Annotated in this window: 56 protein-coding genes and 1 riboswitch; of the genes, 42 read left to right on the plus strand and 14 right to left on the minus strand. The window is 72.6% G+C overall.

Translation table 11 applies throughout. The annotated features are described in order from the left end of the window. Positions 1 to 141: 141 nt before the first annotated feature. On the plus strand, positions 142 to 984 hold the full coding sequence (locus BMY61_RS32720; protein WP_052438909.1) for an Rv1733c family protein: 843 nt from the start codon (positions 142 to 144) through the stop codon (positions 982 to 984). 607 nt (positions 985 to 1,591) lie between these two features. Here the strand turns inward: BMY61_RS32720 and BMY61_RS32725 are convergent. Next, positions 1,592 to 2,143, minus strand: a complete 552-nt coding sequence (locus BMY61_RS32725; protein ID WP_082015197.1) for a universal stress protein — start codon at positions 2,141 to 2,143, stop codon at positions 1,592 to 1,594. A 125-nt stretch (positions 2,144 to 2,268) separates the two neighbouring features. Further along, positions 2,269 to 3,363, minus strand: a complete 1,095-nt coding sequence (locus BMY61_RS32730) for a phosphatidylinositol-specific phospholipase C domain-containing protein (RefSeq protein ID WP_042450878.1) — start codon at positions 3,361 to 3,363, stop codon at positions 2,269 to 2,271. A 134-nt stretch (positions 3,364 to 3,497) separates the two neighbouring features. Between BMY61_RS32730 and BMY61_RS32735 the strand changes: the two genes are divergently transcribed. The 13 genes from BMY61_RS32735 (at position 3,498) to BMY61_RS32795 (ending at position 15,515) form a co-directional block, all read left to right on the plus strand. Next, entirely contained in the window at positions 3,498 to 4,865 is a 1,368-nt protein-coding gene (locus tag BMY61_RS32735) for a sensor histidine kinase (protein ID WP_063773293.1), read from the plus strand. Further along, positions 4,862 to 5,563, plus strand: a complete 702-nt coding sequence (locus tag BMY61_RS32740; RefSeq protein ID WP_042450876.1) for a response regulator — start codon at positions 4,862 to 4,864, stop codon at positions 5,561 to 5,563. The genes BMY61_RS32735 and BMY61_RS32740 overlap by 4 nt, the downstream gene beginning before the upstream one ends. 82 nt (positions 5,564 to 5,645) lie before the next feature. Beyond that, a riboswitch (FMN riboswitch) is annotated at positions 5,646 to 5,776 on the plus strand. Between the two features lie 195 nt (positions 5,777 to 5,971). Next, a complete protein-coding gene (locus tag BMY61_RS32745) occupies positions 5,972 to 6,640 on the plus strand; it encodes a riboflavin synthase (RefSeq protein WP_042450874.1) in 669 nt (222 codons plus the stop codon). Between the two features lie 6 nt (positions 6,641 to 6,646). Continuing rightward, positions 6,647 to 7,306 carry a nicotinamide mononucleotide transporter family protein gene (locus BMY61_RS32750; protein WP_042450872.1) on the plus strand — a complete coding sequence of 220 codons (660 nt, stop codon included), beginning with the start codon at positions 6,647 to 6,649 and terminating at the stop codon, positions 7,304 to 7,306. Next, entirely contained in the window at positions 7,303 to 8,604 is a 1,302-nt protein-coding gene (locus tag BMY61_RS32755) for a bifunctional 3,4-dihydroxy-2-butanone-4-phosphate synthase/GTP cyclohydrolase II (RefSeq protein WP_042450870.1), read from the plus strand. Before BMY61_RS32750 ends, BMY61_RS32755 begins: the two co-directional genes overlap by 4 nt. Before the next feature lie 54 nt (positions 8,605 to 8,658). Further along, entirely contained in the window at positions 8,659 to 9,135 is a 477-nt protein-coding gene (gene ribH / locus BMY61_RS32760) for a 6,7-dimethyl-8-ribityllumazine synthase (protein WP_042450868.1), read from the plus strand. A gap of 82 nt (positions 9,136 to 9,217) precedes the next feature. Further along, positions 9,218 to 9,487 (plus strand): phosphoribosyl-ATP diphosphatase, encoded by a 270-nt coding sequence (locus BMY61_RS32765; RefSeq protein WP_042450866.1) that lies wholly within the window; start codon positions 9,218 to 9,220, stop codon positions 9,485 to 9,487. Between the two features lie 86 nt (positions 9,488 to 9,573). Further along, the gene (gene hisG / locus BMY61_RS32770; RefSeq protein WP_042450865.1) at positions 9,574 to 10,419 is read left to right on the plus strand and encodes an ATP phosphoribosyltransferase; all 846 of its coding nucleotides are present in this window, start codon (positions 9,574 to 9,576) and stop codon (positions 10,417 to 10,419) included. 8 nt (positions 10,420 to 10,427) lie between these two features. Next, entirely contained in the window at positions 10,428 to 10,892 is a 465-nt protein-coding gene (locus BMY61_RS32775; RefSeq protein ID WP_042450863.1) for a PH domain-containing protein, read from the plus strand. Positions 10,893 to 10,973: 81 nt separating this feature from the next. After that, positions 10,974 to 12,326: a hemolysin family protein gene (locus BMY61_RS32780; protein ID WP_042450980.1), complete on the plus strand. Its 1,353-nt coding sequence runs from the start codon at positions 10,974 to 10,976 to the stop codon at positions 12,324 to 12,326. Continuing rightward, positions 12,323 to 13,363 carry a hemolysin family protein gene (locus tag BMY61_RS32785; RefSeq protein ID WP_042450861.1) on the plus strand — a complete coding sequence of 347 codons (1,041 nt, stop codon included), beginning with the start codon at positions 12,323 to 12,325 and terminating at the stop codon, positions 13,361 to 13,363. The genes BMY61_RS32780 and BMY61_RS32785 overlap by 4 nt, the downstream gene beginning before the upstream one ends. Before the next feature lie 59 nt (positions 13,364 to 13,422). Continuing rightward, positions 13,423 to 14,352: an ABC transporter ATP-binding protein gene (locus BMY61_RS32790; protein WP_042450859.1), complete on the plus strand. Its 930-nt coding sequence runs from the start codon at positions 13,423 to 13,425 to the stop codon at positions 14,350 to 14,352. Next, entirely contained in the window at positions 14,349 to 15,515 is a 1,167-nt protein-coding gene (locus BMY61_RS32795) for an ABC transporter permease (RefSeq protein WP_052438907.1), read from the plus strand. The genes BMY61_RS32790 and BMY61_RS32795 overlap by 4 nt, the downstream gene beginning before the upstream one ends. A 52-nt stretch (positions 15,516 to 15,567) precedes the next feature. Here the strand turns inward: BMY61_RS32795 and BMY61_RS46655 are convergent, their stop codons facing one another. The 3 genes from BMY61_RS46655 to BMY61_RS32805 all read right to left on the minus strand — a co-directional run bounded on the left by BMY61_RS46655 (position 15,568) and on the right by BMY61_RS32805 (position 18,863). After that, the gene (locus BMY61_RS46655) at positions 15,568 to 15,735 is read right to left on the minus strand and encodes a hypothetical protein (RefSeq protein ID WP_161791281.1); all 168 of its coding nucleotides are present in this window, start codon (positions 15,733 to 15,735) and stop codon (positions 15,568 to 15,570) included. A gap of 88 nt (positions 15,736 to 15,823) precedes the next feature. Further along, entirely contained in the window at positions 15,824 to 17,725 is a 1,902-nt protein-coding gene (locus BMY61_RS32800) for an AAA family ATPase (protein WP_082015186.1), read from the minus strand. Positions 17,726 to 18,275: 550 nt separating this feature from the next. Then, complete coding sequence (locus BMY61_RS32805) at positions 18,276 to 18,863, minus strand: uridine kinase family protein (RefSeq protein WP_042450855.1); 588 nt, start codon at positions 18,861 to 18,863, stop codon at positions 18,276 to 18,278. A gap of 204 nt (positions 18,864 to 19,067) precedes the next feature. On the opposite strand from BMY61_RS32805, the gene BMY61_RS32810 reads away from it, so the two are divergent. The 4 genes from BMY61_RS32810 to BMY61_RS32825 all read left to right on the plus strand — a co-directional run bounded on the left by BMY61_RS32810 (position 19,068) and on the right by BMY61_RS32825 (position 23,776). Beyond that, positions 19,068 to 20,228, plus strand: coding sequence for an acyl-CoA dehydrogenase family protein (locus tag BMY61_RS32810; RefSeq protein ID WP_042450853.1), 1,161 nt, complete (start codon positions 19,068 to 19,070; stop codon positions 20,226 to 20,228). Positions 20,229 to 20,327: 99 nt separating this feature from the next. Continuing rightward, on the plus strand, positions 20,328 to 21,422 hold the full coding sequence (locus BMY61_RS32815) for a DUF4037 domain-containing protein (protein WP_042450849.1): 1,095 nt from the start codon (positions 20,328 to 20,330) through the stop codon (positions 21,420 to 21,422). 92 nt (positions 21,423 to 21,514) lie between these two features. Then, entirely contained in the window at positions 21,515 to 22,651 is a 1,137-nt protein-coding gene (locus BMY61_RS32820) for an Rv3169 family protein (RefSeq protein WP_174514514.1), read from the plus strand. An 18-nt stretch (positions 22,652 to 22,669) separates the two neighbouring features. Further along, entirely contained in the window at positions 22,670 to 23,776 is a 1,107-nt protein-coding gene (locus tag BMY61_RS32825; RefSeq protein WP_042450847.1) for a phosphotransferase family protein, read from the plus strand. Between the two features lie 20 nt (positions 23,777 to 23,796). Here the strand turns inward: BMY61_RS32825 and BMY61_RS32830 are convergent, their stop codons facing one another. Next, positions 23,797 to 24,180 (minus strand): hypothetical protein, encoded by a 384-nt coding sequence (locus BMY61_RS32830; protein WP_042450845.1) that lies wholly within the window; start codon positions 24,178 to 24,180, stop codon positions 23,797 to 23,799. Positions 24,181 to 24,333: 153 nt separating this feature from the next. Here BMY61_RS32830 and BMY61_RS32835 point away from each other — a divergent pair, with 153 nt between their 5' ends. The 7 genes from BMY61_RS32835 (at position 24,334) to BMY61_RS32865 (ending at position 31,452) form a co-directional block, all read left to right on the plus strand. Continuing rightward, positions 24,334 to 24,777, plus strand: a complete 444-nt coding sequence (locus BMY61_RS32835; protein ID WP_042450843.1) for an Lrp/AsnC family transcriptional regulator — start codon at positions 24,334 to 24,336, stop codon at positions 24,775 to 24,777. Positions 24,778 to 24,831: 54 nt separating this feature from the next. Then, a complete protein-coding gene (locus BMY61_RS32840) occupies positions 24,832 to 26,472 on the plus strand; it encodes an amidohydrolase (protein WP_042450841.1) in 1,641 nt (546 codons plus the stop codon). A 24-nt stretch (positions 26,473 to 26,496) separates the two neighbouring features. Next, the gene (locus tag BMY61_RS32845; RefSeq protein ID WP_042450838.1) at positions 26,497 to 26,958 is read left to right on the plus strand and encodes an SLATT domain-containing protein; all 462 of its coding nucleotides are present in this window, start codon (positions 26,497 to 26,499) and stop codon (positions 26,956 to 26,958) included. Positions 26,959 to 27,045: 87 nt separating this feature from the next. Further along, on the plus strand, positions 27,046 to 27,603 hold the full coding sequence (locus BMY61_RS32850) for a SigE family RNA polymerase sigma factor (protein ID WP_042450975.1): 558 nt from the start codon (positions 27,046 to 27,048) through the stop codon (positions 27,601 to 27,603). Continuing rightward, the gene (locus tag BMY61_RS46660; protein WP_075004159.1) at positions 27,600 to 28,664 is read left to right on the plus strand and encodes a hypothetical protein; all 1,065 of its coding nucleotides are present in this window, start codon (positions 27,600 to 27,602) and stop codon (positions 28,662 to 28,664) included. The genes BMY61_RS32850 and BMY61_RS46660 overlap by 4 nt, the downstream gene beginning before the upstream one ends. A gap of 514 nt (positions 28,665 to 29,178) precedes the next feature. After that, a complete protein-coding gene (gene lnt / locus BMY61_RS32860) occupies positions 29,179 to 30,879 on the plus strand; it encodes an apolipoprotein N-acyltransferase (RefSeq protein ID WP_052438906.1) in 1,701 nt (566 codons plus the stop codon). Between the two features lie 36 nt (positions 30,880 to 30,915). Further along, complete coding sequence (locus tag BMY61_RS32865; RefSeq protein WP_042450829.1) at positions 30,916 to 31,452, plus strand: FxsA family protein; 537 nt, start codon at positions 30,916 to 30,918, stop codon at positions 31,450 to 31,452. A gap of 166 nt (positions 31,453 to 31,618) precedes the next feature. Here the strand turns inward: BMY61_RS32865 and BMY61_RS32870 are convergent, their stop codons facing one another. The 3 genes from BMY61_RS32870 to BMY61_RS32880 all read right to left on the minus strand — a co-directional run bounded on the left by BMY61_RS32870 (position 31,619) and on the right by BMY61_RS32880 (position 34,399). Further along, positions 31,619 to 31,990 (minus strand): RNA polymerase-binding protein RbpA, encoded by a 372-nt coding sequence (locus tag BMY61_RS32870; RefSeq protein WP_042450827.1) that lies wholly within the window; start codon positions 31,988 to 31,990, stop codon positions 31,619 to 31,621. A gap of 223 nt (positions 31,991 to 32,213) precedes the next feature. Next, positions 32,214 to 33,578, minus strand: a complete 1,365-nt coding sequence (locus BMY61_RS32875; protein ID WP_042450825.1) for an MFS transporter — start codon at positions 33,576 to 33,578, stop codon at positions 32,214 to 32,216. Further along, on the minus strand, positions 33,575 to 34,399 hold the full coding sequence (locus BMY61_RS32880) for a glycerophosphodiester phosphodiesterase family protein (protein ID WP_042450823.1): 825 nt from the start codon (positions 34,397 to 34,399) through the stop codon (positions 33,575 to 33,577). The genes BMY61_RS32875 and BMY61_RS32880 overlap by 4 nt, the downstream gene beginning before the upstream one ends. Before the next feature lie 290 nt (positions 34,400 to 34,689). Between BMY61_RS32880 and BMY61_RS32885 the strand changes: the two genes are divergently transcribed. The 4 genes from BMY61_RS32885 to BMY61_RS32900 all read left to right on the plus strand — a co-directional run bounded on the left by BMY61_RS32885 (position 34,690) and on the right by BMY61_RS32900 (position 37,307). Next, on the plus strand, positions 34,690 to 35,763 hold the full coding sequence (locus tag BMY61_RS32885) for a hypothetical protein (RefSeq protein ID WP_143094643.1): 1,074 nt from the start codon (positions 34,690 to 34,692) through the stop codon (positions 35,761 to 35,763). A gap of 65 nt (positions 35,764 to 35,828) precedes the next feature. Then, positions 35,829 to 36,437, plus strand: a complete 609-nt coding sequence (locus tag BMY61_RS45495) for a hypothetical protein (RefSeq protein ID WP_143094644.1) — start codon at positions 35,829 to 35,831, stop codon at positions 36,435 to 36,437. Positions 36,438 to 36,464: 27 nt separating this feature from the next. Next, on the plus strand, positions 36,465 to 36,842 hold the full coding sequence (locus BMY61_RS32895) for a roadblock/LC7 domain-containing protein (RefSeq protein WP_174514513.1): 378 nt from the start codon (positions 36,465 to 36,467) through the stop codon (positions 36,840 to 36,842). Between the two features lie 39 nt (positions 36,843 to 36,881). Continuing rightward, the gene (locus tag BMY61_RS32900; protein ID WP_042450969.1) at positions 36,882 to 37,307 is read left to right on the plus strand and encodes a hypothetical protein; all 426 of its coding nucleotides are present in this window, start codon (positions 36,882 to 36,884) and stop codon (positions 37,305 to 37,307) included. A 4-nt stretch (positions 37,308 to 37,311) separates the two neighbouring features. On the opposite strand, the gene BMY61_RS32905 is transcribed toward BMY61_RS32900, so the two are convergent. The 4 genes from BMY61_RS32905 to BMY61_RS32920 all read right to left on the minus strand — a co-directional run bounded on the left by BMY61_RS32905 (position 37,312) and on the right by BMY61_RS32920 (position 41,214). Then, entirely contained in the window at positions 37,312 to 37,506 is a 195-nt protein-coding gene (locus BMY61_RS32905; RefSeq protein WP_042450817.1) for a hypothetical protein, read from the minus strand. An 85-nt stretch (positions 37,507 to 37,591) separates the two neighbouring features. After that, the gene (locus BMY61_RS32910; RefSeq protein ID WP_042450815.1) at positions 37,592 to 39,133 is read right to left on the minus strand and encodes an amino acid permease; all 1,542 of its coding nucleotides are present in this window, start codon (positions 39,131 to 39,133) and stop codon (positions 37,592 to 37,594) included. Positions 39,134 to 39,305: 172 nt separating this feature from the next. Then, positions 39,306 to 40,985, minus strand: a complete 1,680-nt coding sequence (locus BMY61_RS32915) for a hypothetical protein (protein WP_063773292.1) — start codon at positions 40,983 to 40,985, stop codon at positions 39,306 to 39,308. A 34-nt stretch (positions 40,986 to 41,019) separates the two neighbouring features. Further along, a complete protein-coding gene (locus BMY61_RS32920; RefSeq protein WP_037606139.1) occupies positions 41,020 to 41,214 on the minus strand; it encodes a hypothetical protein in 195 nt (64 codons plus the stop codon). Positions 41,215 to 41,514: 300 nt separating this feature from the next. On the opposite strand from BMY61_RS32920, the gene BMY61_RS32925 reads away from it, so the two are divergent. The 5 genes from BMY61_RS32925 to BMY61_RS32945 all read left to right on the plus strand — a co-directional run bounded on the left by BMY61_RS32925 (position 41,515) and on the right by BMY61_RS32945 (position 44,817). After that, a complete protein-coding gene (locus BMY61_RS32925) occupies positions 41,515 to 42,006 on the plus strand; it encodes a DUF3291 domain-containing protein (protein ID WP_042450813.1) in 492 nt (163 codons plus the stop codon). Further along, positions 41,999 to 42,376: an ankyrin repeat domain-containing protein gene (locus BMY61_RS32930; RefSeq protein ID WP_042450811.1), complete on the plus strand. Its 378-nt coding sequence runs from the start codon at positions 41,999 to 42,001 to the stop codon at positions 42,374 to 42,376. The genes BMY61_RS32925 and BMY61_RS32930 overlap by 8 nt, the downstream gene beginning before the upstream one ends. Before the next feature lie 273 nt (positions 42,377 to 42,649). Then, positions 42,650 to 43,078, plus strand: a complete 429-nt coding sequence (locus BMY61_RS32935; RefSeq protein ID WP_042450967.1) for a GNAT family N-acetyltransferase — start codon at positions 42,650 to 42,652, stop codon at positions 43,076 to 43,078. A gap of 160 nt (positions 43,079 to 43,238) precedes the next feature. Beyond that, positions 43,239 to 43,814 (plus strand): DoxX family protein, encoded by a 576-nt coding sequence (locus tag BMY61_RS32940; protein ID WP_075004161.1) that lies wholly within the window; start codon positions 43,239 to 43,241, stop codon positions 43,812 to 43,814. Between the two features lie 541 nt (positions 43,815 to 44,355). Beyond that, positions 44,356 to 44,817 (plus strand): DUF4442 domain-containing protein, encoded by a 462-nt coding sequence (locus BMY61_RS32945; RefSeq protein ID WP_042450805.1) that lies wholly within the window; start codon positions 44,356 to 44,358, stop codon positions 44,815 to 44,817. Positions 44,818 to 44,865: 48 nt separating this feature from the next. Here the strand turns inward: BMY61_RS32945 and BMY61_RS48035 are convergent, their stop codons facing one another. Continuing rightward, the gene (locus tag BMY61_RS48035; protein ID WP_236656103.1) at positions 44,866 to 46,563 is read right to left on the minus strand and encodes a restriction endonuclease; all 1,698 of its coding nucleotides are present in this window, start codon (positions 46,561 to 46,563) and stop codon (positions 44,866 to 44,868) included. 118 nt (positions 46,564 to 46,681) lie between these two features. Between BMY61_RS48035 and BMY61_RS46665 the strand changes: the two genes are divergently transcribed. The 8 genes from BMY61_RS46665 (at position 46,682) to BMY61_RS32985 (ending at position 54,686) form a co-directional block, all read left to right on the plus strand. Next, complete coding sequence (locus BMY61_RS46665) at positions 46,682 to 46,858, plus strand: hypothetical protein (RefSeq protein ID WP_161791280.1); 177 nt, start codon at positions 46,682 to 46,684, stop codon at positions 46,856 to 46,858. A gap of 11 nt (positions 46,859 to 46,869) precedes the next feature. Beyond that, positions 46,870 to 48,057, plus strand: coding sequence for an epoxide hydrolase family protein (locus BMY61_RS32955; protein ID WP_042450804.1), 1,188 nt, complete (start codon positions 46,870 to 46,872; stop codon positions 48,055 to 48,057). 338 nt (positions 48,058 to 48,395) lie between these two features. Beyond that, positions 48,396 to 50,789, plus strand: a complete 2,394-nt coding sequence (locus tag BMY61_RS32960) for an ABC transporter ATP-binding protein/permease (protein WP_042450802.1) — start codon at positions 48,396 to 48,398, stop codon at positions 50,787 to 50,789. A 12-nt stretch (positions 50,790 to 50,801) separates the two neighbouring features. Continuing rightward, positions 50,802 to 51,839, plus strand: a complete 1,038-nt coding sequence (locus tag BMY61_RS32965; protein WP_042450800.1) for a serine/threonine-protein kinase — start codon at positions 50,802 to 50,804, stop codon at positions 51,837 to 51,839. Between the two features lie 169 nt (positions 51,840 to 52,008). Next, the gene (locus tag BMY61_RS32970) at positions 52,009 to 52,440 is read left to right on the plus strand and encodes a GntR family transcriptional regulator (protein ID WP_042450798.1); all 432 of its coding nucleotides are present in this window, start codon (positions 52,009 to 52,011) and stop codon (positions 52,438 to 52,440) included. After that, positions 52,440 to 53,345, plus strand: coding sequence for an ABC transporter ATP-binding protein (locus tag BMY61_RS32975; protein WP_042450796.1), 906 nt, complete (start codon positions 52,440 to 52,442; stop codon positions 53,343 to 53,345). The genes BMY61_RS32970 and BMY61_RS32975 overlap by 1 nt, the downstream gene beginning before the upstream one ends. Beyond that, complete coding sequence (locus tag BMY61_RS32980; RefSeq protein ID WP_042450794.1) at positions 53,342 to 54,307, plus strand: hypothetical protein; 966 nt, start codon at positions 53,342 to 53,344, stop codon at positions 54,305 to 54,307. Before BMY61_RS32975 ends, BMY61_RS32980 begins: the two co-directional genes overlap by 4 nt. A 103-nt stretch (positions 54,308 to 54,410) precedes the next feature. Then, positions 54,411 to 54,686 carry a hypothetical protein gene (locus tag BMY61_RS32985; RefSeq protein WP_042450789.1) on the plus strand — a complete coding sequence of 92 codons (276 nt, stop codon included), beginning with the start codon at positions 54,411 to 54,413 and terminating at the stop codon, positions 54,684 to 54,686. The last annotated feature ends 60 nt before the right edge of the window (positions 54,687 to 54,746 follow it).

Consider the following 54,746-nt stretch of genomic DNA (forward strand, 5'->3'; position numbering starts at 1 on the left):
CCCCGTTCCGTTGCCGTCAGATCGTGCTCGTACCATGCCACTTGCTCATGTGCGCAAGTATAGGAAGCAGCGCGGTGCGACACGCCTCACACGGAGGGGAAGCGTCGGACAGGCTTCGGGGCGAGGAGTTACCCTGCCGTTATGTTGGGGGTCTTCGCGGCGGTCGCCGCGTTGTGCGGTGCGCTCGCGCCGTGGTCGGGGCTGCCGCTGGTCGTGGCGGTCTGCTGGGGGTGCTACGACGGGTTCGTCGTCCGTCACGACGGTGCCCCCGGTTGGCAGGCCGGGCCCGACCTGCGCACGCTCGCACTCTTCGGCGCGATCGCGCTGCTGGCACGGCTGTTGGCCGGTCCGGTGGAGCGCGCGGCGGGCCGCCGTGCGGCCGTGGCCCGGGCCGCCGTCGAGGCCAACCCGCTCTTCCGTGCCGACGACCGGCGCCGCGCGCGGCTGCGGCGCAGCCGGGTGCGGCTGATGGCGGTGTCCGTGGGCCTCGGGCTCGCGGTCGCCCTGGCCGTGCAGGCGCGGGACGCGGCGGAGGCGGCCGTCGCCCGGCGCCAGGGCCACCCCGTCACCGCCACGACGCTTGCCGACGCCGTCCCTCCGCCCGCGACCAGGCTCGCGGCGCGCGGTGGCGGCGCCACGGTGCAGAGCGTCCCGGCGGCGTGGGAGTACCCCGCGGGCGTCCGCCACACGGGGCGGGTCGTCGTCTTCCGGCGACAGGCCGCGGGGACGCGGGTGACGGTCTGGGTGGACGACGCCGGCCGGCCGGCGGTCGTGCCGGCCTCCGCCCCGGACCGGGTCGCCTCGGCCGTCCTCGTCGGCGTCTCCGCCTCGGCGGTCCTCGCGCTCCTCTGCGCCCTCGCCTCCTGGGCGGCCGGCCACCGCCTCGACCGGCGCGCCTCGCGCGCCTGGGCCGAGGACTGGGCCCGCGTCGAGCCGTACTGGTCCGGCCGCCGCCGCAACGAGGACGCCCCCGGCGGCCGCTGACCCGCCTGCGGCGGACTGCCTCTGCCGCTGACCCGCCTGCGGCGGCCTGCCTCTGCCGCTGACCCGCTTGCGGCGGCCTGCCTCTGCCGCTGACCCGCTTGCGGCGGCCTGCCTCTGCCGCTGACCCGCTTGCGGCGGCCTGCCTCTGCCGCTGACCCGCTTGCGGCGGCCTGCCTCTGCCGCTGACCCGCTTGCGGCGGCCTGCCTCTGCCTCTGAGCCGCCTGTGGCCTGCCTCTGCGGCTGAGCCGCCTGTGGCCTGCGGGCCCGGCTCTGCCGCTGACCCGCCTGCGGCCTGCGGGCCGGGCTCTGCCGCTGACCCGCCTGCGGCGGCCTGCCTCTGCCGCTGACCCGCCTGCGCCTCTGCCGCTGACCCGCCTGCGGCGGCCCGGCTCTGCCGCTGACCCGCCTGTGGCTTGCGGCCCGGCTCTGCCATTGAGCCGCGTGTGGCCTGTGGCCTGTGGCCCGGCTCCGTCGCTGGCCCATGCCAGGCCCGAAGCGGGCCTTCCGCGGCCGGTGCATCTCAGGCCCCTGTTCCGCCGCCGCCTCTGGTGCCCGGCGCCGGGGTGTGGGTGCAGGGCGCCGTCGCCGGGCTTCCGGGGCGGAGGGTCAAGTCAGCGGCTGGGTCTCGTCCGTGTGGGTCGGGTCCGGCGGGGCCGGGGTCGTGGGTGGCGTCGGGACGTGGTGGCGCAGGCGTCGCGGGAGGCTGCGCAGCAGGTTCGGCGGGGGCACGGTGAGGACGCGGCAGGCCGCGTGGGAGACGCAGTAGCGGGCGGTTGCGCCATGGAACAGGCGGGCCGGCAACTCGCGTGGCCCTGAGCCGACGACCAGCAGGTCGTCCTCCTGGTCGGCGGCGTCCACCAGCGCGGCACCCGCCGGGCCGCGGATCAGCAGCAGTTCGACCGCCAGGTCATCCGGCACGCCACCGAGCGCCTCGTCGAAGGCGTTGCGCAGCCGCCACGCCGCCGCCTGCTCCCACTGCGCGAGCAGCGGCGGACACGGCGCGTGCCGGTAGGCGGCCTCCCCGCCGAGCGGGACCCAGGCCAGCACGGCGAGCAGCGGAACCCGCCCGCGCCGCGCCTCGTCCAGACCGACGCGCAGCGCCTGCAGACTGCTGGGGGTTCCGCTGACCCCGACGACGACACGCCGCACTTCCGGCATGACGGACACCTGCTCCTCGAGTGGACACCGACCTGGACCGAGGGAGCATTCCACCGCATCAGCAGGGCTCCGTGGGAGGGGTTTTGACGATCTCCAAACCCAAGGACCGTGTGATCTGCCGCACGTCAGCCCGTGACGCCGTCCCGGTCGAGGATCGCGTCGATCAGGGCGTGGCCGGGGTAGTCCATCAACACCACGCCCGTGCGCGTCAGTTGCGTCCCGCCGGCGGTGAGGTCGTTCAGGGCGAGCTGGTTGACGCCGGTGGTGAACCAGGTGCCGCCGGCGACGGCGGCCGGTCCCGCGCCGAAGGGGGAGCAGTTGGCGGACAGGTAGGTGGTGAACAGCGCGCCGGTGGTGTCCGCCGAGGCCGCGGCGAGGTTGGTGCGGGCCTCGGACCACTTGGTGCCGGTGTCGCACTGGGTCCAGTCGTTCTCGACGTAGGAGCCCCAGTTGCCGGTGGTGAGCTGGGTGAGCCCGTAGCCGGGGTAGATCTCGCCGACCGGGCCGGAGAACGTCGTCAGCACGATGTGTCCGCGGACCTGCCCGAGCTGCGGCATGGCGGCCGTCGAGCTGCCGGTGACGGTCGGCGCGTAGAACAGGCCGGGGTAGCGGGCCAGGTAGCCCTGGAGGATCCGGATCCGGTCGGCGGTGGTGGTCGAGGCCGGGTCGTCGGCGCAGTGGCCGACGGAGGCGGTGCCGCTGCCGCCCTCGGCGGTGTCGGCATCGCACTCGCCGTGCAGGTTCATCAGGATCGTCTCGCCGGGGTGGGCGGCGAGGAAGGCCTGCGCGTGGGTGAGCACGTCGTCGAAGTTGGCGTTCTGGTAGACGTCGGTGTGGTGGATCGCGAAGGCGGTGCCGTTGTTCACCACCCGCACCCGGATGTCGATCGCGCGGATGCCCGCGGCCAGCTGCGCGTCGAGGGTGGCGGCGCCGTCGCCGTGGTCCTCCTGGGCCTCGTAGGCCCACGGGGCGAGCCCGCCGTGGATGGCGAGGGTGTCGTGGGTGCCGGGGATCGACAGGGCGCCGAGGCCCAGGCCGTCGGGCAGCGAGGCCATCCAGTCCGGGTGGGAGGTGCCGGTGAGGCTGTCGAACGCGGGCGAGGAGCTGCTCGGCTGGGCCGAGGCGGTCCCGGCTCCGGCGGCCAGTGCCACGCCCGTCACCAGGGCCACCGCGGCTGCGGCTGCCAGTCCTCGTCGAGTCGTGCCGATCCGGTGTCGCATCGTGTGCCGTCCCCTCAGCTCGTTCCGCTCGTTGCGCAAGGCTTCGGTTACCGGATGGTAGGGACCCAGGGTGGAGTTGAGAAGGCCACGACAAGAATGCGGCCCCGACGGACCGAACCTCTACCGTTGGGGTCATGGACCTGCTGCGCCGACTCCGGCTCTTCGTGCGCGCGCACCCGTACTGGGCCGACGCGCTGCTCGCGGCCCTGCTGTACCTGGTCACCGTGCTGTGGCCGACCGGAGGTCGCCCCAGCACGCAGTGGTCCAACTTCGATCCCGACGAGGTGCTGCTCGTCGCCGGGTTGTTGGTCTACGCGCCACTCGCGCTGCGCCGGCGCTACCCGATCCTGGTGCTGGTCTGCACGGTCGCCGCGACGGTCGGCTACATGTTCGTCGGGCCGGTGCGCGGGCCGATCCTGGCGGGCTCCGGGCTGGCCATCTACACCGTCTCCTCGGTCGTCGAGCGGCGGCTCGCCCTCGCGATCGGCGGCGTCGCCGTGCTGTCCGTCGGCATCGCGAGCATGGCCCTCTCGCCGGAGAAGTGGGACAAGAGCGTCAACGGCATCGCCTTCGCCTGGACCGCGATGACCGTCGCCGTGGGCGAGTCGGTGCGCAGTCGCCGTGCCTTCGTCGCCGCGATAGAGGAGCGCGCGCGGCGCGCCGAACACACCCGCGAGGAGGAGGCACGCCGCCGCGTCGCGGAGGAACGGCTACGGATCGCCCGCGAGCTGCACGACATCGTGGGCCACCACATCGCGCTGATCAACATCCAGGCCGGGGTGGCCTCGACGGTGCTGGAGACCCAGCCGGACACCGCGCGCCAGGCCCTCGCCCAGGTCCGCGAGGCGGGCCGGGCGGCCCTCAGCGAGCTCGGCGCGACGGTCGCGGTGCTGCGGCAGACCGGCGAGCCGGAGGGCGCGGCCAGCCCGCGCGAGCCCGCGCCGGGCCTGGCCCAGCTGCCGCAGCTGTTGGCCTCCTTCGAGCGGGCCGGGCTGACGGTCGAGTGCCGCACCGAGGGTGAACCGGTCACGGTCCCGGCCGCGATCGACCTGACCGCGTACCGGGTCCTCCAGGAGTCGCTGACCAACGTCGGCAAGCACGCGGCCGCGTCCTCCGCCACGGTCCTGCTCGCCTACCGGCCCGGCCGGCTCCACATCGAGGTCGACGACGAGGGCCAGGCCGCGGCGCCGTCCTCCCGCAAGGGCGCGGAGAGCGCCGGCGGCTACGGGCTCATCGGCATGCGCGAACGCGCCGCCTCCGTGGGCGGCTCCTTCTCCGCCGGCCCCAGGCCCGGCGGCGGCTTCCAGGTCACCGTGGACCTGCCGACGGGCGCGGCGACCCGCGCCGCACCCCGGCCCGCCACGGTCACCCCGGGCCGCGGCACCGAACAGCCGCAGGACCAGACCCAGCGCCGGGGTGCGGCCGTGCCCCGGATGTCCCTGCCGAACCTCCTTGCCACCCGACGCCAAACCTCAGACGACCCCACGACAGGAGACGCATGACCATCCGGGTGCTGCTCGCCGACGACCAGGTGCTGGTGAGGGCCGGGCTCAAGGTGCTCGTCGACTCCGCGTCCGATCTCGCCGTCGTCGGTGAGGCCGCGAACGGGTGGGAGGCGGTGCGGTTGGCCAAGGAGGCGCGGGCCGACGTCGTGCTGATGGACATCCGGATGCCCGAGCTGGACGGCCTGGAGGCCACCGCGCGGATCATGGCCGACGAGGACCTGGCCGGTGTGCGCGTGCTGGTGCTGACCACGTTCGAGACCGACGACTACGTCTTCCAGGCCCTGCGGGCGGGCGCCTCCGGGTTCCTCGGCAAGGGCGCCGAGCCCGACGCGCTGCTGGACGCGATCCGGGTCGTCGCCCGCGGTGAGGCGCTGCTGACGCCCGCCGCGACGAAGGAGCTGATCGCGCGCTACCTGTCCCAACCCGAACGGGGGACTGCGGCCGCCGCGCCGCCGAGCCTCGCGGTGCTGACCGACCGGGAGCGCGAGATCGTCGCGATGGTGGCCACGGGCGCGTCCAACGACGTCATCGGCGAACAGCTCGCGGTCAGCCCGCTGACGGTGAAGACGCACGTCAGCCGCGCCCTGATCAAGCTCGGCGCGCGGGACCGGGCGCAGTTGGTGGTGCTGGCCTACGAGAGCGGGCTCGTGCGCCCGAACAACGCGGGCGCCGCGCATTCCGGTGACGGCGGGTGATTCACCCCACACAGCTCGCACCCCGTCAGGTCTTGCGAAGCCTGCGGAGGTGCGTGGCACACTGACACCAGCAGTACGACGTTTGCGCACTCCGGGGTCGGTGAAAGTCCGAACCGGCGGTTACAGTCCGCGACCCGACCGCTTCCAGCGGCCGGTTGACCAGGTGAAATTCCTGGACCGACGGTTAAAGTCCGGATGGGAGGCAGTGCGCGGCGGACGTCGGGCTGCGGCGTCGTCGCCTCGCGCGCACCCTTCCCGGGGTGTGTTCCCGAGCGGCCCTGTCGTCCCGACGGGGCCTTCGGGCCCCGCGTGCAGCGTCGTCGCCGTACCCCGTGGCAGTCGTCCGTTGTCAGCTCCCGACCCAGCCCCGGAGACCGCGCAGTAGGCGCAAGGTCACGGGAGAGCTGAATGTTCACGGGAATCATCGAAGAGCTGGGCGAGGTCCTCGCGATCGAGGATCTGGGCGACTCCGCCCGTGTCCGCCTGCGCGGTCCGGTCACCACCGCCGACGCCCGCGAGGGCCAGTCGATCGCCGTGAACGGCGTCTGCCTCACCGTCCTCGACACCGACGACGAACTGGCCGCCCACCCGGGCGAGTTCAGCGCCGACGTGATGCGCGAGACGCTGGAGCGGTCCAGCCTCGGCGCGATCGAGGTCGGTTCGCGGGTGAACCTGGAGCGCGCCATGGCGCTCGGCGCCCGCCTCGGCGGCCACCTGGTCCAGGGCCACGTCGACGGCACCGGCGCCCTGCTCTCCCGCACGCCCGGCGAGGCCGGCACGGACGGGAATCCCCAGTGGGAGGTCCTGCGTTTCAGCCTGCCGGCGCACCTGTCGCGGTACCTCGTCGAGAAGGGCTCGATCACCGTCGACGGCGTCAGCCTGACCGTGGTGGAGGCGGCCGTGGACTCGTTCACCGTGAGCCTGATCCCGGCGACCCTCGCGCACACCACCCTCGGCCTCAAGGGGCTCGGCGAGCCGGTGAACCTCGAGGTCGACGTGCTGGCGAAGTACGTCGAGCGGCTGCTCGGCGACCGTGCGCTCCCCGCGTTCGACAGCGCGCAGCAGACGGGAGCCTGACGGGCCATGAGCAGTGTCGTCAACGACCTCAACAGCACCGCGTTCACCCTGTTCGGACAGCAGATCAAGTGGTCCGACATGGTGGGCAACCTGCTCGGCCTCGGCGCCCTCGCGCTCGGCTGGCGCCGGTCGATGCTGACCTGGCCCGTCCAGCTCCTCTCCGGCGTGGTGCTCTTCGCCGCCTTCGCCGCCGGGCACCTGAGCGGCAGCGCCGGCAAGCAGCTGATCGTCATAGCCGTGTCGGTCTGGGGTTGGTTCCAGTGGCAGCGCGGCCGGAACAGGACCGGGGGTGACGTCGCCGTCCGCTTCGCCACCTGGACCGAGCGCGGCGTCCTCGTCCTGGCCACGGCCGTCCTGACGGTGGGCCTCGCGGAGCTCTTCAAGGCCTACCCGTGGATGTCCTGGAGCCCCTGGGCCGACGCCTACATCTTCACCGGCACGCTGGCCGCGATGTACGCGCAGGCCCGCGGCTGGGTCGAGTTCTGGTTCGCCTGGCTGGCCGTCGACCTGGTCGGCGTGCCGCTCAACTTCACCAACGGCTACGCCTTCTCCGGCTACGTCTACAGCATCTACTTCGTCCTGGTCATTCTCGGACTGCGCTCCTGGTGGCTGCGCAGCCGCACCGCCACCCAGCAGTCCGTGCTCACGGAAGGGGCCGTCGCATGAACGCCATCGAGGAACTCGCCGTGCAGCACGGTGAGGTGTACGAGGACCTGACCCTGGACAGCATCGAGTTCGCGATCTCCGAGATCGCGGCCGGCCGCCCGATCGTCGTCGTCGACGACGAGAACCGCGAGAACGAGGGCGACCTCGTCTTCGCCGCCGAGCTGGCCACGCCCGAGCTGGTGGCCTTCGCGATGCGCGAGTGCCGCGGCCTGATCTGCGTGCCGATGATCGGCGAGGAGCTGGACCGGCTGGAGCTGGGCCAGATGGTCGCGCAGAACACCGAGTCGATGCGGACCGCGTTCACCGTCTCGGTGGACGCCAAGGAGGGCGTCACCACCGGCATCTCCGCCGCCGACCGGGCGCTGACCATCCGGCTGCTGGCCGACCCGGCCAGCGTCAGCGGCGACTTCGTCCGCCCCGGCCACGTCTTCCCGCTGCGTGCCCGTCCCGGCGGCGTGCTGGAGCGCGAGGGCCACACCGAGGCCGGTCCGGACCTGTGCCGCCTGGCCGGTCTGCGGCCCGCCGCCGCGATCTGCGAGATCGCCAACGACGACGGCACCATGGCGCGCCTGCCCGAGCTGGTCGTCTTCGCCCGCCGCCACGGTCTGGCGCTGGTCTCCATCGAGGACCTGATCGCCTACCGCCGGCGCGTCGAGGCCAAGGTCACCCGCGCCGCGACGACCTCGCTGCCCACCGAGCACGGCTCCTTCACCGCGCTCGGCTACCGCAGCGAGCCGGACGGCGTGGAGCACATCGCGCTGGTCGCGGGAGGGCTGGACGCCGACGGCCGCCTGCCGGACGGCGAGGAGGTCCTGGTCCGGATCCACTCCGAGTGCCTGACCGGCGACGTCTTCGGTTCGCTGCGTTGCGACTGCGGTCCGCAGCTGGCCGCCTCGCTGGACCGGATCGCGAGCGAGGGCCGCGGCATCGTGCTCTACCTGCGTGGTCACGAGGGGCGCGGCATCGGCCTGGTGCGCAAGCTGCGCGCCTACGAGCTGCAGGAGGGTGGGCGGGACACCGTCGACGCCAACCTGGAGCTGGGTCTGCCCGCCGACGCCCGCGACTACCGCGCCGCCGCGCTGATCCTGCAGGACCTGGGTGTCCGCTCGGTGCGGCTGCTCAGCAACAACCCCGACAAGCACGTGGCGCTGACCGACCACGGGCTGCAGGTGCACGGCCGCGAGTCGGTCCGGGCCGGCGTCGGCGAGCACAACCTGCGGTACCTGCTGACCAAGCGTGACCGGATGGGCCACGACCTGCCCTGGCTCGACGAGCTCAGCCCGGTGCACAGCGCCTGACTCTCCACCAACCAGCCTCCACCCACCAGAGAACCACCGAAGGGAAGTACGCAAGTGAGCGGCGAGGGAGCTCCCAAGCTCGACGTGCAGGGCGCCAAGGGCCTGAAGGTCGCGGTCGTCGCGGCGCAGTGGCACACCGTGGTGATGGACGGCCTGATCGCGGGTGCCGAGCGCGCACTGGACGAGTTCGGCGTCACCGACTACCAGGTGCTGCGCGTCCCCGGCAGCTTCGAGCTGCCGGTCGCCGCGAAGGCGCTGGCCGCACGCGGCTACGACGCGATCGTCGCCCTCGGCGTCGTCATCCGTGGCGGCACGCCCCACTTCGACTTTGTGTGCGAGGCGGCGACGATGGGTCTCACCCAGGTGAGTGTCGACTCCGGCATCCCGGTCGGGTTCGGCCTGCTGACGTGCGACAACGAGCAGCAGGCGCTGGACCGCGCGGGCCTTGCCGACTCCAAGGAGGACAAGGGCCACGAGGCCACCACGGCCGCGCTCAGCACCGCCGTGCTGATCCGGGGCCTGGGCGCCTGAGAGCGGATTCGTGTCCACGCCACCGTCCGTACGGTGGGACGACACGACCTGTTCCCGGGGAACCACGTAGGGTAGGCCCATCATGGCGCAGAAGACATTCGAAGAGCTCTTCAACGAGCTGCAGCGGAAGGCCGCCGCGGGCGAGCCCGGTTCTCGTACCGCCGAGCTGGTCGGGCTCGGCGTGCACGCCATCGGCAAGAAGGTCGTCGAGGAGGCGGCCGAGGTGTGGATGGCCGCCGAGCACGAGTCCGACGAGCGGACCGCCGAGGAGATCTCCCAGCTGCTGTACCACCTCCAGGTGATGATGGTCGCGCGCGGCCTCACCCTGGAGGACGTCTACGCCCATCTGTAGACCCCGCGTGTAGTGACGCAGCGGGGCACCGAGCCGTTTCGGTGCCCCGCTTTCGTATGTCCGTTCCACTTCAGAGAGGCCAGACCATGCTCCGCATCGCCGTCCCGAACAAGGGCTCACTCGCCGAACCGGCGGCGGGCATGCTCCATGAGGCCGGCTACCGCCAGCGCAAGGACAGCAAGGAGCTGGTCCTGGTCGACCCGGAGAACCGGGTGGAGTTCTTCTACCTGCGTCCCCGCGACATCGCGATCTACGTCGGCTCCGGCCGTCTCGACATCGGCTTCACCGGTCGTGACCTGCTGCTGGACTCCGGTGCGGAGGCCGAGGAGGTGCTCTCGCTCGGCCTGGCCGGCTCGACCTTCCGCTTCGCCGGCCCGCCCGGGGTCGCGACCAGCGTCAAGGACCTGGAGGGCCGCCGGATCGCCACCTCCTACACCGGTCTGGTCGAGAAGCACCTGGCCGAGGCGGGTGTGACGGCCACCGTCACCAAGCTCGACGGCGCCGTCGAGACGGCCGTGCAGCTCGGCGTCGCCGACGTCATCGCCGACGTCGTGGAGACCGGCACCAGCCTGCGCAACGCCGGGATGGAGGTCTTCGGCGAGCCGATCATGCGCTCCGAGGCCGTGGTCATCCGCCCCCTCGGTGCCACCGAGGACCCGGCGGTCGACCAGTTCATGCGCCGCCTGCAGGGTGTCCTGGTGGCCCGCCGGTACGTGATGATGGATTACGACATCCGTGCCGAGCGCGTCGCGGAGGCGGTCGCGCTCACCCCCGGTCTGGAGTCGCCCACCGTCTCCCCGCTGCACAGCGAGGGCTGGGTGGCGGTCCGGGCCATGGTGCTGCGCAAGGAGGCCCAGCGGATCATGGACGACCTCTGGAGCATCGGCGCCCGCGCGATCCTGGTCACCGACATCCACGCCTGCCGCCTGTAGGCGCCGGCATGACCGCGAGCCCGAGCGTCACCACCGCCCCCCCGCTGCCGCACACCTGGCAGCCGGTGCTGACCCGTGTGGTGCTGCTCGGGCTCGCGGCCGTCTCGGTGGCCTTCTTCGCGCTGATCGCCGTGGTCGGCGCGCCGGACTGGCAGCGGCACGACCGGATCGGCATAGGCGGCAGCGGTGTCGTCTTCGCCCTGGTCCTGGTGGTGCTGGCCCGCCCGAAGGCGCGGGCGGACCGCGCCGGTCTGACGGTCGTCAACTTCCTGCGGACACGGCGGCTGGAGTGGCCGCAGATCCTTGCCGTCAACCTGCACCAGGGGGACCCCTGGGTCACCCTCGACCTGGCGGACGGCGGCACGCTGGCCGTGGTGGCGATACAGCCTGGCGCGGGTCGACGCCAGGCCTGGCGGATGACGCAGGAGTTGCGTGCCTGCGTCGACGCCTACGGCACGGCGGAGCGCCCCTGAGGTCCGCGGGTTTCCTGTGCTATAAGGTGGAGTCTTTACCAAGCCTTTGGAGAATTCCCACCTTCCATGGACCCTCACAGTATTTCCGTGGCCTGGCTGCTGCTCGGCGTCGCCGTGCTGCTGATCCTGGCCAACGGGCTCTTCGTGGCCGCCGAGTTCGCCCTGATCACCGTCGACCGCGGGGAGGTGGAGCGGGCGGCCGCGGCGGGTGACCGGCGGGCGGCCCGCGTCGGCGGCGCCCTGCGCACGCTCTCCTTCGAGCTGTCCGGCGCGCAGCTCGGTATCACCGTCACCTCCCTCCTGGTCGGCATGCTGGCCAACCCCGCGCTCGGGCTGCTGCTCACCTCACCGCTGGAGTCGGTCGGCGTGCCGGCCGGCGCCGTCAGCACCGTCGCCGCCGTGGTCGGGATGCTGCTGGCGACGGTCGTCCAGATGGTCGTCGGCGAGCTGGTGCCCAAGGGCTGGGCGATCTCGCGACCGCTGCAGGTCGCGCGCGCCGTCGTCGCGCCGCAGGTGCTGTTCTCCAAGGCCTGCCGGCCGCTGATCCTCGTCCTCAACGGGGTCGCCAACCGCATGGTCCGCTCCTTCGGCATGGAGCCCGCCGAGGAGCTGGCCTCCGCCCGCAGCGCCGAGGAGCTCGTCGCGCTCGCCCGCCACTCCGCCCACGAGGGCGCGCTGGAGCGCGACACCGCCGACCTGTTCGTCCGCACCCTCGGCCTCGCCGAGCTGACCGCCGAGTCCGTGATGACGCCCCGCATCGACGTCGCCGCCCTGGAGGACCACGCGACCGCCGCCGACGTGCTCAACCTGACCCGCGCCACCGGCCTGTCCCGCTTCCCCGTCTACCGGCAGACCATCGACGAGGTGGTCGGCGTGGTCACCCTCAAGGACGCGCTCGCGGTCAAGGCCGACCGGCGCCCGCACGTGCGGGTCGGCGCGCTGGCCTCGCCGCCGCTCCTGGTGCCGGAGACGCTGCCCGCCGAGCGGCTGCTCGACATGCTCCGGCGTCGGCAGCAACTCGCCGTCGTCGTCGACGAGTACGGCGGCACCGCCGGCGTCGTCACGCTGGAGGACATCGTCGAGGAGATGGTCGGCGAGGTCCAGGACGAGCACGACCCGCAGGACCTGCCCGAGCTGCGCCCCGCCGACCCCGGTACGGGCCACGAGGCCTGGGTCGCCGAGGGCCGCTGCCGCGTCGACGTGCTGGAGGCCGTCGGTCTGCACGCCCCCGAGGGCCCCTACGAGACCGTCGCCGGCCTGCTCGCCGACCTGCTCGGCCGGATCCCCGCCCCCGGCGACAGCGCCGAGCTGCCCGGCTGGCGGCTCACCGCGCTGGAGGTCCACCGCCACCGCACCGAACTGGTGCGGCTGGAACGCCTGGAGGCGCCGGAGCGTCTCCGAGGGCGGGGCCACGAGGAGGGCGGTGACCGATGAGCGCGCTCGCTCTCTTCTTCGCCGTGCTGCTCCTGCTGGGCAACGCCTTCTTCGTCGGCGCGGAGTTCGCGCTGGTCTCGGTCCGCCGCAGCCAGGTCGAGCCCCTCGCCGAGGCCGGCGACAAGCGCGCGGCCACGGTCGTGCGCGCGCTCGAGGACGTCTCCGCGATGCTGGCGGCCACCCAGCTCGGCATCACCGTCTGCTCGCTGCTGCTCGGCGCCGTCGCCGAACCCGCCCTGGCCAAGCTGCTGGAGGCGCCCTTCCACGCGCTCGGCCTGCCGCAGGGGCTGCTGCACCCGGTCGGCTACGCGCTCGCCCTGGTCGTCGTCGTCGCCCTGCACATGGTGATCGGCGAGATGGTGCCGAAGAACATCGCCCTGGCCACGCCCGAGCGGGCGGTGCTCTGGCTCGGCCCGCCGCTGGCGACGCTGGCCCGCTGGCTGCGGCCGTTCATCGCCTTCCTCAACGCCTGCGCCAACCTGCTGCTGCGGCTGCTGCGGGTCGAGCCCAAGGACGAGATCGCCGCCGCCTACACCAGCGAGGAGCTGACGCACCTGCTGCACGCCTCGCACGCGGCCGGGCTGCTCGGCCGCACCGCGCAGGAGCGGCTCGAGGACGCGTTGGAACTCGGCCTGCACCCGGTGCGCGAGGTCGTCATGCCGGCGGCCAGGCTCGTCACCGTCGACAGTGCCGTCACCGCCGAGCGGATCGAGGAGCTGGCCGTGCGCACCGGCTACTCGCGCTTCCCCGTCGTCGGCGACCACGGCGCCTTCCTGGGCTACCTGCACGTCAAGGACGTGCTGGAGCTGGACGACCCGGCCGCGCCGGTGCCGCAGCGGCTGTGGCGGCCCATCATCACCCTCTCCGGCGACCTGCCGCTCGACGACGCGCTCGGCGCGATGCGGCGCTCGGCCGCGCACGTGGCCGGTGTGGTCGACGCCGACGGACTGACGCTCGGCCTGGTCGCGCTGGAGGACGTGTTGGAGGAGCTGGTCGGGGAGGTCCACGATCCGGACCACCGCGCCCACCATGGCTAAGCTGACCGTCGATCAAACAGATCAGAGCAGTATCAGAACATTCGGGGGAGTGTGAGCAGGTGAGCGATCGACGTCTCGAGGTCGACGCCCTCTCCAAGCGCTACGGCGACACCGTCGCGCTGGACGGGATGACCTTCGACGTACGGGCCGGGGAGATCTTCGGCTTCGTCGGCAGCAACGGCGCGGGCAAGACCACGACGATGCGGATCATCCTCGGTGTGCTCGCGGCCGACGGGGGCGAGGTGCGCTGGACCGGCGTGCCGGTCTCCCAGGAGACCCGCAGCCGGATCGGCTACATGCCGGAGGAGCGCGGCCTCTACCCGCGCATGAAGGTCGGCGAGCAGCTGACCTACCTGGCCCGCCTGCACGGCCTCGGCGCCGAGCGGGCCGCCGCGGCCGTGCGGGAGTGGACCGAGCGGCTGGGCGTGCAGGCCCGCATCGGCGACGAGGTGCAGAAGCTCAGCCTCGGCAACCAGCAGCGCGTGCAGCTGGCCGCGGCGCTGGTGCACGACCCGGAGATCCTCGTCCTCGACGAGCCCTTCTCCGGCCTGGACCCGGTGGCCGTCGACGTGATGAGCCAGGTGCTGCGGGAGAAGGCCGCCGAGGGCATCCCGGTCATCTTCTCCAGCCACCAGCTGGACCTGGTCGAGCGCCTGTGCGACCGCGTCGGCATCGTCCGCGCGGGCACGATGGTCGCCTGCGACACCGTCGACGAGCTGCGCGCCTCCGGCGGCGAGGAACTCCTCGTCCACGCGCCCGACGCGGGGGAGGGGTGGGCCGTCGGCCTGCCCGGCGTCACCGTGCGGGGCGTCGAGAACGGCCGTACGGTGCTCGCGCTCGACGAGGGCGCCGACGACCAGGCCGTCCTGGCGGCGGCGCTGGCCACCGGCCCGGTCCGTGAGTTCGCCCGTCGGCGCTCCACGCTGACCGAGCTGTTCCGGCACGTGGTGAGCGCGGACGCGACGACTTCGGGGGAGAACGAGAAGTGAGCACCACCAACCACCAGAGCACCCATCTGAGCAACGTCGAGGCGGTCAAGCTGGTCGCCTCCCGCGAGCTGTCGGTGCGGCTGCGCTCCAAGGCGTTCCTGATCATCCTCGGCCTCACGGCCGTGATCTTCGCCGCCCTGCCGATCGTCCTCAAGCTCGCCTCCCCGGGGACGCCCACGCAGCACGTGGCCGTGGTCCAGGCCGACGCCGCCTACGGGCAGACGCTCGAGGACGTCGCCGGCAAACTGCACCAGAAGGTCTCCATCACGGTCGTCCCGGACGCTGCGGCCGGCACCGCCGCCGTCCGCGACGGCAAGGCCGACGCCTTCGTCACCGCTCACGGCGCGGACGGCACGCAGGTGACGGTGAAGAAGTCCCTCCCGGACAGCCTCAACACCCTCTTCGCCGTCGTCGGCGACGCGACGGCGGCGCCCTCCCAGCACGTCCAGGCCACCCCGCTGGAGAAGTCCGATCCGCAGCAGGGCCAGAAGATCGCCATCGCGATCGCGGCCGGTCTGCTGATGTACATGATCCTGATGACGGTCGGCCAGATGGTGGCCCAGGGCGTCGTCGAGGAGAAGAGCAGCCGGGTGGTCGAGCTCCTGTTGGCCACCATCAAGCCGTGGCAGCTGCTCGCGGGCAAGGTGATCGGGGTCGGGGTCGTCGGCGTGATCCAGCTGATCGTGCCGGCCGTGATCGGCCTGGGCATCAGCATGGCCGACGGCCAGCTCAGCGTCTCGTTGAGCGCGTCGGTCGGCAGCTTCGCCTGGACGCTGGTCTGGTTCCTGGCGGGCTTCTGGCTCTACGCCATGATCTTCGCCTCGGCCGGGGCGATGGTCTCCCGTCAGGAGGACCTCGGCGGCGTGATGGCCCCGATCATCATGCCGCTGGTCGCGGGCTGGGTGGTCGCCATCTCCGTCCTGCCCTCCGACCCGCACAGCTCCCTGGCGGAGGTCCTCTCCTTCGTCCCGCTGACGGCTCCGGAGATCATGCCCATGCGCTGGGCGCTGGGCGTCGCCCCGCTCTGGCAGGTCCTGGCCTCCCTGGCCGTCACCCTCGCCTTCGGCGTCGTGATGCTCCGCTTCGCGGGCCGCATCTACCGCAACTCCGTCCTGCGCAGCGGCGCCCGCGTCCCGCTGCGGGAGGCACTCAAGGCCGCCTAGCGGCCCGAGGGTGGAGGCTCGGCCCGTACGGCGGAGCCTCCACCCCGTTCGGTCAGTACCGCTGGAAGTCCCAGCTCGACGAGTCGGCGACGGACTGCTTGCCGCCCGTCATCTCCGGGTCGGGCTGGAAGGCGTGCACGAACCCGATCACGCCGGCGACGACGGACCCGGCCAGTGCGAGCGCGGCGACGGAGCGGCGCATCCTGGCGAAGTACTTCATGATCCCCCTCTCGTGTGCGAGGGCACCAGTGTCGCTGCCGCGTCGCAGCGGACGAAACCGCTCCGTTGCGCGCGCCGGAGCGGTCGGCTCATCGGCCGTCGATCAGTTCGCCGTAGGCCTGGAGGATGTCGGGAAGGCGCAGTGCGGCGAGGTCCTGTCTGGTGGGGACGTCGGAGAGGACCGAGAGACGCAGGTCGCGGTAGGCGCAGGACTTCTCGTAGAGGGTGCGCATGAAGCGCCCGTTGCCGAGATCGTCGATCCAGCCCTCGCGGACGACGTGGGCGCAGATGCTGCGCAGCTCCTCCAGGGCCTCGTCGTCCCAGAAGTCGCCGTCGTGCCCGGCCAGGGCCTGGCCGATCGCGGACAGTTCGATCGGGCGGTAGCTGGGGAAGTCGACGCGGGTGGTGAAGCGGGAGCTGAGGCCCGGGTTGGCGGCCAGGAGACGGTTCATGCCCTCGGGGTAGCCGGCCAGGATCACCACCAGGCGGTCGCGGTTGTCCTCCGCGCGCTTGAGCAGGACCTGCAGGGCCTCGTCGCCGTAGGCGTCGCCCTTGGAGTAGCCGGAGTTGGCGAGGCTGTAGGCCTCGTCTATGAACAGCACGCCGTCCAGCGCCGAGTCGATCAGCTCGTTCGCCTTGACGGCCGTCTGGCCGAGGAACTCGCCCACCAGGTCCGCCCGTTGGGCCTCGACCAGGTGGTCGCCGCTGAGCAGGCCGAGGGCGTAGAAGACCCGGCCGAGGATCCGGGCCACCGTGGTCTTGCCGGTGCCGGAGGGGCCGGAGAAGACGAAGTGCCGCTTGGGCGGCTGCACCGGCAGGCCCTGGTCGGCGCGCAGGCGCGACATCCGCAGCTGCGCGGAGAGGGCGAGGACCTGTCGCTTGACGGGCTCCAGTCCGACCATCCGGTCCAGCTCCGCCAGCGCCGCGTCCAGCCGCTGCTGGTCCGGGGCCTGGTCGCCGGAGCGTCCGGCGGAGACGGGGACGAGGGCGCGATCGCGCGCTGCGGGGATCGCGGCAGCCTCGGACGCGTCGTCCAGTGTCGTGGTGCCGGTCGCGCCGTCCGGCTCGCCCTCCTCCTCGTCGTCGGCCAGGGGGAAGCCGGGCAGCGGGTCGTAGAAGACCGGTTCGAAGCCGACGTCGAGGGGGGAGTCCAGCGGGGAGTCCAGGGCGTCGGACAGCTCCGTCGGGTCGAAGCCGCCGGGCTCCGCGAGGGGGATGCCGCCCGCGCGGCCCGGGCGCAGCAGGCCGGGCTCCTGCGGGGACTCCAGCAGGGCCGGGTCGACTCCGTCCTCCGCGGTGATCGCGGCGAGGCGGGCCGAGGTGTCCATGAAGCCCGGGTCGACGCGGTGCACCGCGCGGTAGAGGGAGAGCGCGGCCGCGCTGCGGCCGACACCCTCGTACGCGCGGGCCAGCCAGTAGCGCAGCTCCTTGCGCTGGGGCTGTTCGGAGCGGCAGCGGGCGAGGGAGGTGGCCAACGGCAGCTCGGCCTGCCCGCACATGTCGAGGCGTACCCGGGCCATGCCGCTGAACAGGCCCGCCTCGATGCCCAGCAGGGCGTCGTCGAGCAGGCCGTCGGTGTCGCGGATCAGCTGCTCCCAGTCCTTGGTCAGGTAGGAGCGGCAGGCGTGCAGGAAGCGCACCGCGTTGTCCTCGGCGGCGCCGGGGCACTGGGACAGCGCCTGGTCGAGCTCGGTCAGGTGGCGGCCGTCGAGCCAGTGCGAGGCATGGGCGAGGGTCAGGTCACGCTCGGTCTCCAGCAGCGGCTGCACCCACCAGCCCAGCCAGTACCAGGAACTGAGGGGGCGTCGGTGACTGCGCCGCTGCTCGCCGAAGCGGTCCCGGTGGCGGTACATGGCCAACAAGGCGGCCGAGGTGTCCGACCGCAGCGCGTGCAGGCCGAGCCAGGCGTCGGCCATGCCGGGATCGAGCCGGACGGCGGCGCGGAACTCCTCCTCCGCGCGGGTGTACGCGCCGGCGGTGTAGGCGTCCATCGCCCGTAGCCAGGCGCGATCGGCCAGGCTCCGGGAGCGCCTGTCGCCGTTGTCCTCTGTCCCCACCGCTTCGCCCCCTGCTGTGAAGCGTCCCCGCTGCCCGCTGGAGGGGCTGACCCGGGAGGCCTGCAGACGCCGCACCTTGACGGTCCGTGAGCGCGCCGGGCTTCGACGCCCCCACGCTCAGGGGAATCGTACCGGGGTCTTGCTGATCCGGAAGAGTGCCGCGCTTGCGTATCGGCTGGTCGGGACACGCACAAACGGCCCTCACAAGTGGAGGGCAGGCCTTCGTGTGTCACGCTCGGTCACTGGTGCCAGTGGTGCGGAGCGGACGGATGGGCCGGAAAAGGACGAGCTGCCGGCCACGGGGGAACGGCCGGCAGCTCGTGTCTTCGGGGCGCGATCACCGTGTGTCGCGCTGATTCAGAACGTAGTTGGTGCCAGGGGTGCAGGTCAAGGGCCCCTTCGGCGGTGCCTGGCCCCGGAATTCGGCGCCTGGGGCTGCTATTCGCTGGCTCGCGGACAGGCTACCGGGTACACGCTGTAGCGATTACGCGGCGTGAGTGATCGGCTGCCCGGTGGCCCCGCCACTGTCGGCCACCAGGAAATCGGCGAAGGGTCGGCTCGGGTCGACACGGAAGTGCTCGGTCTGCTCGGCGAACCAGCGCTGCCAGAACTCCGCCAGTGCCGGACCGTCGCGCCGCTCCCCGCGGTCACGGGCCGTCGCGGCGTCGAGATCCATCCACAGCAGCGCGGCCAGGTGGGGCCGTACCGCGCGCCGTCCCGCACCCACTCCCTCCAGGACCAGGAACGGCGGCGCGGGCGGCAGCTCGCGGACCGCGCCGAAGCGGGCCAGCTCCCAGTCGTAGACCCGGTGCCGCACCGGTCGGCCCGCTGCGAGCGGGTCGAGGATCTCCGCCTCCAGCCGGAGGGGCCAGCCGAAGAACTCCTCGTGCGTGGCGAGGTCGTCCAGATGCACGACGGGGGCGTGCTCCGGGCCGCCGAGCGCCGTGGCGAGGAGGCCGGCGAAGGTGGTCTTTCCGGAGCCGGCGTAGCCGTCGACGGCCAGCAGACGGGTCGGGCCGCAGGACGGCGTGAGCCCGGCGAGGCGCTCGACGAGGGAGGGGAGCGTGAGCATGGTGCCCCGAGCCTACGCAATGAGGGGCGGTGTCCGCCCTGGTGGAAGCACCGGCTCCGGCGTGGTGCGGGCTGCCCCGAATGGGGCATACTTCCAGCGCCACATGTTAGCGATCGTTCACCGAGACCCGGTGCCGTCGTACGTGTCGTCGCCCGGCCTCCCCACCTGGGGTGTCGGGCCCCGAGACCAGGAGGCAGAGCCGCCATGACCGCGCCCGCGACCAAGCCCGTCGAGCGTCAGCTCCCCACCGACGAGGCGCGTGAGCTCCTCGCCCTCACCAGGGACCTCGCCGACAACGAGGTGCGGCCGTCGGCGGCCGAGGACGAGGCGGCGGCCGAGTTCCCCCGCGAGGTCTTCCGCACGCTCGGGCGCAGCGGTCTGCTCGGTCTCCCTTACGACGAGCAGTTCGGCGGCGGCGGCCAGCCCTACGAGGTCTACCTCCAGGTGATCGAGGAGCTGGCGGCGGCCCGCCTCACCGTCGGCCTGGGCCTCAGCGTCCACACTCTCTCCTGCCACGCGCTCGCCACCTTCGGCTCCGACGCCCAGCGTGAGCAGTGGCTCCCCGACATGATCGGCGGCGAGCAGCTCGGCGCCTACTGCCTCTCCGAGCCCCAGTCCGGCTCGGACGCGGCCGCGCTGCGCACCCGCGCGGTGCGCGAGGGTGACACCTACGTCGTCAACGGCACCAAGGCGTGGATCACGCACGGCGGCGTCGCCGACTTCTACAGCTCGATGGTTCGCACCAGCGACGACGGCTCGCGCGGCATCAGCGTGCTGCTGGTGCCGGCCGGCACGCCCGGCCTGTCCGCGGCGGCGCCGGAGCGGAAGATGGGCATGAAGGGCTCGCCGACCGCCCAGGTCTTCTTCGAGGACGTCCACGTCCCGGCCGAGCGCCTGATAGGTGAGGAGGGGCAGGGCTTCGGCATCGCCATGGCGGCGCTGGACTCCGGCCGCCTCGGCATCGCCGCCTGCGCGGTGGGTGTCGCGCAGGCCGCACTCGACTACGCCGTCGGCTACGCCAAGGAGCGCGAGCAGTTCGGTCGCGCGATCGCCGACTTCCAGGGCCTGTCCTTCCTGCTCGCCGACATGGCGACGGCCGTCGAGGCGGGCCGCGCCCTCTACCTGGCGGCTGCACGACGCCGCGACGCCGGGCTCTCCTTCAGCAAGGAGGCGGCGATGGCGAAGCTGTTCTGCACGGATGCGGCGATGAAGGTCACCACGGACGCGGTCCAGGTGCTGGGCGGCTACGGCTACACCCAGGATCACCCGGTGGAGCGGTTCATGCGCGAGGCCAAGGTGCTGCAGATCGTCGAGGGCACCAACCAGATCCAGCGCCTGGTGATCGGCCGCACGCTGACCCGCTGACGCGCCGATCCGGCAGGAGGCCGCGGCCCGCGCGGAGAACCGGTGGCCGGTCGCGGAAAACCGGTGGCCGGTCGCTGCCGGGTGGGTCATGGTTTCCGGGTGACGAGGTCCGACACCGCATTCGTCCCCGGACGCGCCCTGGCCCGCCTCCTGTACGAGGAGGCGGTGCGGCCGATCCTGGCGGAGGAACATCCGGGGATGCCGCACGCCGCCGCGCTGCTCGGCGCGGGCTCCGAGGTCCTGGGGTTCGACACGGCGCGGTCGACCGACCACGACTGGGGCCCGCGCCTGCTGCTCTTCCTCACCCCGCAGGACGTGACCGCGCACGGTGCCCGCCTCCACCGCGTCCTGGCCGAGCGCCTGCCCAAGCACGTGCGCGGATGGCCCACGCACTTCCGGCAGGTCGACGAACGGGTGGGCCACCTGGAGCCCACCGACGGCCCGGTCGAGCACCGCGTGCTCGTGCTGGATCCGGGCTCCTGGTCGACCGGGCACCTCGGTTTCGACGCCACCTCGGCCGAGCCCACGGTCCGTGACTGGCTGGCGGTGCCGCAGCAGCGCCTCGCGGAGATCACCGAGGGAGAGGTGTTCCACGACGGCCTGAGCACGCTCACCACCGTCCGCGCGCGACTGGCCTGGTACCCGGACCAGGTGTGGCGGTACCTCGTGGCCTGCCAGTGGCAGCGGATCTCCCAGGAGGAGGCCTTCGTGGGACGCTGCGCGGAGGCCGGGGACGACCTGGGGTCGGCGGTCGTCGCCGGGCGCCTGGTACGCGACCTCATGCGGCTGTCCCTGCTGCTGGAACGCCGGTACGCCCCCTACGGAAAATGGCTGGGCAGCGCCTTCGGGCAGCTGGCGGTGGCCGAGGCGCTGACGCCGTCGCTCCGGGGAGCCCTGGCGGCCACGGAGTACCACCGCCGGGAGAAGCACCTGTGCGACGCGTACTCGACCGTGGCCACACTGCACAACGAGACCGGTCTGACGAGCCCGCCGGCGACCACCTGCCGCCCGTACCACGGCCGCCCGTACCAGGTCCTCTTCGCCGAGCGGTTCGCGAACGCCACGGCGGAGACGGTGACGGACCCGCAACTGCGCACCCTGCCGCGGATCGGGAACGTCGACCAGTGGGCCGACAGCACGGACCTCCTGGGCGCGCAGGAGCTGGGACGGGCCGTCGTCGACGCCCTTCCCTGACCGCCCGGCGGAGAAGAACCCGAAACCCGGGTCTGGCCCCCTTCAACGGATCTGACGTACCGTCAGGCAAATGATCCGGCAAGGAGGTCCCTGTGACGTTCCGCCCCGTCCCGCTGGACGAGTACCCCGTCCACCAGGCGCCGCTGTCCATGCGGCACGTCGCCACCGGTGACCGCAACGCGTACGACCGGTGCATCTTCCACGTCTTCGACCACGCGGGCCGCGCGCTGCTGATCGCCGGGCTCGGCGTCTACCCCAACACCGGCGTGATCGACGCCTACGTGACGCTGAAGGTGGGCGACACCCTGCACGCCGTGCGGGCCTCCGACGCACTGGGCGAGGACCGGACGACACTCGCCGTCGGGCCGATCCGGATCGAGGTGGTCGAGCCGCTGCGCACCCTGCGTCTGGTCTGCGAGGGCGGCGAGGACGGGGAGTTGGCGTGCGACATCACCTGGCACGCGGAGTTCCCCGCCGTCTGGGAGCCGCACCACCTCGGCTACAGCGGGGACCGGCTGACCCTGGAGGGCCGGCGGTTCGTGCAGGCCGGGGGAGCGAGCGGCTGGATCCGGGCGGGCGGGGAGGAGTTCACGCTCACCCCGCAGGAGTGGACCGCGACGCGCGACCGCAGTTGGGGTGTGCGGCCGATCCCGGGCGAGCAGCCGGGACGCGCCGCGGAGGAGCACCGCACCGAGGGGTTCCACTGGGTCTGGTGCCCGATCCGGTTCCGGGACCGCTTCGTCATGGTGATCCTCCAGGAGGACGCCGACGGTTACCGCTCCCTCAGCGAGGCCGTCCTCGTCCACGCCGCCGGAACCCGCCGCGACGAGGCCCGCCCCGATGAACAGCTCGGCTGGCCCTACGTCGACATCGCCTACACCCCCGGCACCCGCGTGCCGACCGACGCCACCCTCCACCTGACCGACGCCGCACGGAAGCAGGTGGAGATCCGCGCCGAACTTCTCGGCGGCACGCCGCTCGCCGTCGGCGCCGGCTACCCGCCCGCGCAGGACTGGCAGCACGGCACCTGGCAGGGGCGCGGCTGGGTGGACCGCCGCCGCTACGACCTCACCGACCCCGCCGACCTCGGCCTCGCCGGGTACGGCGTCACCGACCACGCCGCCCGCTTCACCCTCGACGGCGAGGTGGGTCACGGCATCTTCGAGCACGGCAGCTTCGGACGCCACGACCCGTCCGGCTTCGCCGACTTCTCCTCCGTCGCCCAGTAGAAGCGGGAGCTCCGACCCATGGCCACGCCCGACGCGCCACGCCCCCGCACCACCACCCGCGACCCCGAGCTGCTGCGGGCCCGGCTCCGGACGTGGGTGTCCGGCTGGCGGCCCGGGGCGACCGTCACCGAGCTGAGCGCCCCTCAGTCCAACGGCATGTCCAGCGACACCGTCCTGTTCGACCTGCTCGCGCCGGACGGCGTGACGCAGCCGTGCGTGCTGCGGCTGGCCGCCGACCCCGACGCCTACACCGTGTTCCCCGCCTACGACATGGAGCGCCAGTACCGCTGCATGGAGTTGGTCGCCGCCCACACCAAGGCGCCCGTCCCGCGGCTGCTGCGGCTGGAGCCGGACCCGGGGCCGCTCGGCGCGCCCGGGTTCGTCATGGAGCGCGTCGACGGGCGGGTCCCGCCGGACCTGATGCCCTACACCTACAGCGGCAACTGGCTGCACGAGGCGAGCGGCGCCGAACGCGCGCAACTCCAGCGTGAGAGCGTCGAACTGCTCGCCGAGGTGCACCGCGCACCCGTCGCCGAGGCCGGCTTCCTGCGCTCGGGCGCGGCAGTCGGTGCGTCGCCGCTGCGGCGGCACGTCGACGAGGCGCGCGCGTACTACGCGTGGGTCGTCCAGGGCCGCGCCGCCTCACCCCTGATCGAGCGGGCCTTCGCGCGGCTGGAGCGGCTGTGGCCCGCCGACGAGGGCGAGACGGTGCTCAACTGGGGTGACGCGCGCATCGGCAACGTCATCTACCAGGGCTTCTCGCCCGCGGCCGTGCTCGACTGGGAGATGGCGGCGCTCGGCCCGCGCGAGCTCGACCTCGGCTGGTTCGTCTTCCTGCACCGCTTCTTCCAGGACCTGACCGTCGCCTTCGGCCAGGAGGGCCTGCCGGACTTCCTGGGCCGCGACGAGGTCGCGGCCCAGTACGCCGAGGCGAGCGGGCACACCCCGCACGATCTGGAGTTCTTCACCCTCTATGCGGCGCTGCGCCACGCGGTGGTGATGCTGCGGATCGGCTACCGGCAGGTCCACTTCGGCGAGGCCGAGCCCCCGGCCGACCCGGACGCGCTGATCCTGCACCGGGCGACGCTGGAGGCGATGGTCGAGGGACGCTACTGGCCGTCCTGAGGCTGGCGGCCGACGAGACCTCAGGCCGCTTGGCGGGCGAGCGGCGTGGGCCGGCCGACGTGCGAGAAGGGCTGGCGGCGCCAGTCGAGCTCGGCGGGCAGCGTCAGGAACTCCGCGAGCGTGGGCTCGTGGTCCGGCAGCGGCGTCTCCTCGTCGGCGTCGTCCAGCCAACGGCCGGAGCCCTGGCAGACGGTGGCGGAGAACGGGTGCCAGGCCGTGGTCACCACGGCGTGCTGCGGGAAGCGCTCCTCGTCGTCCAGAACGGCGATGGGACGGTGGCAGTCGGGGCAGCGGAACCGGGTGATCTCCCAGTTCTCGGCGTCGCCCGGGTCGATGCCCGGCGATCTGACCTCGACATCGGCCTCGTCGTTCCGGACAGCACTCAGCTGCTCGACAACAGTCATGTGAACTCCCCCTGGAGCAGGCACGCGAACCTGAAGTGGTCGCGACCATAGCGAGCACTTCCCAGCCGGGGCACCCGATAATCCTGGTGGTGCCACCGACATGATCAGGGGGCTGTGTCCTTGCTCACACGCCGGGTCGGATAGGTTGTCCAGGTGGAGGAACTAGACCGACAGATCGTGCAGCTCCTGGTCGCCGACGGGCGGATGAGCTACACGGACCTGGGCAAGGCCACCGGCCTGTCCACCTCGGCGGTGCACCAGCGGGTGCGGCGCCTGGAGCAGCGTGGTGTGATCCGCGGCTATGCCGCGATCGTCGACCCCGACGCTGTCAACCTGCCGTTGACGGCGTTCATCTCGGTCAAACCGTTCGACCCGAGTGCCCCGGACGACACCCCCGAGCGGCTCGCTGGGATCGACGAGATCGAGGCCTGCCACAGCGTGGCGGGTGACGAGAACTACATCCTGAAGATCCGTGTCGCCTCCCCGGGCGACCTGGAGGACCTGTTGGCCCGTATCCGCTCCGCCGCGGGCGTCTCGACCCGCACCACGGTCGTGCTGAGCACGCCCTACGAGGCCCGCCCGCCCCGGCTGAAATAGCCGGCCCGCAGGGCGTGTGCGGCGGTGTCGGCGGCGTCTCATAAGGTGGACCGCATGACCGCCGCCGCACCGCTCTCCGCCCTCGACGCCTCCGCCGCACGCACCGTCCTGCTGCGCGGCGGCGACGTCTACAGCCCCGCCGACCCCTTCGCCACCGCCCTGCTGATGCAGGACGGTGTCGTCGCCTGGGTCGGTGAGGAGGGCGCGGCCGAGAGCTACGCCCGGGACGCCGAGCTGGTCGTCGACCTCGCCGGCTCCCTGGTCACGCCGGCGTTCGTCGACGCCCACGTGCACGCCACCTCGACGGGCCTCGCGCTCACCGGGCTGGACCTGACGGCCTGCCCGAGTCTGGGAGAGGCCCTGGAGCGCATCCGCGCCTTCGTCCGGGCTTCCGGCGTCGCGCCCGGCGGCGTGCTGCTCGGCCACGGCTGGGACGAGACCAGGTGGCCCGAGCGCCGCGCGCCCGGCCTCGCCGAGCTGGACGAGGTGGCGGGCGGCACCGCGCTCTACCTCTCCCGCACCGACGTCCACTCCGCGCTGGCCTCCTCCGCGCTGCGCGCCCTCGCCGGGCCGGAGCTGCCCGCCGCGGCCGGATACCTGCCCGACGGCCCGCTCAGCCGGGCCGCACACCACGCCGTGCGCGGCGCCGCCCTCGGGCACCTGACGCAGCAGCAGCGCGAGGCCGCGCAGCGCGCCACCCTCGCCCACGCGGTCACCCTCGGCATCGGCGCCCTGCACGAGTGCGCCGGCCCGCAGATCTCCTCGGAGGCGGATCTCACGGGCCTGCTCGCGCTCGCCGCCGCCGGAGGCGGCCCGGAGGTCTTCGGTTACTGGGGCGAGCTCGGCGCGGTCGACACCGCCCGCCGCCTCGGCGCCGTCGGCGCCGGCGGGGACCTCTTCATCGACGGCGCGCTCGGCTCCCACACCGCCTGCCTGCACGCCCCCTACACCGACGCCGAGCACACCGGCGCCTCCTACATCGGCGCCGAGCAGATCGCCGAACACGTCCGCGCCTGCACCGAGGCGGGCCTCCAGGCGGGGTTCCACGCCATCGGCGACGGCGCGCTCGGGGCGCTCGTCGAGGGCGTGCGCGCCGTCGCGGCGGAACTCGGCCTGGAGCGCGTCCGCGCCCTGCGCCACCGTGTCGAGCACGCGGAGCTGCTGACGCCGGAGCAGATCGCCGCCCTCGCCGAGCTGGGCCTGACCGCCTCCGTGCAGCCCGCGTTCGACGCCTTCTGGGGCGGCGGGTCCGGCATGTACGTCGACCGCCTCGGCGCCGAGCGCGCCCGCACCATGAACCCCTACGCCGCGCTGCTGCGCGCGGGCGTCCCGCTCGCCTTCGGATCCGACGCCCCGGTCACCCCGCTCGACCCGTGGGGCACGGTCCGGGCGGCGGCCTTCCACCGCACCCCCGAGCACCGCATCTCCGCCCGCGCGGCCTTCACCGCCCACACCCGCGGCGGCTGGCGCGCCCTCGGCCGCGACGACGCCGGCACCCTCGTCCCCGGCGCCCCCGCCTCGCTGGCGGTGTGGGCGCCGACCGAGCTGGTCGTCCAGGCCCCCGACGAGATCATCCGCAACTGGTCCACGGACCCGCGCAGCGGCGTCCCCGGCCTGCCGGACCTGACGCCGGGGGGCGCGCTCCCGCAGTGCCTCGCGACGGTGGTGAACGGTACAACTGTGTACCTGCGTTGACGCGTCATTCATCAAGGGGGAGTGGTGACGGAGAGGTCCGGCACGGAGGAGAAGCAGCTCGACTTCGTCCTGGGGGAGGTCGACACCCGGCTGCGGGGGATCAAGCGGCACCTGCAGGGGGACCGCCGGAAGGCCTTCGGGCTGGAGATGGCCACGGTGTCGCTCTCCGCCTGTTCGACGGTGCTGCTGGGCGTGCGGGTCGGTGACCCGACACGGCAGGTGCTGCTGGACGTCGCGCTGGGCATCAGCGCGCTGATCACGGTGCTGGCGGCGTGGCAGGCCTTCTTCTCCCACCGCTCCCTGTGGATCCAGGCCAGCCGGACGGTGGCGCTCCTGGAGACCCTCAAGCGCGAGATCGAGTTCACCCGGGCGGGTGGGACGGGCGACGCCGGGACCTTCCTCACCCGGCTCGAGGTCATCCTCAAGGACCACCAGGAGGCCTGGACGAAGCTCCGTCAGCGAGGGGACGCCGCGCCGGAGGGGTAAGAGAGGCGCGCACCGCGTGCAACCTCCCGCCCGCCCGCGGCATCAGCTCTGCGACAGGGAACACACGGAGCGGAGCAGGGGGTGGAGATGACCGCAACCGGGTTCGGCCCATCATTGGCCGGACGACGGGACGAGGAGTTCGCCGAGTTCGTCAGCACCCGATCAGGATGGCTGCGCAAGGTCGCGTATCTGCTGACGGGTGACTGGCACCGGGCCGACGACCTGGCGCAGGCGACGGTGACCAAGCTGTACGTGCGGTGGCACCGGCTCGGCGGCGTCGAGAACGTGGACGGCTACGCCCGCCAGACCTTGGTCAACAGTTTCCTCGCGGAGCGGCGCTCGCCGTGGGCGCGTGTGCTGCTGGGCCGGGGCGAGAACGGCGGGGACGGGCCGCCGCCCGTCGTGCCACAGCCGGATCTGGACGCCGTCCTCGACCTGCGGCGTGCGCTGGCCGAGCTGCCGCCCCGGCAGCGGGCGACGGTCGTGCTGCGCTACTTCTGCGACCTGACCGTCGAGCAGACCGCCGAGACACTCGGCTGCACGCCGGGAACGGTCAAGAGCCAGACCGCACGCGGCCTGGACGCCCTGCGCCGGGTGTTGACCCCGGACTCGGAACCCACCGCGACAGGGGGTGGCACGTCATGAACGACTGGGACACGGACACCGCAGGACTGGAGGCACGGCTCGCCGAGGGGCTCCTCGCGCTGGCCGACGCCCCGGCCCCGTGCAGCGGCGTGGACGCCGCCCGCGCCCGCGCGCAGGGCCTGCGCGTGCTGCGCCGCCGCCGGATCGCCCTCGGAGCCACCGCCGCCGCCGTGGCCTCGGCGGTCGCCCTGGGCGGCGTCGCCCTGGCGGGGACGACCGGCTCGGCCCACGGAAAGGCCGACCAGCCCGCAGCGAGCGCCACCGCCAAGGCCTCCGGGCGGCACGATCCGCTCACCCAGGGCGTCGAGTTCGGCTGGCTTCCGGCGGGCATCCAGCAAGGGACGATCCAGGACACCGAGTGGGACGGGCAGGCCTTCACCGCGGCCGGCAGCGCGAGCACCCCCGGGGTCATGGCGAGCGTGCAGCTCAAGGGCCACGACTTCGTGGTGGACACGCCCAGCCCGATCCACCCGGCGATGCACGCCGTCCCCGGCCCGCTGGTCCACGGCAGGCCCTCGCACTGGATGGTCGACCAGGGCGGCCGCAGTTATCACGGGGGTGAGTACATCCTGCGGTGGTACCTGCCTGACGGTCGCGGTGCTCAGGTGCTGCTCGCGGGGGCGAAGCTGGGCGAGGCGACGGCGCGGGCGACAGCGCTCCGCGTGGCGGAGAACCTGCGCTTCCCCGCCGCTCCCGAGGGCACCCCGCTGCCGTACTACGTCACCGGCCTCCCAGCCGGTGAGCACCTCGTGTCGGTGTCGTTCGTCCAGCACACCGCGGGCCTCGGTCGCCCGTGGCAGGTGAGCGCCGCCTACACCACCCGCAACGCGGCGGACTGGCAGTCGACGGCGGGAGGCGAGATCGACTGGCAGATCGCCCCGCACGTGGCGGGGAAGCCGCTCATGGGTGGTGACCGCTGCGTGACCCGCGACGGGCTGGACCTCTGCGTCGAGGGCGGGGGCCCCGCCCTCGAGGCGGTCGGCGGCCTCGACGGGCTGCTCAACAAGATCACCGTGCTCGGCACCGACCCCGCCCACTGGACGACCGAGGTGAACCGCTGACCGCCCTGCGGCCACGCCGCGCTGCCGGTCCGACCGCCGACGAGGGGGGTGGTCGGTCCGGCATCGTGGCACAGGCGTGCCGTCCGCGCGCGGATACCGCCGAACGATGGGTTGGACCGGACCAGCAAGGGGCCCGGGCGCACCGCGTTGACCTGCGGTGTTAGCCCGTCTGCCCAGGTCGCGCGCCGGTTGACAGGGGCGCCGGGAGCGCGAGTAGGTTCGTCGTCGTCCACCGGACAGCAGACTCACGCCAAACCCGTGACCGCCGTTGGCCTCCGCCGCCAGGAGCCCGCGTAGACGGACCGGGGAGCGTGGGCCTCGGCACGGGGCACGGCAGCGTGCTCCGCGCCGACAGGTGTGGACCCCGGGCTCGGCCCGGACGCTCAGTAGACAACGGCTTCTGGTCGACCCGCAGCCAGCAGGTCCCGAGTCGGACCGAAGGGCGTCCGGGCCGTTTCCGCGCGTTGCGCGCCGCGGACCGGAGGCATCTCTCTCACCTGCACTTAACCGCAGGATGTACCGTCATCCCACAGCCCATGGACCCCACTGCTGCGGATTGGCGGCGAACGTGCCCTTGACCCTGGAATCGGAGGACCGTTCCAAGGACCTCGCGGAGGCCGGAGCGCGCCCCTCGCGCCTTCGCCGCATCGGTGCGCGCCTGTGGCGCGGCGCCCCGCGCAGTGCACTGGCCGCCCTCTGCGGGATCGCGCTCGCGCTGTCGTTCCCCTCGGCGGGCATCTGGCCGCTGTCGGTCCTCGCGGTCGCGGGGCTCAGTCTGCTCACCTACGGCCGCACCGCCCGTCAGGGCGCCTGGACGGGATTCGTCTTCGGCCTGGTCTTCATGCTCTGGCTGCTGCTCTGGATCGACGTGATCGGCTACGACGCCTGGGCGCTGCTCTCCGTCGCCGAGGCCGCGTTCCTGGCGTTGATGGGTGCGGGGCTCGCGGTCGTCTCGCGGGTGCGCTTCTGGCCGCTGTGGACGGCCTGCCTGTGGGTCGCCCAGGAGTGGGCGCGCGACCGGGTGCCGCTCGGCGGCTTCCCGTGGGGGCGGCTCGCCTTCGCCAACACCTCCTCGCCGTTCACGCCGCTCGCCGCGCTCGGCGGGGCGCCGTTGGTCAGCTTCGCGGTCGCGCTCAGCGGGGCGCTGCTGGCCGCGGTCGTCCTCGCGCTGCGGACCCGTGAGGGCCGCGCCCGGAGCACCCGGCTCGCCGCCGCGTGCGGCGTCGGCGCCGTCGCGGCCGGTCTGGTCGGCTACGCGATCCCGCTGCCGACGGCCGGCACCACCGCCGGGGGTCCGGCCTCCGCGCAGATCGCGGTGATCCAGGGCAACGTCCCGCACGCCGGCATGGACTTCCTCGGCCGCCCGATGCAGGTGCTGCAGAACCACGTGCAGGCCACGGTCGCGCTGATGGCCGAGGTCGAGGCGGGCAAGGCACCCCGCCCGCAGCTGGTGATCTGGCCGGAGAACTCCTCCGACGTCAACCCGTACACGACCCCCGAGGCCTACGGCGCGATCCAGGCGGCCGCGCAGCTGACGGGCGTGCCGATGCTGGTCGGCGCCCTCGTCGACGGCCCCGACGCGCAGCACGTGCTCAACGAGGGCATCGTCTGGGACCCGGTGAAGGGCCCCGGCGCGCACTACACCAAGCAGCACCCGGTGCCGTTCGGCGAGTACGTGCCGTTCCGGTCGATCCTGATGAAGTACATCACCCGCCTGCAGCGGGTCGCCCGGGACTTCTACCCCGGTGACAAGACCGGCATCCTGCAGGTCGGTCCGGCCAGGATCGGCGACGTGATCTGCTTCGAGGTCGCCTACGACGGCATCGTCCACGACGCGGTCGCCAAGGGCGGCCGAGTGATCGTCGTGCAGACCAACAACGCCACCTACGAGCACACCGACCAGCCCGACCAGCAGTTCGCCATGTCCAGGCTGCGCGCGATCGAGCACGGCCGCGCCGTGGTCATCGCCGCGACCAGTGGCATCAGCGCGGTGATCGCGCCGGACGGCTCGGTCGTGGCCCGCACCCGGCTGGCCACCCAGGCCGAGCTGGACGTCAAGGTCCCGCTGCGCGACGGCCTCACCCTCGCGGACCGGCTCGGCGCCGGTCCGGAGTGGGCGCTGTCGTTCGTCGGCCTCGGCGCGGTCGCCTTCGCGGTCTGGACGGGCAGTGCGGTGTGGACGCGCCGCCGGAAGCGTGCTGGAACACCCGCCTGACCTCGGGCGTTCTACGGTGGAAGCCTCTACCGACCCATGAAGGGCTCTGCCGTCGTGCGCGCGTCCCGACTCAAGCGTTTCCTGCCCCTGCTGGTGGTGGCCTACGTGCTGCTCGAGCTGTGGCTCGTGGTGGCCGTGGCCGATCTGATCGGCTGGCTGCTGGTGCTGTTGCTGCTGCTGGCCGGGTTCGTGGCCGGCGCGTCCGTGATCAAGCGCGCCGGGCTCAAGGCGTTCGCGGCGGCGCGGGCGGGCAACATGCCCGAGGGCGAGGCGCGGACCGCGGTGACGGTCGCCGGAGGCGTCCTGCTGATGGTTCCGGGCTTCCTCACCGACGTCCTGGGCCTGCTCTGCCTGCTCCCGCCCGTCGCCAAGCGCCTCCAGCGCGTCCCGATGGGGCTGCTGCGGCGCGGCCCGCTGGGGGATGCGGTCCGCCTCCAGGAGCAGGTCCGGATGCACCGGCCCGACGGCAAGGTCGTCCCGGGCGAGGTCATCCACGAGGACGGCACGCCGACGGACCGCTACGACTACTCCCGCCGCGACGACGCCCAGGGGCGCGGAGAACTGCGCGAGTAACCACCCGGGGCGGATGGTCCTCCGCGTTGAGGACCATCCGCACGCCGGTGGTTGCTCGCGCAGTTCCCCCGCCCCTGGATGGTGCAACGCATCCTGAGCGCACAGGAACGACGAGGCCCGGGCTCCCCTGGAGGGGGAGCCCGGGCCTCGTCGTCAAGGGCGGGCGCTAAGCGCTCTTGCGGTCCCGCGGGTGCACCGCGATGTTCATGCCGCCGGAGCGGAGAACCTCGAGACGCTCGGCGAGGACCTCTTCCAGCTCCTCGCGCGTGCGCCGTTCCATCAACATGTCCCAGTGGGTGCGGACCGGCTTGGTCTTCTTCTCCTCGGGCTCGTCACCGTCAAGCAGCAGGGCCTCACTGCCGCAGAACCTGCACTCCCAGATGTGCGGGATCTCGGCCTCAACCGAGAACGGCACCTCGAACCGGTGTCCGTTCTGGCATGCGTACTCGACGGTCTGGCGAGGCGCCAGATCGATACCGCGGTCGGTCTCGTAGCTGGTCGCCCCGAGTCGCGTGCCGCGGAGAGCTCGCTCACTCATGAATCGTGCCTCCCGGGCTCTTGGCCCACAAGCCTGGATGTCGCTGTCTTCGTCGTCGGTCCGTACAACGTGCGGCAACCGTCGAAGATTCCCGCCGTGGTCGCGTGACTTACGTCGCGCCGCCCAAGTTTGTACCCACCCGCGTCCGATTTGTCACATCTGGGGGCGATTATCACCCTCAGTGGAGGAATCGTGTCGCGCAGTCACGAAAGGCGCACATCACTCACGAGACATCCGGAACCGGATTGCCCACCGCCTCGATGGCCCGCCGCACCGGCACCCGCGACAACAGCAGAAAGCCGATCGCGAAGAAGACCAGCAGCGAGATGATCGCGATCCGGTAGCTGTGGGTCACCTGGAAGGCGAGACCGAAGACCAACGGCCCCATCCAGCTGGTGCCCCGGTCGCTGATCTTGTAGAGGCTGAAGTACTCCGCCTCGTGCCCGGCCGGGATCAGGTGCGAGAAGAGCGAGCGCGACAGCGCCTGGCTGCCGCCCAGCACCAGGCCGATCGCCGCCGCCAGCGTGTAGAACCAGATCGGCTGGTGCGCGGGCATGACGTAGCCGAAGGCGAGGGTGACCACCCAGGCCACCAGCGAGCCGAGGATGGTGCGCTTGGCGCCCCAGCGGCCGGCCATACGGCCGAGCAGCAGCGCGCCGCCGATGGCGACGATCTGGACCAGCAGCACGCCCGCGATCAGCGTGGTCTGGCTCATGCCGAGCTCCTCGCTGCCGTAGAGCGAGGCCTGCGAGATGACCGTCTGGATGCCGTCGTTGTAGCAGAGGAAGGCGATCAGGAAGAGCAGTGTCAGGGGGTACTGGCGCATCCCGCGCAGCGTCCCCACGAGCTCCTTCAGCGTCCCGCCCGCGTGCTCGTTCACGGGCTTGGCGACGGGCGCGAGGCCGGCGCGCTGCGGCAGGCGCAGCATCGGGAAGATGGTGAAGGTGGCCCACCACAGACCGGCCGAGGCCAGGCAGAGGCGGACGGCCGTGCCGCTCGTGAGGCCGAGCGAGCTGTGGCCGAGGAAGAGCGCGAGGTTGACCACCAGCAGCAGGCCGCCGCCCGCGTAGCCGAAGGCCCACCCCTTGGAGGAGACCGCGTCGCGCTCGTCCGGTGCGGCCAGGCCCGGCAGGAAGGCGTTGGCGAGCGCGGCCGAGACGGCGTAGCAGACGTTCGCGAGGACCAGCAGCGCGCCGCCGAGCAGGTACCGGTGGCCGCCGAGGAAGAACATCCCGATCGTGGCGGCCGCGCCGACGTACGCGAACGAGCCGAGCAGCGTCTTGTGGCGTCCGGTCCGGTCCGCCGTGGCGCCGGCCAGCAGCATGACCACGACCGAGATGATCACCGAGAACGAGACGGTGTAGGGGAAGAACGAGCCCGCGGGGACGGGAACGCCGAGCGGGTGGACGTTCCCCTGGGAGTCGGCGGCGCTCTTGGCGATGTCCGTGAGGTAGGGACCGAGGAAGACCGTCAGCACCGTCGCCGAGAAGGCGGCGTTGGCCCAGTCGTTGAGGTACCAGCCGAGCTGGGTCCGCTTGAGGTCGGTGGTCGACGACTCGGGCGTCGACGCCGGTGCAGAAGTGATCAAATCCAGGCTCCGCGCTCGGTCAGGACATCGCGCAGGGTGTCGATGCGATCCGTCATGATGCCATCAACGCCCAGATCCAGCAGTGACCTGATTCGCTCGGCCTCGTTCACCGTCCAGACGTGCACCTGGAGGCCCAGTGCGTGGGCGGTCTCGATGAACGCGCGGTCGACCAGGCGCGGCCCGGTGTCGCCGCCGCCGGTCAGCCGCTCGGGCACCTGCAGGCAGATCGCGTGGCGGCGTGCGGAACGAGCCAGCGGCAGGCGGCCGCCGGTCAGCGAGCGCAGCCGGACCGCCGCCACCGCGCGGGGGCCGGCGGAGGTGGCCAGGCGCGGCCCGGCGGCGGCGCGGACGGCGGCGAGCCGGGCCTCGGAGAAGGAGCCGGCGCAGACGCGGTCCCAGGCGTTGGTGCGCCGGACCGCGTCGACGAGCGGGCGGACGGCGGCAGGCGCCTTCACGTCGATGTTGAACCGGGCCTCGGGGAAGGCGTCGAGCAGCTCCTCCAAGGTCGGTATGGCCTCGCGTCCGGCGATCCGGGCCGCGGAGACGGTGCGCCAGGGCAGCTGGGCGATCGCACCGGTGCCGTCGGTCACCCGCTCCAGGCGTTCGTCGTGGAAGGCCACCAGGACGCCGTCGGCGGTGGTGTGGACGTCGGTCTCCAGATATCGGTAGCCGAGCCGGACCGCGCGCGCAAACGCGGCCATCGAGTTCTCCGGGCCGCCGAGGCTCCCGCCCCGGTGGGCGAACGCGAGCGGGCCGGGGTGGTCCAGGTACGGGTGGCGCACGGCCGGGCGGCCTGGAAGCAGGGCGGAATTGCTGGTCACGGGCAGCAGTATGCCGTTCCGTGCAGGTCGGGGGCGCCCGCCGGACGGCGGGGATGAGGGCACCGCGCAGGGGGTGGCGCGCAGTTACCACACTGCCACCAAAAGTCATCAATCGCTTGACGCGCCTCACCCGCCCGGATGAAATTGAGGCGCCGACCGGGGGTGGCATATTCCACGGTGAGCTCCCGTCATTTCCGGGTGTCTATTCGGCATGCCTTTCTGCGCACTCTGTCATAAGCATCCGACGGAATCTGATCGAAATTGATAGGTCGATGTCTGAGCGAGATCGAATGGCTTGCGCCCTGCCCGCGGCAGTGGTGGCGGAGCTGACCGCGCAGAGCCGCGCCGGCACCACCGGCACCCTGTCGGCCGTCGGCGACCCGGGCGGGCTGCTGCGGCTGGACGGCGGCCGGGTGACCGGCGCCGAGAGCCCCGGCGCGCCGGGCGTGGAGGCGCTGCTGCTGCGTTCGGGCCGGGTCCTGGAGGCGTCCTGGGTCGCCGCCTACCAGGCGGGCGCCTCCCACGGGCGGCTCGCCCTCGAGCTGGTGCGCCGCGGACTGGTGGGAGCGGCCGAGCTGGAGGCGGTCTGCCTGATGGCCCTGTTCGACGCGGCCTTCGCCATCGCGGCGGGCACCGTCGAGGAGTGCCGCTGGGCCCCCGCCGCACCGACGCCCGCGTCGGCCGACGCGCCCACCCCGGGCCCGACCGCCGACTGGCCGCCGGAGCGCTCGGGCTCCGCCGGCCGGGGTGGGCGGGAACCATGGACCTGGGAGGTGGCCCGGGTCGACGTCGCGGAGCTGTGCGGCGAGACCGAGCGGCGCCTGGTCGCGCTCGCCGAGCTGCCCACCCCGGTCCGTCCGGGCCGGGACCGGCTCTCGACCGCGCCGGCCGGGGCACCATCCGGGTCGACTGCGCCCGGGTCGACGGCGCCCGGGGCGGGGTCGCACGGCGCGGGGGCCACATCCTGGAGCGGCACGGGGGCGTGGGGCGGTAGTGGCCTGCGCGCCGCGAGCGGCCTGCGCCGGGACGTGCTCGGGCTCGCGGACGGGCGGCGCACCGCGCGCGACATCGCCTTCACGCTCGGCCGCGGCGTCTACCCCGTCACCGTCGAGGCGTCCCGGCTGCTCGCCGACGGCCTGCTGCGGATCGGTGGGCCGAGCCAGGAGGGCGGCGAGGTGCGCGCCCTGCTGGCGCCCCGCCACGCGGCGCCGCCCGCCGTTCCGGCGACGGGCGCGTCGTCCGGCGGGGCGCACGCCTCGGCCGGATCCGGCCCGGACGCCGCACGCTCCGGTGCCCCGGCCGGTGGCCCGTTCGCCGGGCCCGTCCAGCTGCCCCGGCGGCCGAGCAGGGCGAGCGGCTCATGACGGGCGGCGGGGCCTGGCCGGAGACGACGCGCGAGGAGGCTGCGCCGGGCGCACTGGAGAGCGCCATGCGCATCCCCGGCGCCGTCGCGGCGGCCTTCGGGGACCTGGGCAGCGGGCGGGTCCTCGGTACGACGTCGCGCCCGGCGCAGACCGGAGGGGTTCCGGTACCGCTCGGGAAAGTGGCGCTGGGAATCGCGATGGGCGCCATCGCGGATTTCGCGGGAACCACGTCGATCGACAGTACAGCGGAAGGCGGAGAAGCTGAACAGGCCGTCGAAGAGGTCATTATCACGGGCCGCCGCTATTTCTGCCTCTGGCAGGCGGCGCGTATGCGATCCGGGGACTGGCACGCGTTCATCCAGATTTCCCTGGACCGGACGAAAGCCAATCTCGCGATGGCCCGACTGGATCTCCGCGCAGTCGCGGAATGCCTGCCCGGTGCCGTCGAGTACCACCGCCGTTTCGACCTCGACGCGGACGGACCGAGCGGCGGACGCCACGCGCGGCCCGCTCCCGCACCGGAGCCGGAGCCGCCGCCGCTGGAGGACGGGGAGGACCTGCCACGTCGCGACCCCGGCCGGCAGATCCCCGGCGCGGTACCGCCCGCACCCGCCGCGGCCGTCTCGGAGTCGATACTCCGTCAGATTCTTTGGGGACTCAAGCGGTACCGGTAGCCGGTGCCTGGGGGAGGGAGAGAGTGGATGAGCCAGGAGGCGCTCGTCGCCGAGATCCGCGGGCTGCGCGAGCGGCTGCCGGGGATCACCGACGCGGCCGTCGCCGCAGTCGACGGCCTGCTGGTCGCGGCGGACACGGCGGCGGAGGTGGACCCGGAGTCGCTGGCCGCGTTGGCCGCCGCGAGTCTGGGCCTGGCCCGCCGCACCGCCACGGTCTCCGGCCGCGGTCCGCTGCGCCGGACCGTCACCTACTGCGCCGGCGGCTATGCCGTCATCTACGCCGTGGGCGACACCGCCCTGCTCACGGTCCTCGGTGACGAGGGACTGGACCTCGGGCGGCTGCACCTGGAGACCGGCGCGTTGATCGAGCGCCTGAACGACCTGCTGTGCGGGCGCGCGACGTGAGCACTGCATTTCATTGAGAAGGCCGACATGGGGAAGATCATGAACAACGCATCAGCGAGTATGTCCGACCGCATCACCGAACTCGTCAAGCATCTGCGCAACGACGTGCCCGACTGCCTTGCCGCGGGCGTGATCGACCTGTCCACCGGCATGCTGCTGACCGTGGAGACCGTCGACACCCACCCGCCGGAGGTCCTCGACCTGCTGGCCGCAGCGACCTTCGAGCTCTTCCAGGGCCGCAACGTGGTGATGATCGAGAACATCTTCAAGGAGCGCCGCGGGGTCTCCTCCGACCGGCACTACTTCCAGGAGGTCCTGGTCAACAGCGACAACCTGACCCACCTCTTCATCCGGATGGAGGGCCAGGACGAGATGGTGTCCGTCGTGGTCTGCCGCCGTACCGTCAACGTCGGCATGCTCTTCGCGCAGACCCGTCGGGTCATCAAGGAGCACGGCCCGATGTGAGGGTCTACTCCGTGAGCGTCAGCCCCCGCGCATGCAGGGCCAGCCTGAGCAGGCGCAGCGCGCGGGGGCCGACGCCGGGAAGCTGCCGCAGCTCGGACTCGGACCGGCCGTCGAGGTCGCCGAGGCGGCGGTAGCCGGCCGCCTGCAGCGCGCGACGCGCGGAGTCGGCGAGCCCGGTCGGCAGGTCGTCGGTCGTCATGGCGGGAGGACCTCCGTCGGGAGCGGGCAAGGGAACCACGAGCGTTCTCTACCCGCTCCCACCGGACGTCACAAGCCGACGCGGTTCACATGCCGCCGAGTTCGCGCTCCACGGCAGCCAACTCCTCGACCGTTCCCTGCACCTTGGGCCCGGTGAACCAGTGCCGGGCCGACAGCGCCCACCACCCGCCGGCGAAGCCGAGCACCACCAGCACCGCGATGGGCGCGTAGTTGAAGCTGGCCCAGGTGACCGGACTGGTCGTCGGGAGCATGAACAGCAGCGTGATGACGGCCACCCACGCCACGGCGGCGACACCGACCGGACGGCTCCAGCGCCCGAGATGCCAGGGCCCGCGCACGAACGAGCCGCCGAGGCGGACCCGCAGGAAGGTCGGGATCACGTAGGCGATGTAGAGGCCGATGACCGCGATCGAGGTGACGGCGGTGTAGGCGGTCACGTTCCACAGATACGGCAGCCCGAGCACGAACGCGCCGACCGCCGCCAGCCAGACCCCGTTGGTGGGCGTCTTCGTCCGCGGGTTGATGCGGTGCCACAGCGCCGAGCCGGGGATCGCGCCGTCTCGCGAGAAGGCGTAGATCATGCGGGAGTTGGCCGTGACCGAGCTCATCCCGCAGAACAGCTGGGCGCCGATCACCACCAGGAGCAGCAGCTTGCCGCCGGTCAGGCCGACGGCGTCCATGAAGATCTGCGCAGGCGGCTCGTTGGTGTTCGTGGCGAGCTCGCCCTTGTAGTTCTGGATGGCGAAGGTGATGCCGATCAGCAGCACCCAACCCGCCACCAGCGAGACCAGGATGGACATCACGATGCCCTTGGGCCCCGAACGTGCCGCGTCCTTGGTCTCCTCGGTCATGTGCGCCGAGGCGTCGTAGCCGGTGAAGGTGTACTGGGCCAGCAGCAGGCCGAGCGCGGCGACGTAGAGCGAGCTGCTCCAGCCGGTGCCGTTGACGAAGTGCCCGAAGACGAAGCGCGCGGACTGGTGCTTGCTCGGGACGATCGCGAGCGCGCCCACGATCACCACCACGCCGATGATGTGCCACCAGACGCTGACGTTGTTCAGCAGCGCCACCAGCTTGACGCCGAAGGTGTTCAGCGCGCCGTGGACGAGCAGGATCACCCCGAAGGTGATCACGGTGTTGCCGGGTGTGGCCCTGTACCAACCCTGGAGGGCCGCCAGGGCGGTGATGAACTGCGCCGCGCCGAAGTCGATGCCGGCGGTCACCGCGACCTGGCCCAGGAAGTTGAACCAGCCGGTGAACCAGCTGTACACGGGCCCGTTGTTCGGCGACAGCTTCGCCGCCCAGTAGTACAGCCCGCCCGCGGTCGGGTAGCTGGAGCAGACCTCGGCCATGGCGAGACCGACGAGCAGCGTCATCAGGCCGACGATCGGCCAACCCCACACCAGGACGGCGGGTCCGCCGGTGGTCATGCCCGTGCCGTAGAGGGTCAGGCAGCCGGAGAGGATCGAGATGATGGTGAAGGAGACCGCGAAATTGGAGAACCCGGACATGGTCCGGTCCAACTCCTGGGCGTAGCCCAGTTCGTGGAGGCGTTGCTCGTCAGTGGGGGCGTCCGCGTGGGACAGCGCGGAGGGTTCGGTGGACGACATGCGCACCTCTGGCGTGTGGGGTGCGGACCGCTCAATGGTATGAAGGCAGTCCATTGGCGCCCTATTCAGCACCCCGCCCCACGGCGGCGTCAAGAGGGGTTTCCGAAACAGCGCTCCGCCCCGCCGGATCCGAGGCGGGGCGGAGCAGAGGTGATGGAGCGTCAGTTCCGGTTCAGAGGAACCTCGGTGCCTCGGTGGGCAGCGGTGGCACCTGCGGCATCGGCGGCAGCTCGACCGAGGGAAGATCCAGTGGCGGATGGTCGATCGCCGACAGGTCGGCCGACAGGGACGTCTCCGCGAGCGACGGGGCCTGGACCGGCGGGGCCGGAACCGGGGGCACCTGCACCGGGGTGAGGTCGGCCGTCGACTCGGTGCGGGTGTCCGCGTGGGGGAGCAGGGCGATCACCGCGTCGCGCTGGTCGATCGGCGCCTCGTCGTCCAGCGGGTCCGGCGTGGCCGGGACCTGGAGGCGGACGGGGGCCGCGTTGTTGAGCCGTGCATAGCCGCGGCCCGGCGGGGTGTGGCTGGAGGGGGTGATGTCCAGCGGCGCGCCCAGCGCGTCCAGCGCCAGGTGCTGGCTCAGCGGACCGAGCACCACACGCGCCTTGCAGCCGCCCCGGACGGCCGGACGGATCCGCTCCAGCGCGTCGAGCCGGTCCACCACCACGACGGTGACGTGCGCGGTGCGGCCGTTCCGCAGCGGGACCTCCAGCAGCTCCTGCGGGTCCGGTCGGCCCTCCGCCTGGGCCAGCTCGCTCAGCTCCGAGGGGTGGTCCAGCAGGAGCCACAGTGGCCGGGTCGTGTCCGCGGGCGGCATGCCGCCGGTGCGCTTGGCCAGGTTGTGCGCGTCCAGGCGTCGCTGCGTCTCGGTCGCGGCCCACTCCAGCGCGGCGAGCGCGCCGTGCAGGCTGGTCTCCACCGTCAGCACGCCCGGGCGGCCCACGAGGCAGGCGTGCTCGCCCGTTCCGGCGCCGTCGACGACGACGATCTCGCCGTGCGGCAGCGCCTGCAGTGCGAGCGAGCGCAGCAGCGTCGAGGTGCCGAAGCCGGGGGTGCCCAGGGCCATCAGGTGCGGCTCGGCCGAGCGCGGCCCGGTCCGCCACAGCACCGGTGGCTGGTGGGTCTGCGCGCCGTCCTGGTGCACCGGGATCATGCGGTTGGTGCTGGTGGTGTCGGTGAAGCCGAGCACCAGCTCGCCGGCGGCGGTGACGAAGCGCTGGGCGGCGATGTCGCCCGGCAGCGGCGGCAGTGCCGTCACCTGGAGGCGGTTGACCTCCTCGTCCCAGGTGAACCGGTACTCGCGACTGCGCCCGACCTTGCCGTGGATCACCTGCTCGATCCGGGCGCGGGACTGCGGCTCGGTGTCGGTGAAGTAGGCCGGGTAGCGCAGCTCGAGCTGGACCAGCCGGCCCTCCTCGTCGAACTCCCAGCTGCTGAACGCGTCCTTGAAGTCCCCGCCGTGCGCGTAGAGCGGCTCCGGGTCGGACTCGTGGACCAGGTACGGCGTCAGCGCGGTGTAGATGGCGCCGAGTTTGAGGTTGCTGGTGTCGGGCGCGGGCGGCGGCGGGGCGACGCGTTCGCGTCCGGCCCAGGCGGCGCTGCCCATCAGGGCGAGCAGCGCCAGCAGTGGCCCGTAGGGCAGCAGGGCGACGGCGGCGACCACCGCGACGACGAGGAAGAGCGCGGGACCGCGCTTGTCCTTCGGCGTGGTCGCCCACCAGTTCTTCGTCCAGGCCGCGTGGGCGCGCAGGCCACGGCCGATGGTGATCAGCGGGCCGAACATGTCGGCGGCGTGATCCCCGGCCGTGCGGGCCAGGCTGCGGCCGCGGGCCAGGTGCTCGGTGAGGGTCATCAGGTGCTCCGGGGCAGGTGCGGGTGCGGTCGCGTCAGAACTTGATGCCGCCGAGCAGGCTGGCGAGGCTGGCGCCGCCCGCCTTGATGCTGGGCGCGATCGCGGTGCCCGCGAGGTAGAACCCGAAGAGGGCGCAGACCAGGGCGTGGGAGAGCTTGAGGCCGTCCTTGCGGAAGAAAAGGAACACGATGATTCCCAGCAGGACGACGCCGGAGACGGAGAGGATCACGAGGGGCTCCTCGGCTTAGGGACAGCGGGCTGGTGGGGTGGTGACGGTCTTGGTGCCTTCGGGCCTGGTGGGTCAGGCCGGCAGCACGGTCCGGTGTGACGCACGGTGAAGCTGTCGTCACGAAAAGTAATAAGTACTGGATAGCATGAGATCTGGTGATTCGCCGGGTCTGCACCTGCTTGCACGGGGATCGTGTCCCGTGTCGCCCGTCCGGCGGCGGCGGCGCGCGGGAGGTTCGCCCGGATGGCTGATCACCCGATTGGCAGGGGGTGCCGGGGGCGGCGCGGGTAGGGTGCCGGAATGACCGAGGAACTGACTGGCTGGCAGCTCGCCCAGGTCAACATCGCCAGAATGCGCGAGCCCCTCGACAGCCCGCTGATGGCGGACTTCGTCGCCGGGCTCGATCCCGTCAACGCCGCGGCCGAGTCCGCGGACGGCTTCGTCTGGCGGCTCACCGGGGAGGGGAACGACGCGACGTCGCTGCGGTTCATGGACGACCCGTGGCTGATCGTCAACATGTCCGTCTGGCGGGACGGCGAAGCGCTGTTCGAGTTCGTGTACAGCGAGGAGCACCGGCCGTTCCTGAAGCGGCGCCGGGAGTGGTTCGCGCGGATGCAGGAGGCCGTCACGGTGCTGTGGTGGGTTCCCGCAGGCCACGAGCCGACGGTGGCGGAGGCGGAGGCCCGACTGCGGGCCCTCCGGGAGGACGGGCCGACCCCGTACGCTTTCACCTTGGCCGACCGGTTCCCCCTTCCAGTTCCAGCGACGGAGAGCGCAGCAGAAGATGAGTGACCAGATCGACCCCGAGGTCGTCGAGCTCGCGGGCAAGGTCTTCGACCTGGCCCGGTCCGGCGACGCCACCACCCTGGCCGGTTACCTCGACGCCGGTGTCTCGGTGGAGCTGACCAACGAGAAGGGCGACAGCCTGCTGATGCTCGCCGCGTACCACGGCAACGCCGCCGCGGTCCGCGAGCTGCTCGGCCACGGCGCGGACGCCAACCGCATCAACGACCGCGGTCAGACCCCGCTGGCCGGAGCGGTCTTCAAGGGTGAGCGCGAGATCGTCTCGGCCCTCCTGGCCGCCGGCGCCGACCCCGACGCCGGGGCGCCCTCCGCGCGGGCGGCGGCGGAGATGTTCGGCAAGACCGACCTGCTGGTGTAGCACGACCACTTGCGGCGATGCCGCCGCTCGCGGCGGCGGGTCTCCACGCTGTCGGGCGCCGCCCGTGGGTGGCCGGCTGCTTCGTCGCAGCCGGCCTCCCGGGCCGCTTCCTGGGCCGTCGGTGGGCGGCGTCGAGGCAGCGCGTCGGGGGGTGGCGGGCGCTGCGTAGACTCGACCGCGCACGTGGCAGCCGCGTGGCGGAAGAGAACAGAGGGTGTGGGCGTGGAGCAGATACGAGTCGTCGGGTACGCACACCCGGACGCGCGACTGCTGATGGACGAGGTGCAGCAGGAGTACGTGGTGCGCTACGGCGACGGTGACGCGACCGTCCTGGACGCGGCCGAGTTCGAGCGGCCGAACGGCATCTTCGCCGTCCTCTACGACGTCGACGGGAGCACCCCGCTCGGCACGGGCGCGTGGCGCGCCCAGGAGTCCGGCGAGATCGGGCTCGCGGACGGCGACGCGGAGCTGAAGCGCATGTACACCCGTACCTCGGCGCGGGGCCGCGGCCTGGCCCGGCGCATGCTGCGCTACCTGGAGGACGACGCCCGCCGGGCGGGTCGCAGCCGCATGATCCTGGAGACCGGCGACCAGCAGCCGGAGGCACTCGCGCTGTACGCGTCCGAGGGCTACGAGCCGATCGTCAAGTTCGGCTTCTACCGCGAGTACGACTCGGCCATCTGCCTCGGCAAGGCGCTGTGAGGCCGTGAACCGGGGCGAGCCGCCCCGGGCGGCCTAACCGGAGCGGCGGCACGGCGTCCCCGACCGAAGACTGGGAGTGTCTGCGTTCCCACCGGACGCCGCGTCCTCGCGGCGTCCGGTGCAGCCTCCCTGGGGGCTGCGCCCACGAAAGGACGGCGCCATGGCCTGCCTGAACCGTAAGGACCTCGGACTGCTGGCCCTGCGCCTCGGCACCGGCGGCGTGCTGTTCGCGCACGGCGCGCAGAAGCTGTTCGGCTGGTTCGGCGGTGGCGGCCTCCAGAACACCGCGAAGGCCATGGAGTCGATGGGCTTCCGTCCCGGCGATCAGGCGGCGCTCGCCGCGGGTCTCGGCGAGGCGGGCGGCGGCGTGCTGCTCGCGCTCGGCGCGGCGACCCCGATGGCGGGCGCGGCGGCGGCCGGCGCGATGGCCGGCGCGGTCGCGGTGCACCGCCCCGGCGGCTTCTTCGCCATCAAGGGCGGCTACGAGTACCCGGCCTACCTCGGCTTCATGGCCGCGGGACTGGGCCTGTCCGGCCCCGGCCGCTACTCCTTCGACCACGCCACCCGCCACCGCCTGGACCGCCCGGCGATGGTCGTCCTCGCCTTCGCCGCGAGCGCCGCGGCGGCGGCCACGGTCGTCAACCGCCGCGAGGCGGCTGTCGCCGCCCAGGCGGACGCCGCGACGGAGGAGGCCGAAGCCGAAGCCGAGGCCCAAGGCCCCTCCGGCTCCGCCTGACCCGCCCCGCGCGCCCGCGCCCCACCCGCGTCGGTCCCGCTCGCCCTCCGTCCCTGCGACCGCCGCGTGCGGCCGCCTGCGCCGGGGCAGGCTCTGTGCAGCGCTCCGTGCGCCGGCGTCGGCCCGTTTGAGCTCGGTCCTGGCGACCGATGGGGGCCTCGGCCCCCAGGCTCGGCGGCCCTGCGGCCGGGCGGGGGCCGGGTGGGGTTCCGCGCGCCCGCGCCCCACCGCGTCGGTCCCGCTCGCCCTCCCTCTCGCTCTGTGCAGCGCTCCGTGCGCCGGCGTGGGCCCGTTTGCGCTCGGTCCTGGCGACCGCTGGGGGCCTCGGCCCCCTCGGAGGCCTGCGGCCGGGCGGGCGCCGGGTGGCGTTCCGCGCGCATTCGCTCCACCTGCGCCGGTCCCGCTCGCCCTCCGTCCCTGCGACCGCCGCGTGCCGGGGGCCTCGATGCTGCTGCCTCGGGGACGTCGGCTGGCCCGGTTGGGGCAGGGTCTGCCGGGGAGTGCGTTGGCAGGATTGCTACTCGTCGGTAATATCGGCCGCATGACCCAAGCCATGCCTTCGATCGCCGAGCTGCTGCCCGCCACCGTGCCGATGGTCCGCACGCTCAACCTCGCCTTCGACGAGTGCACCGCGACCCGCGCGGTGCTGCGGATGCCGGACCAGGCGCCGTTCCACAACCACGTCGGTGGGCCGCACGCCGGTGCGATGTTCACCCTGGCCGAGTCCGCCAGCGGCGCGATCGTCCTGGCCGCCTTCGGCGACCAGCTCTCGCGTGCCGTGCCGCTCGCCGTGGACGCGCGGATCGCCTACAAGAAGCTCGCCATGGGCGAGGTCACCGCCACCGCCGAGCTCGGGCGCCCCGCCGCCGAGGTCGTCGCCGAGCTGGACGCGGGCCAGCGGCCTGAGTTCCCGGTCGAGGTGACGATCCGTCGCGCCGACGGCGAGGTCACCGGCGAGATGACGATCACCTGGACGCTGAAGCCCAACCGCCCCGCCGCATAAGTGAGATGACCCCCGGCGCCGATCCCCGGCGCCCCGGAGCCCCGGGGTTCAGATCCCTTCCGTCGGGTCGTAGGTGCCCGTCGCCCAGGCCCGCAGCCTGATGCCGTCGATCAGGGTGATACCGACCTCGCCTGCGAACGAGGCCGCGGCGTCGGTGAACGTGGAGGTGGTGACGAACAGCGCCAGGTCCGCCCGGTGGACGGCGAACACGGTTCCGGCGAAGCGCTGCATGTCGGGGGACCCGACGGGTCGGCGGGGGTCGTAGCGCTTGCACTGGACGACGATCTTCGATCCGCGGGGAGTGGTGGCCACGACGTCCGCGCCGAGGTCGCCGGTCCCTCCGTTGCGTTCGGCGGCGCAGCCGTTGGCGCGCAGGAGAGCGGCTATCGCGTGCTCGAACTCGTCGGGGGCCAGGGCGGCGAAACCTGCGGCGGGGGCGTCCCGGGGCGCGGCATCGGTGATGCCGAGGGTCCGCTCCAGATCGGCCGCGACGGCCGGCAACTGCTTCTGGGCCATCTCCATGCGGATGGTCACGAAGGTGGGGCCTTGGCGCTCGTTCTCGATCTGGAGCCGCGCGTGGAGCATCCGCAGGGTCTCCGGCAACTTCGCGTCCTCCTCGCGGCTGAACGAGCGGAAGAACGAGTCGTGCTGCGTGGCGTCCCCTGCCCGGTCGAGGGCTTCGCGGGCGAGGGCGAGACAGTCGGAGACCGTGTCGAGGCTCTCGGCACGGTACTGGGCGACGACGTCGGGCATCGTCAGGTCCAGTGGGCGGGGTTTCCAGCCGGGGGCCTTCGCCGGATGGCGGTCGAGATCGAGACGCAGGAGTTGGACGGCCTCCAGAAGGTCGAAGTAGGCCGAGCAGGCGGTGAGTTCGGATTCGACGCCCTCGCTCCGTGCGTCCAGGACCGCGTCACGGAGGTCGAGATCGTGCTCCCAGAGGTCCTGTTGGATGTCGCCGATCGTCTCGCGGTCGACGTCGGGCCGGTCCAGACGCTCGGCGTGGCCTTCGACCCGGAACTGCAGGAGCCGCAGCGTCCGCCAGTGGTGCGCGTCGATGCCGGACGCCGTGCGCAGCTCGAGTTCGGAGGCCTCGTAGGCGGCGTGGTGTTGCTCGAGGTGGTCGACGTCGAGGAAGGCGACAGCTGCTGCGGTCTCGGTCACAGCCGCGTGCAGGAGGCGGGCACGGTCGACGATCCCCTCGGCGTGGCGGAAGACGTTGAAGTCCTCGAGATAGCCGGGGATGGGCGTGTCCAGGCGGGGCGTCCGGTAGACCCGCAGCGCTTCGCTGACGGCGGGTGCCCAGTCGCCGTGGACGGCCCGGACGTCGGAGTCGGAGACTCGGAAGCGGTCGAAGCCCTGGGAGGGGCGAAGGAAGCGGGAGTGTGCGGCCTGCCGCTTCTCCGCGGCAATCGCGCCGCGAACCCGTTCGAGGAGGGCGGCAAAGGAGGCGAGGCGGTCCACGGCTTCCAGCGGGTCGGTGAATATCTGCGGGAAGTCGCGTAGGTCGGGGAGGATCTGGCGGGCGGCGCGCAGGGCGGGGAAGCCGCGGGTGACGGTGCAGGGCGTGTCGCCTCCCGGCACGCCCTCCTGCCAGATGGCCCACGAGGCTTGCAGCAACTCGTCGGTCTCGTCGGACTCCTCCTCGCGCGTGAGCATGGCGTGGGCGGAGAAGAACAACGACCAGTTGCCCGGCGGAGTGGGGCGGAACAGGGACACAGCGGGTTCTTCCTGGTGAGTACTCGTCATGGAGAAGCCCCCGTCGCGGTGGACGGGGGCGCGCCGATTTCAGCGACCGGTTTACCAGACCACCCTTCCGCCCGTGGGCGGGCGCACGATACGTGGCCGGTTGACTACGCTGTGCACCATGGTCGACAACCGCATCCCGCCCCTCGTGCCGGCCCGGAAGCGCCGCCCGCCGGTCGAGGAGGAGGCCCCCGCCGCGGGGTCCGGCAGTTGGATCCTGCGGGCGGGGCACCGACGTCTCTATGTCGACCTCGGCGAGCCGCCGCTCGCCTCGGACGAGGACGAACAGCTGTCCTAGGCTGCTGGCTTGTGACCTCGAACGACGCGACGATCCGTCCCTTCCGCATCGATGTTCCCGAGGAGGAGCTCGACGACCTGCGTCGGCGCCTGGACCGGACCCGCTGGCCGGACGAACTACCGGGCGTCGGTTGGGACTACGGCGTGCCGGTGGACCACCTGCGCGAGCTGGTGCGCTACTGGCGGCACGGATACGACTGGCGCGCGGCGGAGGCGCGGCTCAATCGTTGGCCGCAGTTCCTGACCACCATCGACGGCACGACCGTGCACTTCGCCCACCTCCGCTCGCCGGAGCCCGAGGCCACGCCGCTGATCGTCACCCACGGTTGGCCGGGATCCGTCGTGGAGTTCGAGCGGATCGCCGGTCCGCTCACCGACCCGAGGGCGCACGGCGGCGACCCGAAGGACGCGTTCCACCTGGTGCTGCCGAGCATTCCGGGCTTCGGCTTCTCCGGGCCGACCCGCGAGCCCGGGTGGGAGTACCGGCGGGTGGCCGCGGCCTTCGGGGAGTTGATGCGGCGTCTCGGCTACGAGCGCTACGGCACGCAGGGCGGCGACTGGGGCTCGGCGATCTCGCGCGAGCTCGGCCGGATCCGGCCCGACCGGGTGATCGGCGTGCACCTCAACCTCATTCCCGGCGCCGCCCAGAGCGCCGAGCCGACGCCGCAGGAACTGGAAGCACTCAGCCCGCCGGAGCGCGAACGCACCCTCGCGTCCTGGGCGCGGATGCAGGAGTGGAACCGTGACCGGCAGGGCTACGCGGACCTCCAGGCCACTCGGCCGCAGACGCTGGCCTACGCGCTCACCGACTCGCCGGTCGGTCAGCTGGCCTGGATCGCCGAGAAGTTCGCGGAGTGGACCGATCCTGGCGACGGTCCGCGCGGGGAGGCGGTCGACCGCGACCACCTGCTCACCAATGTGATGCTGTACTGGCTCACCGGCACCGCGGGATCTTCCGCGCGCATCTACTACGAGCGGGCCCACGCCGACTACTGGGGCCTGCCGCCGGAGCCCTCGCCCACGCCCACCGCCTACGCCGCGTTCCCGCAGGAGAACTTCGTCGTGCTCCGGCACATCGCCGAGCGCAGCAACACCATCGTCCGCTGGACGGAGTTCGACCGGGGCGGGCACTTCGCGGCCCTTGAGCAGCCCGATCTGCTGGTCGGCGACATCCGCGCGTTCTTCCGCGAGCTGCGCTGATCCGGGAGCTGCGCCGACACGGTTCGGTCGCTCACGCCCGGTCACTCGTGCGGCAGTGACGGCACCCCTGGCGGGGCGCGAACTGGGTCTCCGGCGCGCAGCGTTGCTCCAGCGCGTCCGCCAGGGCGTCCACTGGCACGTTCAGGCAGGGCGACCTGGCGGGCGGTGCCGCGGCGAGGAACTGGTTGAAGGTGAAACCAGCCGATGGCGCGGCCCGGCCTGCTCTCCGGGCGAGGGCGGACGGCGACGACGCAGTGGACCGAGCGCGGGCCCGCCGCCGGTTCGGCCGCAGGGCGACAAAGGGCGAGGAAAGGGGGCAGAGCGCTAAAATTCCCACCATGGCAGAGCGCTCGGCAGCGCCGCAGCTCCTGCTGGAGACCGACGGCGACGCGCAGCTCATGAACCCGGACCGCAGTTACCGGTTCGGGCGCGATCCGGACAGCGACGTGGTGCTCGCCGATCCGCGGGTCTCCTGGCACCACGCTGTGCTGCACACCGCACCTGACGGTCACTGGATGCTCGACGACGAGGGCAGTACCAACGGCACCTACGTCGACGGGTACCGGGTCCACCACCTCGACCTGTGGCCGGGCACGCTGCTGCGCTTCGGCGACGCCGTGGACGGCGCCTGGGCGCAGCTGGCGCCGATGCCCCCACCGGAACCGGAGCCGACGCCCGCGCCGGATCCCACCCGGGTCAACCGGCGCCCCTCCGCGCTGACGGTGCTCACCGGCTCCTACCGGCCGCCGACCCGCATCGCGCCGCTGCCGCAACGGTTGCTGCGGATCGGGCGCGCGGCCGACAACGACCTGGTCGTCGACGACCTGGTGGTCTCGCGCCACCACGCCGAGCTGCTCGCCGACCGCGTCGCGGGAACCTACGAGATCGTCGACCTGGGCAGCCACAACGGCACCTTCGTCAACGGGCAGCCGGTGGACCGCGCGCCCGTCGGCCCGGCCGACCTGATCGGGATCGGGCACTCGCTCTTCTGCCTCGTCGGCGACGAGCTGCAGGAGTACGTCGACACCGGCGCCGTCGGCCTGGACGTCACCGACCTGACCGTGCGCGTCGGTGGCGGGCGGACGCTGCTGGACGGCGTCACCTTCCCCGTCGCCGAGAAGTGCCTGCTGGCCGTCGCCGGACCGAGCGGCGCCGGCAAGTCGACCCTGCTGAACGCGCTCACCGGGCTGCGCCCGGCTGAGCAGGGCAGCGTCCGCTACGACGGCCGCGATCTCTACCGCGACTACGCGGAGCTGCGGCAGCGCATCGGCCTCGTCCCGCAGGACGACATCCTGCACACCCAGCTCACCGTGCGCCGCGCCCTCGGCTACGCCGCCGAACTGCGCTTCCCCGGTGACACCAGCAAGGCCGAGCGGCAGGCCAGGGTCGCCGAGGTGATCACCGAGCTCGGCCTGGAGCAGCGCGCCGGCCAGGTGATCTCCTCGCTCTCCGGCGGGCAGCGCAAGCGCGTCTCGGTCGCGCTGGAGCTGCTGACCAAGCCCTCGCTGCTCTTCCTGGACGAGCCGACCTCGGGCCTGGACCCCGGCATGGACCGCTCGGTGATGCACATGCTGCGCCGCCTGGCCGACGACGGACGCACCGTCGTGGTGGTCACCCACAGCGTGCTCAGCCTGGACGTCTGCGACCGGCTGCTGCTGCTCGCCCCCGGCGGCCGGATCGCCTTCTACGGGCCGCCCGCCGAGGCGCTGCCGTTCTTCGGCTTCCCCGACTGGCCGGACGCCTTCGAGGCCTTCGAGGACGACCGCACCCGCGACTGGGCGGGGGAGTACCGCGGCTCCGAGCCGCACCGTCGCTACATCGCCCAGGCCATGGCTCGCCCCGGCCCGCTCGGCGGTGGCAGCACCGGCCTGGCCCAGGGTGAGGCCGAGCCCGCGCTCAGCCCGCCGCCTCCGCCCGCGCAGAGCTGGGGCGCCCAGCTCGGCACGCTGGTGCGCCGCTATGCCGCCGCGCTGGCCGCCGACCGGACCTTCCTGGTCATCATGATCGCCCTGCCGTTCGTCATGGGCGCCATGGCCCACGCACTGGCCGGCAGCCGACTGGACCAGAACTCGGCACTGAACGCCCTGCTGATCCTGTGTGTCGGCGGCGTGCTGACCGGCGCCGCCAACGCCGTGCGCGAGCTGGTGAAGGAACGGACGATCTACCAGCGTGAAAGAGCCGTCGGCCTCTCCCGCTCGGCCTACCTCTGCTCGAAGATCGTGGTGCTGGGCACGATCACCGTGGTCCAGGCGGTGGTGCTCACCATGGTCGGCCTCTTCGGCGTCCGGCTGCGTCCGCACGGCGGGCACGGTGTGCTGACCGCGCCCCTGCTGGAGATCACGCTGACGGTCGCGCTGCTGTCGTTCACCGCGATGATGCTCGGCCTGCTGGTCTCCGCCCTGGTGCGCAAGGAGGAGGTCACCATGCCGCTGCTGGTGCTCCTCGCCATCGTCCAGGTCGTCTTCTGCGGCGCGCTGCTCAAACTCAACGGTGTGCCGGTGCTGAACCAGCTCTCCTGGCTGGTGCCCTCGCGCTGGGCGCTCGGCGCCATGGCCGGCACGATCGACCTGCACAGCGTCGTCCCCGGCACGCTGACCGCCGACCCGCTCTTCGCCCACCGCACCGGCACGTGGCTGCTGGACCTCGGCATGCTGGTCGTCCTGTCGGCGGTGCTGGCCCTGGCCATCGCCCGGCTGCTGCGGCGCCACGAGCCCGTGGTGATGCGGGGATAGGGGTTGTCGTTCATGGACGCCCCAGGCACCCCCTCCGGCCTGACCGGCCGGCGGATCGCCGGGTACCTGCTGGAGCGCGAACTCGGCCGCGGCGGCATGGCCGTCGTCTACCGCGCCCGCGACCTGCGGTTGGAGCGGACCGTCGCGGTCAAGTTGCTCGCGCCGCAGCTCGCCCTGGACGAGACCTTCCGACGGCGTTTCGAGCACGAGTCGCGGGTCGCCGCCGCACTGGACCACCCGCACATCGTCCCGGTCTTCGAGGCCGGCGAGGCCGACGGCGTGCTCTACATCGCCATGCGCTACGTCCACGGCCGCGACCTCGCCGCCCTGCTGGACCGCGTCGGCGCCCTGCCGCCGGCACAGGCGGTGCGGATCACCGCGCAGGTCGCCTCGGCGCTCGACACCGCGCACGCCCACGACCTGGTCCACCGCGACGTCAAGCCCGGCAACATCCTGCTGGCCGAGGGCACCGACCCGGAGCACCCCGAGCACGTCTACCTCACCGACTTCGGCCTGACCAAGAAGTCGCTCTCGCTCAGCGGATTCACGACCGTCGGGCAGTTCGTCGGGACCCTCGACTACGTCGCGCCCGAGCAGATCAGCGGCAAACCGGTCGACGGCCGGTGCGACGTCTACAGCCTGGCCTGCGTGGTCTTCGAGATGCTGAGCGGCGCGCCGCCGTTCCGGCGCGAGGACGACCTCGCGCTGCTCTGGGCGCACCAGTACGACACCCCGCCCGCCCTCACCGCGCTGCGCGCGCAGGTGCCCGCGGCCGTCGACCCGGTGGTCGCCCGGGCCCTGTCCAAGACCCCGGACGAGCGCTACGACAGCTGTCTGGACTTCGTCTCGGCACTGCGCGCCGCGTGCACGGGCGGCACCGTGGCGGCGGTCACCGCGCACCCGCCGACGCAGATCGTCACGGCGCCGCGCCGCCACGGCTCGGGACTGTCCGAGCCGTCGGCGAGCCGCTCGGGGGAGGCACCGCTGCCGCCGCGGTGGGCCTGGCCGGTCTTCGCGCCGGGGGTGGATCCGCCGGGCCTGGACAAATGATCTCCACGCGTGGAGGATGAGCGCGCCCGCCCCGCTCGTGCTGCTTCCCCCGTCTGCACGAGCGGGGCGTTCGTCTCTTCTGAACCCCCACCCACCTGCATGTTTGACGGTCCGTCCGCCCTTCCATCACTATTCCACTATCAGATTAGTGAAAGGGTGGTGGTGGGACGTGATCGAGTACCGGATCGACAGGCGCTCCGGGGTCGCCACCTATCTGCAGATCGTCCACCAGACCAAGCAGGCGCTCCGGCTCGGCCTGCTCCAGCCGGGGGACAAGCTCCCCACGGCGCGCGAGGTCGTGGAGGCCACGGCCATCAACCCGAACACCGTCCTCAAGGCCTACCGCGAGCTGGACCGGGAGGGGTTGGTCGAGCCGAGGCCCGGCCTCGGCACCTTCGTCCGGCGCGCGCTCGGCAACGCGGACGCCACCGGCGACGCCGCGCTGCGCGCGGAGCTCGGCGCCTGGGTGGACCGCGCGTACGCGGCGGGGCTGGACCGGGAGGACGTGGCGGCGCTGATGGCGGCCGTCCTGGACGCAACCGAACAACGCAGGTCCGCCGCGGCCGAGTCGGCCACCGGCGGCAGGGAGGAGAACACCTGATGGGGGAACCACAGTCGGCAACGGAGTCGGCGGTCGTCGGCACGGGGGTGGGGAAGCGCTACCGCCGCCGCGAGGCGCTGCGCGGGTGCGACTTCGCGATACCCGCCGGCGCGGTCTGCGGCCTCGTCGGCCCGAACGGCTCGGGCAAGAGCACGCTGCTCTCGCTCGCCGCGGGCCTGCGGCAGCCGAGCGAGGGCGAGCTGCGCGTCCTCGGCCTGCGCCCCGGCCTGGACGAGGAGCTGCGGGCGCGGATCGCCTACGTCGCCCAGGACAAGCCGCTCTACCCGCGTCTGACCGTCGCCGACACCCTGCGTCTGGGCCGCGAGCTCAACCCGCGCTGGGACGAGGAGCTCGCCGCCGAGATCCTGCGGCAGGGACAGCTCCAGCCCGGCAGCCGGATCGGACAGCTCTCCGGCGGACAGCGCAGCCGCGTCGCGCTCGCCCTGGCCCTGGGCAAGCGCCCCGAGCTGCTGCTCCTCGACGAGCCGATGGCCGACCTGGACCCGCTGGCCCGCCACCAGCTCATGGGCACGCTGATGGGCCAGGCCGCGGAGCACGGCACCACCGTCGTCATCTCCTCGCACATCCTGAGCGAGCTGGAGGGCGTGATCGACCACCTGCTCCTCATCGACGGCGGCCGGGTCCGGCTGGACGGACCGGTGGACGGCATCCTCGAGTCCCACCGGCTGCTGCACGGGTCGGAGGGCCTCCCGCTCGACGGGCACGGCGTCGTCGAGCTCCGCCGCACGGGGCGCGGCAGCGCCGCGCTCGTCCGCCCGTCCGGCCCGATCGCCGAGGGCTGGCAGGTGGAGACGCCCAGCCTGGAGGAACTCCTCCTCGCCTACCTGCGCGCACCCGAAGCCACCCCCACCGCCCACGCCTCACGCACGGAGGCCGCCGCATGACCACCGCCGTCCTCACCGCCCGTCCTGCCGCCCGCGGGGGTTTCCGTCCCCGCGGGATCGCGTGGCTGATCTGGCGCCAGAACCGGATCATGTTCGCCGTCCTGACGATCGGCTTCGCGGCGCTCGTCGTCTACCTCCTGCACGAGCGCTCCGCGCTGGACACGGCCGTGGCTCGGGTGCAGGCGCTGCACTGCAATTCGACCCAGCCCTACAGCCCGGCCTGCGGCGATGCCGACATGGCGCAGTACGCCATCCCCGAGGCGTGGCACCAGACCATGTTCGGACTGGCCCTCCTCCCGGGCGTCTTCGGTGCGGTCCTCGGCGCGCAGCCCCTGGCGACGGATTTCGAGCGCCGCAGGACCCTGCTGCTGTGGAGCCAGTCGGTCTCCCCGCGCCGCTGGCTGACCTACCGGCTGGCGCTGCCGAGCGCCGTGCTGCTGGTGCTGAGCACGGCCCTGTCCGTGACGGTCCGCTGGGGCGGCTTCTGGTCACGCCCACCCGTGCACCTCGCAAGCTGGGGTTCGGGCGAGGATTTCATGGCGCTCGTGCCGCTCTACCCCTTGCTGACACTGGCCGCTTTCGCCCTGGGCGCGCTGGTCGGACTGCTCCTGCACCGGCCCATCGCGGCGCTGGGGGTGACCTTCATCCTCTACGCCGGCCTCCTGTGGTCGCTGGACGTCGTGCGCCCCTACCTGCTCCCGTCCTACTCGATGGTGGAGCGGCCGGGTTGGAACCAGCCCGACGGCGCCTGGGTCTTCGACATCGGCGTGGTGCTGGGCGGCAAGCAGGTCCCCTACAGCCAATGCCCTGACATGGGCTGTGGTGACGTGCCGAACTGGGTCCGCTTCCACTTGATCAGCCAGTTCGGTCCGATGCTCTGGATCGAGACCGGCATCCTCGCCGCGCTGACCGGGCTCCTGGTCCTCGCCTGCTACCGCCGGCTGCGGGCGCTCACCCGCTGAGACGGGTCGAACCGGGCGGTTGGCGGGCCGTCCGGTATGACCGTGTTTCTCACTCGCTGAGACGGCACGTCCCGCGCCTTGGGAGCGCTGGCATGCTGGGTGCGTGAGCACGGTCCTCGAAGCCCCTGTCCCGCGCCCGGTTCGCGTCGCGACCGGGTCGACCCTGATTGCCACCGTGGTGCCCGGGCGCGGTCTGCTCGGCCGCCTCGCGGCGGTGCTGAGCGCGCACCCGGTGCAGGCGCTCGCCCTGCGGACCCCGTCCGCCGGTCCGGCCGTCGTGGAGGTGACCGTCGCCGACGCCCACCGCGCCCGGGTGCGGGCCAAGCTGCTGCGCATGGTCGACGTGCTGGACGTCGTCGACGGCGGCGAGCCGGTCTGACGCGCGGCCGGTCCGAGGCTCGCCGGTCCTGACGGGCAGGGCCCGCGACGCGGGCGCATC

Origin of the sequence: Streptacidiphilus jiangxiensis (assembly GCF_900109465.1) — a bacterium.
Lineage (GTDB): Bacteria > Actinomycetota > Actinomycetes > Streptomycetales > Streptomycetaceae > Streptacidiphilus > Streptacidiphilus jiangxiensis.

Excerpts from the sequence above, each read along its gene's own strand:
- BMY61_RS32925 (WP_042450813.1), top strand. The coding sequence starts at position 41,515 with ATGACCGAGGAACTGACTGGCTGGCAGCTCGCCCAGGTCAACATCGCC.
- BMY61_RS32750 (WP_042450872.1), top strand. The coding sequence starts at position 6,647 with ATGAGCAGTGTCGTCAACGACCTCAACAGCACCGCGTTCACCCTGTTC.
- BMY61_RS32900 (WP_042450969.1), top strand. The coding sequence starts at position 36,882 with ATGAACAACGCATCAGCGAGTATGTCCGACCGCATCACCGAACTCGTC.
- BMY61_RS32745 (WP_042450874.1), top strand. The coding sequence starts at position 5,972 with ATGTTCACGGGAATCATCGAAGAGCTGGGCGAGGTCCTCGCGATCGAG.
- BMY61_RS32905 (WP_042450817.1), bottom strand. The coding sequence starts at position 37,506 with ATGACGACCGACGACCTGCCGACCGGGCTCGCCGACTCCGCGCGTCGC.
- BMY61_RS32725 (WP_082015197.1), bottom strand. The coding sequence starts at position 2,143 with ATGCCGGAAGTGCGGCGTGTCGTCGTCGGGGTCAGCGGAACCCCCAGC.
- BMY61_RS32740 (WP_042450876.1), top strand. The coding sequence starts at position 4,862 with ATGACCATCCGGGTGCTGCTCGCCGACGACCAGGTGCTGGTGAGGGCC.
- BMY61_RS32775 (WP_042450863.1), top strand. The coding sequence starts at position 10,428 with ATGACCGCGAGCCCGAGCGTCACCACCGCCCCCCCGCTGCCGCACACC.
- BMY61_RS32800 (WP_082015186.1), bottom strand. The coding sequence starts at position 17,725 with ATGGACGCCTACACCGCCGGCGCGTACACCCGCGCGGAGGAGGAGTTC.
- hisG (WP_042450865.1), top strand. The coding sequence starts at position 9,574 with ATGCTCCGCATCGCCGTCCCGAACAAGGGCTCACTCGCCGAACCGGCG.
- BMY61_RS32755 (WP_042450870.1), top strand. The coding sequence starts at position 7,303 with ATGAACGCCATCGAGGAACTCGCCGTGCAGCACGGTGAGGTGTACGAG.
- BMY61_RS32720 (WP_052438909.1), top strand. The coding sequence starts at position 142 with ATGTTGGGGGTCTTCGCGGCGGTCGCCGCGTTGTGCGGTGCGCTCGCG.
- BMY61_RS32965 (WP_042450800.1), top strand. The coding sequence starts at position 50,802 with ATGGACGCCCCAGGCACCCCCTCCGGCCTGACCGGCCGGCGGATCGCC.
- BMY61_RS32930 (WP_042450811.1), top strand. The coding sequence starts at position 41,999 with ATGAGTGACCAGATCGACCCCGAGGTCGTCGAGCTCGCGGGCAAGGTC.
- BMY61_RS32765 (WP_042450866.1), top strand. The coding sequence starts at position 9,218 with ATGGCGCAGAAGACATTCGAAGAGCTCTTCAACGAGCTGCAGCGGAAG.
- BMY61_RS46660 (WP_075004159.1), top strand. The coding sequence starts at position 27,600 with ATGAACGACTGGGACACGGACACCGCAGGACTGGAGGCACGGCTCGCC.
- BMY61_RS46665 (WP_161791280.1), top strand. The coding sequence starts at position 46,682 with ATGGTCGACAACCGCATCCCGCCCCTCGTGCCGGCCCGGAAGCGCCGC.
- BMY61_RS32810 (WP_042450853.1), top strand. The coding sequence starts at position 19,068 with ATGACCGCGCCCGCGACCAAGCCCGTCGAGCGTCAGCTCCCCACCGAC.
- BMY61_RS32980 (WP_042450794.1), top strand. The coding sequence starts at position 53,342 with ATGACCACCGCCGTCCTCACCGCCCGTCCTGCCGCCCGCGGGGGTTTC.
- BMY61_RS32940 (WP_075004161.1), top strand. The coding sequence starts at position 43,239 with ATGGCCTGCCTGAACCGTAAGGACCTCGGACTGCTGGCCCTGCGCCTC.
- BMY61_RS32865 (WP_042450829.1), top strand. The coding sequence starts at position 30,916 with ATGAAGGGCTCTGCCGTCGTGCGCGCGTCCCGACTCAAGCGTTTCCTG.
- BMY61_RS32825 (WP_042450847.1), top strand. The coding sequence starts at position 22,670 with ATGGCCACGCCCGACGCGCCACGCCCCCGCACCACCACCCGCGACCCC.
- BMY61_RS32785 (WP_042450861.1), top strand. The coding sequence starts at position 12,323 with ATGAGCGCGCTCGCTCTCTTCTTCGCCGTGCTGCTCCTGCTGGGCAAC.
- BMY61_RS32840 (WP_042450841.1), top strand. The coding sequence starts at position 24,832 with ATGACCGCCGCCGCACCGCTCTCCGCCCTCGACGCCTCCGCCGCACGC.
- BMY61_RS32870 (WP_042450827.1), bottom strand. The coding sequence starts at position 31,990 with ATGAGTGAGCGAGCTCTCCGCGGCACGCGACTCGGGGCGACCAGCTAC.
- BMY61_RS32805 (WP_042450855.1), bottom strand. The coding sequence starts at position 18,863 with ATGCTCACGCTCCCCTCCCTCGTCGAGCGCCTCGCCGGGCTCACGCCG.
- BMY61_RS32960 (WP_042450802.1), top strand. The coding sequence starts at position 48,396 with ATGGCAGAGCGCTCGGCAGCGCCGCAGCTCCTGCTGGAGACCGACGGC.
- BMY61_RS32945 (WP_042450805.1), top strand. The coding sequence starts at position 44,356 with ATGACCCAAGCCATGCCTTCGATCGCCGAGCTGCTGCCCGCCACCGTG.
- BMY61_RS32885 (WP_143094643.1), top strand. The coding sequence starts at position 34,690 with ATGGCTTGCGCCCTGCCCGCGGCAGTGGTGGCGGAGCTGACCGCGCAG.
- BMY61_RS32850 (WP_042450975.1), top strand. The coding sequence starts at position 27,046 with ATGACCGCAACCGGGTTCGGCCCATCATTGGCCGGACGACGGGACGAG.
- BMY61_RS32895 (WP_174514513.1), top strand. The coding sequence starts at position 36,465 with ATGAGCCAGGAGGCGCTCGTCGCCGAGATCCGCGGGCTGCGCGAGCGG.
- BMY61_RS46655 (WP_161791281.1), bottom strand. The coding sequence starts at position 15,735 with ATGAAGTACTTCGCCAGGATGCGCCGCTCCGTCGCCGCGCTCGCACTG.
- BMY61_RS32735 (WP_063773293.1), top strand. The coding sequence starts at position 3,498 with ATGGACCTGCTGCGCCGACTCCGGCTCTTCGTGCGCGCGCACCCGTAC.
- lnt (WP_052438906.1), top strand. The coding sequence starts at position 29,179 with ATGTACCGTCATCCCACAGCCCATGGACCCCACTGCTGCGGATTGGCG.
- BMY61_RS32730 (WP_042450878.1), bottom strand. The coding sequence starts at position 3,363 with ATGCGACACCGGATCGGCACGACTCGACGAGGACTGGCAGCCGCAGCC.
- BMY61_RS32830 (WP_042450845.1), bottom strand. The coding sequence starts at position 24,180 with ATGACTGTTGTCGAGCAGCTGAGTGCTGTCCGGAACGACGAGGCCGAT.
- BMY61_RS32935 (WP_042450967.1), top strand. The coding sequence starts at position 42,650 with ATGGACGAGGTGCAGCAGGAGTACGTGGTGCGCTACGGCGACGGTGAC.
- BMY61_RS32915 (WP_063773292.1), bottom strand. The coding sequence starts at position 40,985 with ATGACCCTCACCGAGCACCTGGCCCGCGGCCGCAGCCTGGCCCGCACG.
- BMY61_RS45495 (WP_143094644.1), top strand. The coding sequence starts at position 35,829 with ATGCGCATCCCCGGCGCCGTCGCGGCGGCCTTCGGGGACCTGGGCAGC.
- BMY61_RS32975 (WP_042450796.1), top strand. The coding sequence starts at position 52,440 with ATGGGGGAACCACAGTCGGCAACGGAGTCGGCGGTCGTCGGCACGGGG.
- BMY61_RS48035 (WP_236656103.1), bottom strand. The coding sequence starts at position 46,563 with ATGACGAGTACTCACCAGGAAGAACCCGCTGTGTCCCTGTTCCGCCCC.
- BMY61_RS32910 (WP_042450815.1), bottom strand. The coding sequence starts at position 39,133 with ATGTCGTCCACCGAACCCTCCGCGCTGTCCCACGCGGACGCCCCCACT.